Origin of the sequence: Actinomycetospora aeridis (assembly GCF_037400275.1) — a bacterium.
GTDB classification, from domain to species: Bacteria; Actinomycetota; Actinomycetes; order Mycobacteriales; family Pseudonocardiaceae; genus Actinomycetospora; species Actinomycetospora aeridis.
In genome coordinates this window covers 115,344-171,739 of the sequence record NZ_JBBEGL010000002.1, presented here as the reverse complement: position 1 = coordinate 171,739, position 56,396 = coordinate 115,344, and the positions used below count along the sequence as shown (strand labels likewise).

At 75.5% G+C, this 56,396-nt stretch carries 55 protein-coding genes (2 of these 55 cut by a window edge); 34 read left to right on the top strand and 21 right to left on the bottom strand.

Translation table 11 applies throughout. The features are described 5' to 3' along the window. The 4 genes from WCD41_RS06070 to WCD41_RS06055 form a co-directional block, all read left to right on the top strand. A protein-coding gene (locus tag WCD41_RS06070; RefSeq protein WP_337712497.1) for an alpha/beta fold hydrolase crosses the window boundary here: on the top strand, positions 1–108 show its 3' portion. Its footprint begins 879 nt before the window's first position; only the last 108 of its 987 coding nucleotides appear in the window; its start codon lies off the left edge, out of view; its stop codon occupies positions 106–108. Between the two features lie 167 nt (positions 109–275). After that, positions 276–1,067: a SigB/SigF/SigG family RNA polymerase sigma factor gene (locus tag WCD41_RS06065; RefSeq protein WP_337712496.1), complete on the top strand. Its 792-nt coding sequence runs from the start codon at positions 276–278 to the stop codon at positions 1,065–1,067. Positions 1,068–1,117: 50 nt separating this feature from the next. Beyond that, positions 1,118–2,173, top strand: a complete 1,056-nt coding sequence (locus WCD41_RS06060; protein ID WP_337712495.1) for an FUSC family protein — start codon at positions 1,118–1,120, stop codon at positions 2,171–2,173. A 77-nt stretch (positions 2,174–2,250) separates the two neighbouring features. Continuing rightward, the gene (locus WCD41_RS06055) at positions 2,251–3,798 is read left to right on the top strand and encodes an FAD-dependent oxidoreductase (protein ID WP_337712494.1); all 1,548 of its coding nucleotides are present in this window, start codon (positions 2,251–2,253) and stop codon (positions 3,796–3,798) included. A 212-nt stretch (positions 3,799–4,010) separates the two neighbouring features. Here the strand turns inward: WCD41_RS06055 and WCD41_RS06050 are convergent, their stop codons facing one another. Continuing rightward, positions 4,011–5,237, bottom strand: a complete 1,227-nt coding sequence (locus WCD41_RS06050) for an aromatic acid exporter family protein (protein WP_337712493.1) — start codon at positions 5,235–5,237, stop codon at positions 4,011–4,013. 70 nt (positions 5,238–5,307) lie between these two features. Between WCD41_RS06050 and WCD41_RS06045 the strand changes: the two genes are divergently transcribed. From WCD41_RS06045 to WCD41_RS06035, 3 genes are read left to right on the top strand one after another with little or no spacing between them, the layout of a single operon-like run. Next, a complete protein-coding gene (locus WCD41_RS06045; RefSeq protein ID WP_337712492.1) occupies positions 5,308–6,405 on the top strand; it encodes a hypothetical protein in 1,098 nt (365 codons plus the stop codon). A 32-nt stretch (positions 6,406–6,437) separates the two neighbouring features. Continuing rightward, complete coding sequence (locus WCD41_RS06040; RefSeq protein WP_337712491.1) at positions 6,438–6,764, top strand: YrhK family protein; 327 nt, start codon at positions 6,438–6,440, stop codon at positions 6,762–6,764. Positions 6,765–6,813: 49 nt separating this feature from the next. Then, positions 6,814–7,692 carry a DUF1206 domain-containing protein gene (locus tag WCD41_RS06035; RefSeq protein ID WP_337712490.1) on the top strand — a complete coding sequence of 293 codons (879 nt, stop codon included), beginning with the start codon at positions 6,814–6,816 and terminating at the stop codon, positions 7,690–7,692. Between the two features lie 6 nt (positions 7,693–7,698). Here the strand turns inward: WCD41_RS06035 and WCD41_RS06030 are convergent, their stop codons facing one another. From WCD41_RS06030 to WCD41_RS06010, 5 genes are all read right to left on the bottom strand, one after another. Continuing rightward, positions 7,699–8,565, bottom strand: coding sequence for an acyl-CoA desaturase (locus WCD41_RS06030; RefSeq protein WP_373695104.1), 867 nt, complete (start codon positions 8,563–8,565; stop codon positions 7,699–7,701). A 364-nt stretch (positions 8,566–8,929) separates the two neighbouring features. Next, on the bottom strand, positions 8,930–9,217 hold the full coding sequence (locus WCD41_RS06025) for a hypothetical protein (RefSeq protein ID WP_337712488.1): 288 nt from the start codon (positions 9,215–9,217) through the stop codon (positions 8,930–8,932). Between the two features lie 64 nt (positions 9,218–9,281). Next, positions 9,282–10,163 carry a Rieske (2Fe-2S) protein gene (locus WCD41_RS06020; RefSeq protein WP_337712487.1) on the bottom strand — a complete coding sequence of 294 codons (882 nt, stop codon included), beginning with the start codon at positions 10,161–10,163 and terminating at the stop codon, positions 9,282–9,284. A gap of 63 nt (positions 10,164–10,226) precedes the next feature. Beyond that, positions 10,227–11,264, bottom strand: a complete 1,038-nt coding sequence (locus WCD41_RS06015) for an esterase/lipase family protein (RefSeq protein ID WP_337712486.1) — start codon at positions 11,262–11,264, stop codon at positions 10,227–10,229. Between the two features lie 70 nt (positions 11,265–11,334). Then, positions 11,335–12,171: an IclR family transcriptional regulator gene (locus WCD41_RS06010; RefSeq protein ID WP_337712485.1), complete on the bottom strand. Its 837-nt coding sequence runs from the start codon at positions 12,169–12,171 to the stop codon at positions 11,335–11,337. Between the two features lie 115 nt (positions 12,172–12,286). Between WCD41_RS06010 and pcaH the strand changes: the two genes are divergently transcribed. The 5 genes from pcaH (at position 12,287) to WCD41_RS05985 (ending at position 16,974) form a co-directional block, all read left to right on the top strand. Beyond that, the gene (gene pcaH / locus WCD41_RS06005) at positions 12,287–13,006 is read left to right on the top strand and encodes a protocatechuate 3,4-dioxygenase subunit beta (RefSeq protein WP_337713333.1); all 720 of its coding nucleotides are present in this window, start codon (positions 12,287–12,289) and stop codon (positions 13,004–13,006) included. Beyond that, positions 13,006–13,614, top strand: a complete 609-nt coding sequence (pcaG, locus tag WCD41_RS06000) for a protocatechuate 3,4-dioxygenase subunit alpha (RefSeq protein WP_337712484.1) — start codon at positions 13,006–13,008, stop codon at positions 13,612–13,614. Before pcaH ends, pcaG begins: the two co-directional genes overlap by 1 nt. Next, the gene (locus tag WCD41_RS05995) at positions 13,611–14,819 is read left to right on the top strand and encodes a 4-hydroxybenzoate 3-monooxygenase (RefSeq protein WP_337712483.1); all 1,209 of its coding nucleotides are present in this window, start codon (positions 13,611–13,613) and stop codon (positions 14,817–14,819) included. Before pcaG ends, WCD41_RS05995 begins: the two co-directional genes overlap by 4 nt. 87 nt (positions 14,820–14,906) lie before the next feature. After that, the gene (locus WCD41_RS05990; RefSeq protein ID WP_337712482.1) at positions 14,907–16,091 is read left to right on the top strand and encodes an NAD(P)/FAD-dependent oxidoreductase; all 1,185 of its coding nucleotides are present in this window, start codon (positions 14,907–14,909) and stop codon (positions 16,089–16,091) included. Positions 16,092–16,155: 64 nt separating this feature from the next. Then, positions 16,156–16,974, top strand: coding sequence for an RNA polymerase sigma-70 factor (locus tag WCD41_RS05985; RefSeq protein WP_373695103.1), 819 nt, complete (start codon positions 16,156–16,158; stop codon positions 16,972–16,974). Between the two features lie 7 nt (positions 16,975–16,981). On the opposite strand, the gene WCD41_RS05980 is transcribed toward WCD41_RS05985, so the two are convergent. Next, a complete protein-coding gene (locus WCD41_RS05980; RefSeq protein WP_337712480.1) occupies positions 16,982–17,470 on the bottom strand; it encodes an Lrp/AsnC family transcriptional regulator in 489 nt (162 codons plus the stop codon). Between the two features lie 80 nt (positions 17,471–17,550). Between WCD41_RS05980 and WCD41_RS05975 the strand changes: the two genes are divergently transcribed. Next, the gene (locus WCD41_RS05975; RefSeq protein WP_337712479.1) at positions 17,551–18,591 is read left to right on the top strand and encodes a DMT family transporter; all 1,041 of its coding nucleotides are present in this window, start codon (positions 17,551–17,553) and stop codon (positions 18,589–18,591) included. 323 nt (positions 18,592–18,914) lie between these two features. Here the strand turns inward: WCD41_RS05975 and WCD41_RS05970 are convergent, their stop codons facing one another. Beyond that, positions 18,915–20,219 (bottom strand): ATP-binding protein, encoded by a 1,305-nt coding sequence (locus tag WCD41_RS05970; RefSeq protein WP_337712478.1) that lies wholly within the window; start codon positions 20,217–20,219, stop codon positions 18,915–18,917. Next, positions 20,216–20,878, bottom strand: coding sequence for a response regulator transcription factor (locus WCD41_RS05965; protein WP_337713332.1), 663 nt, complete (start codon positions 20,876–20,878; stop codon positions 20,216–20,218). Before WCD41_RS05965 ends, WCD41_RS05970 begins: the two co-directional genes overlap by 4 nt. Before the next feature lie 92 nt (positions 20,879–20,970). On the opposite strand from WCD41_RS05965, the gene WCD41_RS05960 reads away from it, so the two are divergent. The 4 genes from WCD41_RS05960 (at position 20,971) to WCD41_RS05945 (ending at position 25,389) form a co-directional block, all read left to right on the top strand. Then, a complete protein-coding gene (locus WCD41_RS05960) occupies positions 20,971–22,035 on the top strand; it encodes a LolA family protein (RefSeq protein WP_337712477.1) in 1,065 nt (354 codons plus the stop codon). Further along, on the top strand, positions 22,032–23,009 hold the full coding sequence (locus tag WCD41_RS05955) for an ABC transporter ATP-binding protein (RefSeq protein ID WP_373695083.1): 978 nt from the start codon (positions 22,032–22,034) through the stop codon (positions 23,007–23,009). The genes WCD41_RS05960 and WCD41_RS05955 overlap by 4 nt, the downstream gene beginning before the upstream one ends. Further along, a complete protein-coding gene (locus WCD41_RS05950; protein WP_373695082.1) occupies positions 23,006–23,878 on the top strand; it encodes an ABC transporter permease subunit in 873 nt (290 codons plus the stop codon). Before WCD41_RS05955 ends, WCD41_RS05950 begins: the two co-directional genes overlap by 4 nt. A gap of 86 nt (positions 23,879–23,964) precedes the next feature. Then, a complete protein-coding gene (locus tag WCD41_RS05945) occupies positions 23,965–25,389 on the top strand; it encodes an acyl-CoA synthetase (protein WP_337712476.1) in 1,425 nt (474 codons plus the stop codon). Between the two features lie 34 nt (positions 25,390–25,423). Here WCD41_RS05945 and WCD41_RS05940 read toward each other — a convergent pair whose 3' ends face one another. Together WCD41_RS05940 and WCD41_RS05935 are read right to left on the bottom strand one after the other, a co-directional pair. Beyond that, complete coding sequence (locus WCD41_RS05940) at positions 25,424–26,089, bottom strand: SAM-dependent methyltransferase (protein WP_337712475.1); 666 nt, start codon at positions 26,087–26,089, stop codon at positions 25,424–25,426. Continuing rightward, entirely contained in the window at positions 26,086–27,039 is a 954-nt protein-coding gene (locus WCD41_RS05935; RefSeq protein WP_337712474.1) for an NAD(P)/FAD-dependent oxidoreductase, read from the bottom strand. The genes WCD41_RS05940 and WCD41_RS05935 overlap by 4 nt, the downstream gene beginning before the upstream one ends. Positions 27,040–27,089: 50 nt before the next feature. On the opposite strand from WCD41_RS05935, the gene WCD41_RS05930 reads away from it, so the two are divergent. The 6 genes from WCD41_RS05930 to WCD41_RS05905 all read left to right on the top strand — a co-directional run bounded on the left by WCD41_RS05930 (position 27,090) and on the right by WCD41_RS05905 (position 33,903). Continuing rightward, positions 27,090–27,677, top strand: a complete 588-nt coding sequence (locus WCD41_RS05930; RefSeq protein WP_337712473.1) for a helix-turn-helix domain-containing protein — start codon at positions 27,090–27,092, stop codon at positions 27,675–27,677. 129 nt (positions 27,678–27,806) lie between these two features. Beyond that, entirely contained in the window at positions 27,807–29,681 is a 1,875-nt protein-coding gene (locus WCD41_RS05925; protein WP_337712472.1) for a methylmalonyl-CoA mutase family protein, read from the top strand. Continuing rightward, complete coding sequence (scpA, locus tag WCD41_RS05920) at positions 29,678–31,885, top strand: methylmalonyl-CoA mutase (protein ID WP_337712471.1); 2,208 nt, start codon at positions 29,678–29,680, stop codon at positions 31,883–31,885. The genes WCD41_RS05925 and scpA overlap by 4 nt, the downstream gene beginning before the upstream one ends. Next, complete coding sequence (gene meaB, locus WCD41_RS05915; RefSeq protein ID WP_337712470.1) at positions 31,885–32,859, top strand: methylmalonyl Co-A mutase-associated GTPase MeaB; 975 nt, start codon at positions 31,885–31,887, stop codon at positions 32,857–32,859. Before scpA ends, meaB begins: the two co-directional genes overlap by 1 nt. 25 nt (positions 32,860–32,884) lie before the next feature. Then, positions 32,885–33,514, top strand: a complete 630-nt coding sequence (locus tag WCD41_RS05910; protein ID WP_337712469.1) for an SRPBCC family protein — start codon at positions 32,885–32,887, stop codon at positions 33,512–33,514. Between the two features lie 17 nt (positions 33,515–33,531). Continuing rightward, positions 33,532–33,903, top strand: a complete 372-nt coding sequence (locus WCD41_RS05905; protein ID WP_337712468.1) for a hypothetical protein — start codon at positions 33,532–33,534, stop codon at positions 33,901–33,903. 82 nt (positions 33,904–33,985) lie between these two features. Here WCD41_RS05905 and WCD41_RS05900 read toward each other — a convergent pair whose 3' ends face one another. From WCD41_RS05900 to WCD41_RS05875, 6 genes are read right to left on the bottom strand one after another with little or no spacing between them, the layout of a single operon-like run. Beyond that, on the bottom strand, positions 33,986–34,624 hold the full coding sequence (locus WCD41_RS05900) for an NAD(P)-dependent oxidoreductase (RefSeq protein ID WP_337712467.1): 639 nt from the start codon (positions 34,622–34,624) through the stop codon (positions 33,986–33,988). 52 nt (positions 34,625–34,676) lie between these two features. Continuing rightward, positions 34,677–35,462 (bottom strand): enoyl-CoA hydratase/isomerase family protein, encoded by a 786-nt coding sequence (locus WCD41_RS05895; RefSeq protein ID WP_337712466.1) that lies wholly within the window; start codon positions 35,460–35,462, stop codon positions 34,677–34,679. Position 35,463: 1 nt separating this feature from the next. Further along, positions 35,464–36,519, bottom strand: a complete 1,056-nt coding sequence (locus WCD41_RS05890; RefSeq protein ID WP_337712465.1) for an acyl-CoA dehydrogenase family protein — start codon at positions 36,517–36,519, stop codon at positions 35,464–35,466. Then, a complete protein-coding gene (locus WCD41_RS05885) occupies positions 36,516–37,661 on the bottom strand; it encodes an acyl-CoA dehydrogenase family protein (RefSeq protein WP_337712464.1) in 1,146 nt (381 codons plus the stop codon). Before WCD41_RS05885 ends, WCD41_RS05890 begins: the two co-directional genes overlap by 4 nt. Further along, the gene (locus WCD41_RS05880; protein WP_337712463.1) at positions 37,658–38,407 is read right to left on the bottom strand and encodes an enoyl-CoA hydratase-related protein; all 750 of its coding nucleotides are present in this window, start codon (positions 38,405–38,407) and stop codon (positions 37,658–37,660) included. The genes WCD41_RS05885 and WCD41_RS05880 overlap by 4 nt, the downstream gene beginning before the upstream one ends. A 1-nt stretch (position 38,408) precedes the next feature. Then, complete coding sequence (locus tag WCD41_RS05875; RefSeq protein ID WP_337712462.1) at positions 38,409–40,502, bottom strand: acetate--CoA ligase family protein; 2,094 nt, start codon at positions 40,500–40,502, stop codon at positions 38,409–38,411. A 112-nt stretch (positions 40,503–40,614) separates the two neighbouring features. On the opposite strand from WCD41_RS05875, the gene WCD41_RS05870 reads away from it, so the two are divergent. From WCD41_RS05870 to WCD41_RS05830, 7 genes are all read left to right on the top strand, one after another. Beyond that, positions 40,615–41,289 (top strand): GntR family transcriptional regulator, encoded by a 675-nt coding sequence (locus WCD41_RS05870; RefSeq protein ID WP_337712461.1) that lies wholly within the window; start codon positions 40,615–40,617, stop codon positions 41,287–41,289. A 106-nt stretch (positions 41,290–41,395) separates the two neighbouring features. Next, positions 41,396–42,694, top strand: coding sequence for an MFS transporter (locus WCD41_RS05865; RefSeq protein ID WP_337712460.1), 1,299 nt, complete (start codon positions 41,396–41,398; stop codon positions 42,692–42,694). Between the two features lie 8 nt (positions 42,695–42,702). Beyond that, on the top strand, positions 42,703–44,412 hold the full coding sequence (locus tag WCD41_RS05855) for a UGSC family (seleno)protein (RefSeq protein WP_444876297.1): 1,710 nt from the start codon (positions 42,703–42,705) through the stop codon (positions 44,410–44,412). Then, complete coding sequence (locus WCD41_RS05850; RefSeq protein WP_337712457.1) at positions 44,409–45,236, top strand: NAD(P)/FAD-dependent oxidoreductase; 828 nt, start codon at positions 44,409–44,411, stop codon at positions 45,234–45,236. The genes WCD41_RS05855 and WCD41_RS05850 overlap by 4 nt, the downstream gene beginning before the upstream one ends. A gap of 2 nt (positions 45,237–45,238) precedes the next feature. Further along, complete coding sequence (locus WCD41_RS31230; protein WP_444876296.1) at positions 45,239–45,763, top strand: UGSC family (seleno)protein; 525 nt, start codon at positions 45,239–45,241, stop codon at positions 45,761–45,763. Beyond that, positions 45,760–46,773, top strand: a complete 1,014-nt coding sequence (locus tag WCD41_RS05835) for a hypothetical protein (protein WP_337712454.1) — start codon at positions 45,760–45,762, stop codon at positions 46,771–46,773. Before WCD41_RS31230 ends, WCD41_RS05835 begins: the two co-directional genes overlap by 4 nt. After that, positions 46,770–47,693 (top strand): hypothetical protein, encoded by a 924-nt coding sequence (locus WCD41_RS05830; RefSeq protein WP_337712453.1) that lies wholly within the window; start codon positions 46,770–46,772, stop codon positions 47,691–47,693. The genes WCD41_RS05835 and WCD41_RS05830 overlap by 4 nt, the downstream gene beginning before the upstream one ends. A gap of 32 nt (positions 47,694–47,725) precedes the next feature. On the opposite strand, the gene WCD41_RS05825 is transcribed toward WCD41_RS05830, so the two are convergent. Further along, the gene (locus WCD41_RS05825) at positions 47,726–49,279 is read right to left on the bottom strand and encodes an alkaline phosphatase D family protein (protein WP_337712452.1); all 1,554 of its coding nucleotides are present in this window, start codon (positions 49,277–49,279) and stop codon (positions 47,726–47,728) included. A 233-nt stretch (positions 49,280–49,512) separates the two neighbouring features. Here WCD41_RS05825 and WCD41_RS05820 point away from each other — a divergent pair, with 233 nt between their 5' ends. From WCD41_RS05820 to WCD41_RS05810, 3 genes are read left to right on the top strand one after another with little or no spacing between them, the layout of a single operon-like run. Next, a complete protein-coding gene (locus tag WCD41_RS05820; protein WP_337712451.1) occupies positions 49,513–50,247 on the top strand; it encodes a response regulator transcription factor in 735 nt (244 codons plus the stop codon). Positions 50,248–50,276: 29 nt separating this feature from the next. Continuing rightward, positions 50,277–51,737 carry a sensor histidine kinase gene (locus WCD41_RS05815; protein WP_337712450.1) on the top strand — a complete coding sequence of 487 codons (1,461 nt, stop codon included), beginning with the start codon at positions 50,277–50,279 and terminating at the stop codon, positions 51,735–51,737. Continuing rightward, positions 51,734–52,498, top strand: coding sequence for a DUF1707 SHOCT-like domain-containing protein (locus WCD41_RS05810; RefSeq protein WP_337712449.1), 765 nt, complete (start codon positions 51,734–51,736; stop codon positions 52,496–52,498). The genes WCD41_RS05815 and WCD41_RS05810 overlap by 4 nt, the downstream gene beginning before the upstream one ends. A gap of 3 nt (positions 52,499–52,501) precedes the next feature. Here WCD41_RS05810 and WCD41_RS05805 read toward each other — a convergent pair whose 3' ends face one another. Continuing rightward, positions 52,502–52,981 (bottom strand): hypothetical protein, encoded by a 480-nt coding sequence (locus WCD41_RS05805; protein ID WP_337712448.1) that lies wholly within the window; start codon positions 52,979–52,981, stop codon positions 52,502–52,504. A gap of 209 nt (positions 52,982–53,190) precedes the next feature. On the opposite strand from WCD41_RS05805, the gene WCD41_RS05800 reads away from it, so the two are divergent. Then, positions 53,191–54,459, top strand: a complete 1,269-nt coding sequence (locus WCD41_RS05800; RefSeq protein WP_337712447.1) for a sortase family protein — start codon at positions 53,191–53,193, stop codon at positions 54,457–54,459. 144 nt (positions 54,460–54,603) lie between these two features. Here the strand turns inward: WCD41_RS05800 and WCD41_RS05795 are convergent, their stop codons facing one another. Both WCD41_RS05795 and WCD41_RS05790 read right to left on the bottom strand, forming a co-directional pair. Further along, complete coding sequence (locus tag WCD41_RS05795; protein ID WP_337712446.1) at positions 54,604–54,939, bottom strand: DUF1918 domain-containing protein; 336 nt, start codon at positions 54,937–54,939, stop codon at positions 54,604–54,606. A 176-nt stretch (positions 54,940–55,115) separates the two neighbouring features. Then, positions 55,116–56,396, bottom strand: partial view of an ATP-dependent Clp protease ATP-binding subunit gene (locus WCD41_RS05790; protein WP_337712445.1) — the end only. The gene runs 1,284 nt beyond the window's last position; 1,281 of the gene's 2,565 nt are visible here — the last part of the coding sequence; its start codon lies beyond the right edge, outside the window; it ends in the stop codon at positions 55,116–55,118.

Genomic DNA, 56,396 nt, shown 5'->3' with positions numbered 1-56,396 from the left:
GCGCGGCTGGTGCTGGTGGAGGACGCCGGGCACGCGGTGAACCAGACCCACCACGAGGTCGTCGATGCCGCGTTCCTGGACCTCGTCGACGGGCTGCGTCACCGCTGAGCAGCTCGTCGGGGCCGGGATGTGTGATCACCGGCCGCACGGGGCACAGTCGGGGTACGAACGAAGTCCGGTTCAGACACCAGCCGGGTCAGCTCACACATCACGAGCCCCCGCTCTGGTCCGCCGAGACGGTCTAGTTGCCCGGGGCCCCGTTTCGGGGGTGACCGATGGCCGGCCGTAGCAGCGATTACGACGAGTACGTCCCGCTTCTCCAGGAGTACGCGGACCTGTCCGAGGACGATCCGCGCCGCGAGACGGTGCGCGAAAAGCTCGTCGTCGGCTTCCTGCCCGTGGCCCGCAACATCGCCCGCCGGTTCGCCCGGCGCGGCGAGCCCACCGACGATCTCGAGCAGGTCGCCTCCGTCGGCCTGCTCCACGCGCTCGACCGGTTCGACCCGGGTCGTGAGCGTGACTTCCTGTCCTACGCCGTGCCCACGATCATGGGTGAGGTGCGGCGGCACTTCCGCGACTCGGCCTGGTCGGTCCGGACGCCGCGCAGCGTCAAGGACCGCTACGTGGCCGTCGGGTCGGCCACCGCGGCGCTGTCGCAGAAGCTCGGCCGCGCGCCGACGGCCGGCGAGCTGGCCGAGCACCTCGGCATGAGCCGCGACGAGGTGGCCGAGGCGGTCGCCGCCCACGGCTCCTACCAGCCCGCATCGCTCGACGAGTCGCTCGGCGAGGGCGACGACTCCGCCCTCGTGGACATCCTCGGGGTGCTCGACGGCGAGCTCGACCGGGTGGAGACGCGGTCGCTGGTCGGCAACCTCGTCCGCGACCTGCCCGAGCGCGAGCGCACGATGCTGGCGCTGCGCTTCGTCCACGAGAAGACCCAGGCGGAGATCGCCTCGGTGCTGTGCATCTCGCAGATGCACGTCTCGCGGCTGCTCTCGCGCACGCTCGCCGCGCTGCGCGAGCAGATCGAGCGCGAGGCGGGCGCCGACAAGCTCGTCGCGGTCTGACGGCGGCCCCCGCCGGGTACGCGCTGCGGATGCGTGCTCGGCGAGGAGTCGTGGAGGTCGCCGCCTGGGCCGGTCGCGCGGGCTCCCGCCTGCGGAACGGGGCCTGGCGGATCGCCCTGGCGGCGGTCACCGCCACCGTCGCGTGGGTGCTGGCGCAGTACCTGCTGGGCCAGCCCACCCCGATCTTCGCGCCGATCGCGGCGGTCGTCTGCCTCACCGACGACCCGGGCACGCGAGGACGCCGCGCGCTGCGTCTGCTGGCGGGTGTGTGCGCCGGCGTCGCGGTCGGCGAGCTGGCGACGCGCGTCACCGGCAGCGGATGGCTGCAGGTCGGGATGGCGGTCGCGGCCGGCATGGTCGTCGTCGTCCTCGGCAGCATCAACTCGCTGACCCTGCTGCAGTCGGGCATCGCCGCGCTGCTCGTCGTCGGGCTCGCCTCGCCCCAGACGGGCTGGACGCGTCTGCTCAGCGCCGTGATCGGCGGGGTGCTCGCGCTGGTCGTCAGCCAGGTGCTGGCCTCGCCGAGCCCCGTCCGGATGCTGGTCTCGGCCGCGCGGGACGCCCTGGCGGTGCCGGCCTCGGCGCTCGCGGAGGTCGCGGCGGCCCTGCGGGAGGGCTCGGCGTCCCGCGCCGGGGACGCCGTGACGACCCTGCGCGACGGGCCGGAGCTGCTCGCGACGTTCCTCGACACCAGCGAGACCGCGGCGTCCCTGGCCGCCACGACCGTGCGCGGTCGCCGCGAACGGGCCCGGGTCACCGCGCTGCGCGACCGGCTGGCGGGGATCGAGTACGTGCACGCGAGCACGGTGCTGCTGGCCCGCGCGGCCGCGGAGACGCTGTCGGCCGGCGCGTCGGTGCCCGCGCGGCTGACCGACGGTGTCGCGGAGCTGGCGGCCGCGGTGCAGGCGCTCGCGGCCGACCCGTCGGCGTCCGATCCCCGGGTCGAGGAGCCGGGCGGGCCGCGTCCGATCCACGAGGTCGCCGAGGAGCTCGCTCGCACCCGCCCGGGCGGGCTCGCCGACCGCGACGCCCAGCTCGCCGCCCAGCTGCACCTGCTCGCCCTCGACGTGGCGGCGCTCGTCGATCCGGCGCCCGCCCGGACGTGAGCACTTTCCGGGCCCGGAGGCCCGGAAAGTGCTCACAACGCGATTGCCCGCGTGGCGCGCCGGACATCTCCCCTCACATGGCGCCACCACTGCCCGCCCACGAGCTCTCGCCGTGGCACGACCCCGAGCACGCCGAGGAGCCCGACACCTACCCGGCGCTGCGCGGGGACCGCCGCGTCGACGTCGCGGTCGTCGGCGCCGGCATCACCGGGCTGACGACGGCCGTCCTGCTGGCCCGGGAGGGCCTGCACGTGGCGCTGGTCGAGGGCCGCCGGATCGGGGCGGTCGCCACCGGGAACACCACGGCGAAGATCTCGCTGCTGCAGGGCACGCGGGCGGCGACGCTCGACGCGCGGCACGCCCCGGAGACGGTCGACGCCTACCTCGCGGCGCACCGGGCCGGCTTCGACTGGCTGCTCGACCGCGCCCGCCGCGCCGACTGCGACCTCGAGCGCCGGGACGCGGTCACGTTCGCGACGAGCGGGCGCGGCTCGCCGGGTGCGGAGGCGGTGCGCCGCGAGGCCGCGGTGCTGCGGCGTGCCGGGCTGCCCGCCGTGCTCGGCACCGACGTCGGCCTGCCGTTCGAGGTCTCCGAGGCCGTGACGCTCGCCGACCAGGCCCAGTTCGACCCCATGCCCTACCTCGCCGACCTCGCCCAGGACCTGCACGAGGGCGGGCACCTGATCTGCGAGCACACGCGGGTGCGCAGCGTCTCCCTCCTGGGCGCGCCGCGGGTGCGCACCGACCACGGCGAGATCCGCGCCGAGCGGGTCGTGCTCGCCACCGGCATCCCGGTGCTCGACCGCGGCCTCTACTTCGCCCGCGTGGAGCCGTCCCGCTCGTACGCCCAGGCCGTGCGCGTCGAGGGTGAGCTGCCCGACGCGATGTACCTCTCGGCCGACGCGCCGACGGTGTCGCTGCGGACCGCGGTGATCGAGGGCGACCGCCGCCTGCTGGTCGGCGGCTTCGGCCACCGCGTGGGCGCGAGCACGCCGACCTCGCCGCACGAGCAGGCCCTCGCCGACTGGACCGCCGAGCGCTTCCGCGTCCGCGGGATCACCCACCGCTGGTCGGCGCAGGACTACCTGCCTGAGGACGGTCTGCCGTTCGTCGGTCCGATGCGCTGGCAGCCGCGCATCCTCGTCGCCACGGGCTTCGCGAAGTGGGGCATGACGGGCGGGACCGCGGCGGCGCTGGCCCTGCGCGACCACGTCGTGGGGCGGACCAACCCCTGGTCGCACGCGCTGCGCGCCGACCGAGCCCCCACCGCCTCGGCGCTCCCGACCCTGGCCCGGGCGAACGGGGAGGTCGGCCGCTACCTGGCGACGGGCTGGACGCGCCCGCACCTGCCCGACCACGCGCCCCTGGCCGAGGGCGAGGGACGCGTCGAGACCACCTCCCGCGGCAAGATCGCTCGCTGCCGCGTCGGCGGCGTCGAGCACGAGCGCGGCGCGGTGTGCCCGCACCTCGGCGGGATCGTGGGGTGGAACGACGCCGCGCAGAGCTGGGACTGCCCGCTGCACGGCGGGCGTTTCGCCCCCGACGGCACGGTGCTCGAGGGGCCGCCCACGATCGGCCTCGCCGACCCGCCCGGCGTGGCCCGCGTCGTGACCCCGCGCGCCTGACCCGAGGTGGGTCAGCGTGGCGGCCACGCTGACGTCAGGCGACAGGAAATCCCCACGATCAAGTGCGGGCGACGTCAGGGCCTCGGTACGCCGGCTCGTCCGCGAAGGTCCCGCTGCCACCATGATCGTGGGGCCTTTGCTGACGTTCAACGTCAGCGTGGACGCCAGGCTGAGACACCCCGTGCCTCGGCCGGCTCCGGGCGCGCCTGCGGTCAGGCGCCGTCCTCGCCGGTCCCGTTCGTCGGCGTCCGGGTCGGGCGTCGGCCGGTGAGGTCGACCACCGCGCGCTGGGCCGCGTTGATCAGCGCGCCCTCGACGCTCCAGCCGGCGCGCACCTGCCCCGACGCGCCGGGCAGGCGCTGGGCGGCGTCGCGGTGCACCGCGGTCATCAGCTCCAGCGCCGCCGACCCCGGCGGGTGGCGGTCGGCGCGCGGCGACAGCGCGCCCGGGTCGTCGCGGATCTCCTCGAGCGCCTCGGCGAGGTGGTCCAGCAGGTCGGCGAACGATCCCACGAACAGCGGGTCGAGCCCCGTCTCCTCCTGCTCGCCGGTGTCCTCCTCCTCCGCGGCATCGACGACGGCCTCGCACAGGTCGTTGACGTGCGCGGCGACCTCCACCACCGCGTCGGCGGCGGGCACGAGCACGACGGTCGGCGACGGGGTCCGCAGGCGTCGGCGCAGCGGGTTGAGGCGCAGGCTCTCCCGCGCCCAGGCGACGCTGTCCCGGGCGCGGCGGGCCTCGCCGTCGAGGGCGCGGGCGCGGTGGCGCCAGTCGCGCGCGAGGTCCGCGCGGGCCTCCTGGTGCTCGCGCAGCGAGGCGGCGACGCCGCGCAGGAGGTCGGCGAGCCGCCCCGTCACGCCGGCGAGCGCCGCGGTGGCGTCGCGCTGGTAGACCGGCGGCAGCACCAGCATGTTCACGACGACGCCGACCGCCGCGCCCACCGCGATCTCCGCCAGCCGCACGACGGCGTCCACCGGCGAGCCCGCCGCCGGGCCGGCCTGGCCGACGAGGATCAGCGCGGTCACCGCCACCCACGGCCCGTGCTCCCCGAAGACGCGCAGCCGCCCGAGCAGCAGTCCCACGAGCACCACGAGCACCAGGCCGACGACCACCGAGCCCGTGAGCAGCGTGGCCCCGAGCGCGAGCAGCACGCCGGTCGCCACCACCGCGAGCTGCTGCCCGGCGTCGCGCACCGACCGGTACACCGTCACCTGCACCACGAGGAACACCGCGGCGTACGGCGCGAGGAACGGCTGCGGCGCGTGCAGCACCCAGCGGGCGAGCAGCCACGCCGCCCCCGCCGCGACGGCGGCCTTCGCAGCCTGGACGACGGCCTCGCGCTCGGGCCCGCCGGAGCGTCCGGCGCGGGCGAGGAACCACGCCGGGCGCAGGACCTGTCGGCGTGCCCGGCGAGCGAGTGTGCGCGGAGATGGCGCCATGGGGCACGGTGTTCCCACCCGCGCCGCCGGCGCGAACGACCGAGCGACGACCGAGCGGCGAGGGGCACCGATGAGTCCGGGGAGCGACACCGACACCGCGACCGAGGACGAGCTCCCCACCTCGCTCGAGGACGCCGCCGACCTGCTCTACGGCGTCGGGCGCGAGGAGTTCATCCCGATCCGGGACGCGATGGTCAAGGACGTGCGCAAGGCCGGCGACCGCGAGCTGGCCAAGGACATCGCCGCGCTGCGCAAGCCGTCCGTGGCCGCCTGGGTGGCCAACCGGCTGGCCCGCGAGTACCCGGAGGAGATCGAGGGTCTCGAGGAGCTCGGCGGGTCGCTGCGCGACGCGCAGGAGAAGCTCGAGGGCGACGCCCTGCGCCAGCTCTCCCGGCAGCGCCACGGGCTCATCAACGCGCTGGTCGAGCGGGGCCGGCGGATCGCGCGCGAGGAGGCCGTCCGCCTCGGCGACCCGGCCGTCCGCGAGCTCGAGCGCACGATCGGCGCCGCCCTCGCCGACCCCGCGGCGGCCCGGGCGCTGGCGGGCGGGCAGCTCGCCGGCGGGATGGAGGCGGGCCCCGGTCTCGGCGACGGCGGCATCAGCGCCGCGCTGGGGGGCCCGGCGTCCGGGGCCCGGCGTGCCCGCACCGACGGGCCCTCCCGGCCGACGCGCCTGCGCCCCGACCGTCGCACGGCCCGACCGGCGGCTCCCGAGGAGCCGGACGAGGACGGCGCCGACGAGGACGACGAGGTCGACGACACCGACGACATCCGCGACGACCAGGAGACCCGCGACCGCGAGGACCGCGAGCGCGCCGAGCAGGAGGAACGGGAGCGCGCCGAGCGGGAACGCCGCGAGCGCGAGGAGCGCGAGCGCGCCGAGAAGGCCGCCCGCGAGGCCCGGGAGCGCGCCGACGACCTCGCCGAGCAGGCCCGCGCGGCCTCGGAGTCGGCCGACGCGGCGCAGGAGGAGGCCGAGGAGGCCGACGCGCAGGTCACCGATCTGCGTGCCCGGCTCCAGGCGGCCGAGGAGGCCCGGCAGGCGGCGTGGGAGCACTCCGACACGGCCGGTCGCGAGCGCGACACCCGCTGCCGCGAGGCCGACCGGGCCCGCGAGGACGCCGAGACCGCCGAGCGTCATGCCCGCACGATCGGCGCACGGACCTGACGCGCGACCCGCGACGAGGCAGGCTCCGCAGCATGAGTGCACCGGTGGGCGGCAGCAGCAGCGAGACCTCGGGCGGGCACGCCCCGCCGCTGATCTACAAGCTGGGGCACGAGGAGCTCGTGATCCGCCGCCGGTACGAGGTGCTGTCGATCGTCAACGACATCCTCGTCGGCCTCTGGTTCCTCGTCGGGAGCATCCTGTTCTTCTCCGCGGAGACGACGTATGTCGGCACCTGGTTCTTCGTCATCGGCAGCGTCGAGCTGTTGATCCGCCCGGTCATCCGCTTCGCGCGGCGGGTGCACCTGCAGCGCGTGCCGATGGCCTCGGCCGTGCCGACCGACTACGGACCCGACTTCTGACCCGACTCCCGACGTTTCACCGGGCGCCGCACCGGGTGATGCCCCGTCGGTGACCACTGACCGGGGCGGCATGGAGGCGGTCGAGGAGGCCGCCGGGGACGCCGTGCACGAGGCCGCCGACCGGGCCGTCCACGGCGGCGGCGACGCGCCCAGCCGTCTCGTCGAGATATTGGGACGGGCCGGGCTGGTCGCCTACGGCGCGGTGCACCTGCTCGTCGCCGGTCTCGGGCTGCGGCTGGCGCTCGGCAGCGGTCCCGCCGAGGTCGACCAGCAGGGTGCGGTGCAGGCGGTGGCCGCGGTCGGGCCGCTCGGCACCGTCCTGCTCGTCGTGTTCGTGGCCGGGCTCGTGGCGTTCGCGGTCTGGCAGATCTCCGCGATGGTGGCGGGCTTCCGCTGGGTCTCGGGCGGGGAGCGCTTCCGCAAGCGGGTGGGCGCGGCCGCCAAGGCGATCGCCGTGCTCGCCGTCGCGTCCGCGGCGGCCCGGACCGTCCTCGGCGACCCCGAGAACGGGCGCGCCGGCCCGCAGGAGCTCGTCGGCGGGCTCCTGGCGCTGCCGTTGGGCTGGCTGCTGGTCGCGGCCGTGGCCGTCACCGTCGTCGTGATCGCCGCGACGATGATCTACACCGGCCTCGCCCGCACGTTCATGGGCGACCTCGTCGACGACGTGCCCTCCGGTGCCCGTCGCGCCGCCGTCGTGCTGGGCGCGTTCGGCAACGTCGCCCGTGCCGTCGCGTTCGGCGCGGTGGGTGTGCTGTTCGCCGTCGCCGCCCTGCGCACCGATCCGGCCCGGGTGGGCGGGCTCGACCAGGCGCTGCGCGCGCTCGTGCGCCAGTGGCAGGGTGTCACGCCCCTCGTGGTGCTCTCGCTCGGGATCGGCGCGTTCGGCCTGTACTGCGTGCTCGACGCTCGGTACCGCCGAACCTGCTGAAGGGCCCTACCGAGCCGCGCGGGCCGCCAGCCGGCCGAGGCGCCGCTCGGTGGGCCACTTGACGTGCGAGACCCAGCCCAGCTTCTCGAACAGCCAGATCGTGCGCGCGGAGATGTCGAGCTGCCCGCGGCCGACGCCGTGGCGCGCCGAGGTCGGGTCGGCGTGGTGCAGGTTGTGCCACGACTCGCCCATGCTCGGGATCGCGAGCAGCCAGACGTTCGTCGAGCGGTCGCGCGCACCCCACGGGCGCTCGCCCACGAGGTGGCAGATCGAGTTGGTGGACCACGCGACGTGGTGGGTCAGGCCGACCCGCACGAGGCTCGCCCAGAAGAACGCGGTGACCGCACCCCACCACGACCACGTCACCAGGCCGCCGATCAGCGGCGGCAGCGCCAGGCTCGCCACGGTCAGCCACGTGAACGCGCGGTGCACGAAGCGCATGTCCGGGTCGGCGAGCAGGTCGGGGGTGAAGCGCTGCTGGTTCGTCAGGGAGCGCTCGAAGATCCAGCCCATGTGCGCGTGCCAGAAGCCGCGCACGAGGGCTGCGGGCGAGGTCCCGAACGCCCACGGCGAGTGCGGGTCGCCCTCCTTGTCGGCGAACAGGTGGTGACGCCGGTGGTCCGCGACCCAGTGCCGGATCGGGCCCTGGACGGCCATGCTGCCCGCGACGCCCAGTGCGATCCGCAGCCCGCGGCGGGCGCGGAAGGCGCCGTGGGTGAAGTAGCGGTGGAACCCGACCGTGACGCCGAGCATCGTCAGCACGTAGAAGCCGGCCGTCAGGCCCACGTCGAGCCAGGTCAGCCCCCAGCCCCAGGCCAGCGGCACGGCGGCGATCAGGGCGAGGAACGGCACGAACGCGAACACGTAGACCATGACGTGCGGGGCGATGTGGCGCTCGTGGTCGGACAGGTCACCCTGGGGCGCCGCCGGGCGGTCCGCGGCGGGGTCGACCGACGGGTCGGCGGGCAGCTCGGCGGGCGGGTCGGCAGGCGGGGAGGCCGGACCGGACGTCATGCGGGGAAGCTCCCGAGGGGCGGGCGGTCCTCGGCGACGGGCTCGTCGGCCGGAGGCGGACACGAAGCGGAGCGGGCCTGGACCATCGACGGTGGGGTGTGCGGCTCCACCCTGACACGGCGTCCGGGAACCGGCGCCCGGGAGGCACGCGCCGCCGCGCGACCGCCGGACGGGGTTCGCCCGACGGCCGCGCGACGCTCATCCGGACGTCGCACGCGGACCCTCACACGCGCGTCCGTGTGACGAGATCGTCTTCCTCGTGCAGCGTCGTGAAGACTGGCGGGGCCATGTCGCCGCCCGAGGCCGTGTCCTTCTCCATCTCGGCGCGGAAGCGGGCGAGCGCGTCCGTGTCGTCGAACTCGAGCAGGACGAGCACGCGGTCGTCGTCCGAGCGGAAGACGCGGGCGCCGCGGCACTCGCGGGCGGGACCGCTCTCCTGCGCGTCGGCGAACGCCTGGCGGAAGTAGTCGTAGCCGTCGACGGGGAAGTCGGCGAGGGCGTGCACGGTCATCGGGACCTCCTGCGGTCGGGAACCCGGCCGGGTGCCCGGCACCGGGCGCGCGGCATGCCGTGACTCAGCTCGCCGGCACGGCGGCGTAGCCGGTGACCGCCAGCTCGAGACGCCCGCCACGCACCCGCGTGCGGAAGGTCGGCTGGGGCGCCGTGGCCGGCCCGTGCACCACCGAGCCGTCCTCGAGACGGAAGACGCTGCCGTGCCACGGGCACACGACGCACGGCGGGCCGTCGCCGTTGGTCACCTGACCCTCGTGCAGCGGCGCCGAGGCGTGGGCGCAGCGGTCGGCCAGGGCGTGCACCTGGTCCCCGCGTCGCACGACGAGCACGCCGACGTCGCCGACGATCCGCCGCGCCGGCTCGTTCTCGGGGAGCTCGGCGAGGGTGCCGACGTCGGTCCAGTCACCGGGCCCGATGTGCGGGTAGCCCTCGGCGTGGTTGGCGCCCATCGCCTGGTGATAGGCCATGTGGCCGCCGAGGGCGGCGCCGGCGCTGCCCACCGCCAGCGCAGCCCAGCCGATCAGGGCACCGCGCCCGCCCCGACCCCGCAGGCGGGCGACGAGCGACGCCGCGTAGCCGGCGATCATGACGCCGTTCGCCGCCGCGTGGACGACGCCGACCCGTTGCTGCTCCTCGTGGCCGTCGGCGTAGTCGGCCCACCCGGCCGCGGCCGTCGGCACCGCCGAGACGAGCCCGAGCGCGATCAGCGCGGTCGCGGGACGGCGGGTGCGGGGCACGACGTCGAGCACACCGGCGGAGACGAAGCTGCCGAGCGAGAGCTGGGCGAGCATCGGGTGCAGCGGGTGCCCCAGCCAGACGCCGTGCAGTGCGTCCTTGACGTCCTGGCGCCGCAGCACCTTGTGGACGGCGTCGCGCAGCGGGGCGGCGACCTTGTCGAGGGCGGGGGACTTGGCGAGGCGGTCGATGTCGTCGAACGGGCGCACGGGGGCCTCCGGGTGGTGGTGGTGCCCCGGGTGTCGCCGGTCACCCGCCCCGGCCAAACCCTCCTACTCGAGCACGTAGGGGGCGAGCGGCGGCTCGGCGAGGACGTGCGGGTAGAGCGCGACCTGCGCGCCGATCCCGGCCGTGTAGGTCGCGAGGCGGGCCGGGAAGGTCACCGGGTCGACGCCCTCGTGGAACGGCTGCAGGCACACCGACCGGTCGATGCGCGACGCCCGGGCCGGCCCGTCGTGGCCCAGCGCGTCGACGACGAGCGCGTACGCGACCGCGTCGAACGAGCCCATCGACAGGTGCTCGGCGACGTGGCCCGGGCAGACGTCGAACGTCGAGATGTTGGCCCGCCGGCCCGCACCGGTCGTCAGCTGCGAGCTGGGCCGCGGACCGAGGTTGGGCACGACGACCTCGTCGGTCGGCGTCCACATCGAGGTGTAGTCGATGCCCGCGAAGGTCTCGGTGCGGGAGTTCAGCGCGGTCGTGAACGCCGAGAGCGTCTGCTGCTGCCAGAACGCGGGCGCGCAGCCCGCCGCGGCGCACACCGGGTAGGCGTCGAGCGTCCCGTGGTTGGACGGGTCGATGCCGATCACCTCGGCCACGGCCGAGCGGGTGTCCGGCCAGAACCGCAGCGCCCAGCGGCCGATCATGCCGCCCTGGCTGAACCCGACGATCGCCACGCGCTGCCCGCTGCGCTCGTGCATCGCCCGGATCGCCGCGACGACGTACTCCGCCGAGACCTGGATGTCGCTCATCGCGTGGTTCGGCAGCGTGACCGTGCAGTACGGGCGGTCGTCGGCGGCGAAGGCACGCTCGTAGTTCCAGGAGAAGTTCTCCTCGGCGGTGAGCGTCGTGCCGGGGATCAGCAGGACCGGCGCACGCGTGGCGTCGTCGACCGAGGCGGTGCAGTCGAGGGCGTCCGCGAGGTCGTCGTCGGCGACCCGCAACGCCGGGCCCGGGCGGTCCAGCGGCGCGTAGTCGCGCGCGGGCTGCGGGACCGGCAGGGGCAGCTGCGGGTCGGGGTCGGCCAGGGCGGGGGCGCCCAGCGCGACCAGGGCCAGCACGATCCCGGCGACGAGACCCCCGACGCGCATCGCACCCCTCCCCGTCGGGCCACCCCGGCCGGAGCCACCCGGACGGACCAACGACGGGACGTGCGGAGGGTCACGCCGACGAGGCGGGGTGCAGCGGGGTGACGACGCCCGGCGGCCGGCGCTGCGCCGACGGGGCGCCGAGCGCGCGGGCGATGCCGCGGGCCGCGGCCCGCACGGCGGGGACGATCGCGCGGGGCTCCGCGCCCGCGCTGGGGACCACCACCGACAGCGACGCGACGACGCGCTCGTCCTCCCCGCGGACCGGGGCGGCGACCGACAGCGACAGCAGGTCGACCATGCCGTCGCAGACGGCCACACCCTCGCGCCGGACGGCGGCGAGCGCGCGTCGCAGGTCGTGCGGGTCGGTGATCGTGCGGGGGGTGAGCGCCGGGAGCGGGCCCGCGAGCACGTCCTCCTGGACCGCCGACGGCGCGAAGGCGAGCAGGACCTGGCCGACGCCGGTGGCGTGCAGCGGCATCCGCCCGCCGACGCGGGTGAACACCCGGACGGCCTCGGGGTGCGCGAGGCGCTCGACGTAGACCACCTCGTGTCCGTCGCGCACCGCGAGCTGCACGTTCTGCCGCGTCGCCTCGTAGAGGTCCTCGAGGTAGGGCATCGCGCGTTCCCGCAGGCCCAGGCTGCGCGGGGCGAGCGCGCCGACCTCCCAGAGCCGGAGACCGATCCGGTAGCGGCCGTCCTCGCCGCGCTCGAGCGCGCCCCACGCGGCGAGCTCGCCGACCAGGCGGTGAGCGGTGGACAGCGGCAGCCCCGCGGTGCGGGCGATGCCGGAGAGCGAGAGCGCCTCGGCGCCGGGACCGAACGCGGAGAGGATGCCCAGCACGCGCTCGGTGACCGAGGGGCCGCTCTGGGGTTGCCGGCCGCTCTCGCCGCCCTGCGCTGGGCTCACCGTGGCTCCTTCTGTTCACCGGAAGCTCGATTCTGGCACGCCGGGCCGAGCGGGCACCCTGTCGCGGGTGAGCGCACCCCAGCAGCCCGCGACGCAGCGGGAGGTCTCGGTCGAGATCGCCGCGGCCGCCGCCGGTCCGCCGCTCCCCGGCGGACACCCGGACCGGGCCTACAGCCCGTACCGGAGCACCGCCCTGCGGGCACCGCAGCAGCCCCTGGTGGTGTCGCCGCCGAGCCTCACCGAGCTCGCCGCGCCGGTCTTCGGTCCGCGCGACGTCGCGCCCCTCGACGCCGACCTGACCCGCCACCACGCGGGCGAGCCGCTCGGCGAGCGGATCATCGTGACCGGCCGGGTGCTCGACGGCGACGGCCGCCCGGTGCGCAACCAGCTCGTCGAGATCTGGCAGGCCAACGCATCCGGCCGCTACCGCCACGACGGCGACCAGCACCCGGCGCCGCTCGACCCGAACTTCACCGGCGGCGGACGCGCGCTCACCGACGACGACGGCCGCTACCGGTTCGTGACGATCAGGCCGGGCGCCTACCCGTGGCGCAACCACCACAACGCCTGGCGGCCGGCGCACATCCACTTCTCGCTGTTCGGCACGGCGTTCACCCAGCGGCTGGTGACGCAGATGTACTTCCCGGGCGACCCGCTGTTCGGCCTCGACCCGATCTTCCAGTCGGTCACCGACGAGAAGGCCCAGCAGCGCCTGGTCGCGGCCTACGACCACGACGTCACCCGGTCCGAGTGGGCCCTGGGCTACAGCTGGGACATCGTGCTCGACGGGGCCCACGCGACGCCGCCGGACACCGACGATGGGGACCGCGACTGATGCTGGACACGACGCCCTCCCAGACCGTGGGGCCGTTCTTCGCGTTCGGCCTGCCCTTCGAGGGCGGCGGCGACGTCGTCCCGTTCGGCACACCTGGCGCGATCACGCTGTACGGCACGGTGCGCGACGGCGCCGGCGCGCCGGTCCCCGACGCGCTGCTGGAGTTCTGGCAGGCGGGCCCCGACGGGCGCCTGCCCACCCGGCCCGGGTCCCTGCACCGCGACGGACGCAGCTTCACCGGGTTCGCCCGCGTGCCCACCGACCGCGCCGGCGACTACCACCTGCGCACGCTGCGCCCGGCGGCGCCGACCGGCTCGCCGCAGGCCCCGCACCTGGCGGTCACCGTGTTCGCGCGCGGCCTGCTGCACCACCTGTTCACCCGCGTCTACTTCCCGAATCACGTCGACGCGAACGCCGCCGACCCGCTGCTGTCCGCCCTCGACGACGAGCGCCGCGCGACCCTGATCGCGGTGCCCGACGGCGGCCCGACCGGCCCCGGCTACCGCTTCGACGTGCGCCTGCAGGGCCCCGGCGAGACCGTCTTCCTCGACCTGTCGACGCACGGCCTGGCCCAGCCGCCGGTCGCCACCGCCGAGACCCCGGCATGAGCGCCCCGGCGCCCGAGCGGACCCAGGTCGCGATCGTCGGGGGCGGGCCGGCCGGGCTGATGCTCGCCCACCTGCTGCGGCTGCGCGGCGTCGACTCCGTGGTGCTCGAGTCCCGCCCGCGCGAGCGCGTCGAGACCCGCCAGCGCGCCGGCATCCTCGAGCACGGCACCGTCGAGGCCCTGCGGGAGGTCGGCGCCGACGCGCGGATGGACGAGCTCGGCCTGCCGCACGACGGCTTCGAGCTGCGCTTCGCCGGGCGCGGCGTCCGGGTCGACATGCAGGAGCTCACCGGCGAGCGGGTCATGATCTGGGCGCAGACCGAGGTGACCAAGGACCTCATCGCGCTGCGCCTGGACCACGGCGAGCCGCTGGTGTTCGACGCCGAAGTGCTGGCGGTCTCCGACGTCGAGACCGACAGCCCGTCGGTGCGCTACCGCCACGGGGGCTCGGACGGCGAGGTGCACGTGCTGCACGCCGACGTCGTCGTCGGCGCCGACGGGTCGTACGGGCCGTCGCGGCGCGCGATCCCCGAGCACCTCGTGCGCCGCTTCGAGCGCGTCTACCCGTACTCGTGGCTGGGGATCCTCGCCGACGTCGCGCCGTCGTCGCACGAGCTGGTCTACGCCCGCGGGCGGACGGGGTTCGCGCTGGCGTCGATGCGCTCGCCGTCGGTGACCCGCGCCTACATTCAGGTGCCGAACGGCACCGACCCGCAGAGCTGGGCCGACGAGGCGATCTGGGACGAGCTCTCGGCGCGCTTCGCGCTGGACGACGGCTCGTTCACGCTGTCGAGAGGGCCGATCACCGACAAGTCGGTGACGCCGATGCGCAGCATGGTCACCGAGCCGATGCGCCACGGGCGGCTCTTCCTCGCCGGCGACGCCGCCCACATCGTGCCGCCCACCGGCGCGAAGGGCCTCAACCTCGCCGTCGCCGACGTGCGCGTGCTCGCCGAGGCGCTGGGTGAGTGGTTCGCGACGAAGGACGAGACCCTGATGGACGCCTACTCCGACACCGCGCTGCGCCGCGTCTGGAGGGCCTCGCACTTCTCCTGGACGATGACGACGATGCTGCACGTCGACCCCGACGGCGACCCGTTCGACGAGCAGCTCGCTTTGTCCCACCTGCACCACATCGAGTCCTCGGAGTCCGCGCGCCGCGCGCTGGCGGAGAACTACCGGGGGCTCGCGCTGGGGGCGCTCTGACCGTCGGGGCGTGATCCGGCTCACCCGGTGTCACGGACGGCCGCGCCGCGGTGTCTCCATGCCGAACCCATCGGCGAGGAGGCACCCATGCGACCCATCACCGTGCTGGTCATCGGCGGCGGCTACGCCGGCGTGATGGCGGCGGACCGGTTGACGCAGCACCCGGACGTGGCGGTCACCCTGATCAACCCCCGCCCGGACTTCGTCGAGCGGATCCGGCTGCACCAGCTCGCCGGCGGCACCCACGCGGCGCGCGTCGGGTACCGCGAGGTCCTGGCCGAACGCGTCCGGCTGGTGGTCGACCGCGTCGAGCGCATCGACGCCCCGGGGCGCAGCGTGACGCTGTCGGGCGGCGACACCCTGGACTACGACCACCTCGTCTACGCCGTGGGCAGCGTGGGCTCGGTGCCGGACGTGCCCGGCGGTGAGCTCGTCCACCCGCTCGCCGGTCTCGAGGAGGCGCAGCGCCTGCGCGCCGCCCTCGACGCCGCGCCCGCCACCGCCCCGGTCACCGTCGTCGGCGCCGGCCCGACCGGCATCGAGACCGCCGCCGAGCTCGCCGAGGCGGGCAGCGCGGTGACGCTGGTCTGCGGCGGCGTCCTCGGCCCCTACCTGCACCCGAGGGGCCGGCGCGCGGTCGCGGCGCGGCTGGGCGCGCTCGGGGTGACGGTGCTCGAGGAGCCGACGGTGACGGCCGTGACCCCGGCGACCGTGCGGCTGGACGGCGGCCGCGCGCTGCCCAGTGCGGTGACGATCTGGACCGCGGGCTTCGGTGTCCCCGACCTGGCCGTCCGCAGCGGGCTGCACACCGACGCCGCGGGCCGCCTGCTCACCGACGAGACGCTGACCAGCGTCGACGACGACCGCATCGTCGCCGCGGGCGACGCGGCGGCGCCGTCGGGCCTGCCGCTGCGGATGAGCTGCCAGGCCGCGATCCCGCTCGGCGCGCGGGCGGCCGACACCCTGCTCAGCCGGATCGCGGGGGAGGAGCCGGCGGCGCTGCACGAGGTGTTCGCCGGCCAGTGCCTGAGCCTCGGTCGTCGCGCCGGGATGTTCCAGTTCGCCCGGCGCGACGACGTGGCCGTGCCCGTCCACCTCGGCGGGCGTCCGGGCGCGGCGCTCAAGGAGTACATCTGCCGCGGCATCGTCTCCTCCCTCACCGCCGAGGCGACGCAGGCCGGGTCCTACCGCCTGCACCGCGTGCCGGGTGGTCCGGCGCGCCGCCGGGCGCTCGAGGCCCGCGCCGCCGCGACGACGGTCGCCGGTGTCTGAGGGGGACGGCGCGACCGACGCCTTCGTCGCCCACCGGGACCTGCTCTTCACCGTCGCCTACGAGATGCTCGGCTCGGCGGCCGACGCGGAGGACGTCCTGCAGGAGGCCTGGCTGCGGTGGGTCGGGGCCGACCGGGACCAGGTACGCGACGCCCGCGCGTACCTGGTCCGGCTCGTCACCCGGCAGGCGCTCAACCGGCTGCGCACGGTGCAGCGCCGCCGCGAGTCCTACGTCGGCCAGTGGCTGCCCGAGCCGATGCTGACCACGCCGGACGTGGCGGAGGACGCCGAGCTCGCCGAGAGCGTGTCGATGGCGGTCATGCTCGTGCTGGAGACGCTCACGCCGACCGAGCGTGCGGTCTTCGTGCTCCGGGAGGTCTTCGACGTCGGGTACGACGAGATCGCCGACGCCGTCGGCCGGACGCCGGACGCGGTGCGCCAGATCGCCCACCGCGCGCGGGGTCACGTCGAGGCCCGCCGTCCGCGCCGGGTCGTCCCCACCGCGGAGGCCCGGGCCGCGGTGGCGTCGTTCCGGCGGGTCGTCGAGACCGGCGACCTGCAGGCCCTCCTCGACGTCCTGGCTCCGGATGTCGTCCTGGTGGCCGACGGCGGCGGGGTCAAGCAGGCGGCGCTGCGCCCGATCACCGGCGCCGACAAGGTGGCCCGGTTCCTGCTCGGGGCCGCGGGGGAGGACCGGGTCCTGCTCACCACGACGGCCACCGAGGTCAACGGCGGCCCGGGACTGGTCGTCCACCTCGGCGCGGAACTCGACGGCGTGCTGGCGCTGCGCGTCGAGGGCGCGCGCATCACCGGCCTGTACTACGTCCGCGCGCCCGAGAAACTCGCCCGTCTCGGGGCGACGGGCCCGCTGCGGGCGCGGTGATCGACCCTCACACCTGGGTGACCCGGTCGACGAGGGCCGAGGTCGCCACCATCGTCGTGAACCGTGCGACGCCGGGGACGCGGGCGAGCGTGCGACGCAGCAGGACGTCGAGGGCCTCGACGTCGGCGACGTCGACCCGGATCAGGTAGTCGACGTCGCCCGTCACGTGGTGGCAGCTCACGAGCCCCGCCAGCTCGACGACGTGGCGCTCGAAGCGGCCCACGGTGTTCGCGGTGTGGTCGACGAGCGTCACCGCGAGGTGCACCACGAGCCCGCGGTCGACGGCCTCCGGGTCGAGCACGGCCCGGTAGCCCCGCACGACCTCCTCGCTCTCGAGGCGCCGCAGCCGCCGCTGGGCCGACGACGGCGAGATCGACACCGCCTCGGCGAGGTCGGCCAGGCTCGAGCGCCCGTGGTCGGCGAGGTGATCGAGGATCCGTCGATCGACGCGGTCGAGGGTCGGCTGGGCGGATCGTGCACGGCGCGGCGCGGTCATGGGTCCATCGTGCGCCTCGGAGGCCCGCGACATCGGAGATCGCCCGACATCGCCCGTGCCTGCGCGCGCATCGTGGAGGCATGACGGGAGGCATCTCGCGCCGGACGGCGCTCGCAGCGATGACGTTCGCCTGCGCAGGGTGGGCCGCGGTGTTCGTGGCGCCGGAGCTGGCGCCGCTCGCGCCCGCCCTGCTGCTCGCGATGGGACGGTTCGTGGCGTTCGGCGCCGTGTCGCTGCCCCAGGCGCGGGCCGTGCTGCGCGCCGACGTGCCGTGGCTGCGGGTGGTCGGGCACGCCGTCACCGGCTCGCTGCTCTACTTCGGCCTCGTCGCGCTCTCGGTGCGCCTCGCCGGCCCGACCATCGCCGTGGCGACCATCGGCCTCGTCCCCGTGGTGATGGCGCTGTTCTCCAACCGGCGAGGACTGCCCGGAGTGCGGGCGCTGCTGCCCGCCCTGGCGCTGGTCGGCGTCGGGCAGGTGCTCGTGCACCTCAGCCCGGTACCCGGGCCCGGCGGCGCGTCGGCGGTGATCGGCACGGTGCTCGCGCTGGTCGCCGTCGCCTCCTGGACCTGGTACGGCCTCGACTCGCACCGCCTCCTCGCCGCGCGCCCCGACCTCGGCCCGGTGCTCGCCGGCGCCCAGGGCCTGGCGGCGGGCGTGCTCGCCCTGCCGGTCGCGATCTGGCTGCTCGCCACCGAGGGCGTGCCCGCGCAGCCGGTGCGCGCGCTGCTGGTGGTGCTCTTCCTCGGCCTCGTGTCGTCGTGGCTCGCCGTGCGGGCGTGGCACGCGGCCGCGGCCCGACTCGAGCCGGTGCTGGTCAGCCAGCTGATGGCGCTCGAGACCGCCTGGGGCTTCGTGTTCGCGGCGCTGCTCGCCGGCGCCCTGCCCGGTCCGGTGGCCCTGATCGGGGAGGTCGCCCTCGTGGCCGGCGTCGCGCTCGCGGTGGTCACCGACGGGCACCGCGAGCGCCGGGAACGGGCGGCTCACAGCGACCTCGGCTCGTCGGCGAGCACGGCCCGCGCGACCCGCAGCGCCGCCTCCCTGATGCGCGACGAACGAGGGTCCTCGGCCGAGGCGTGCGCGACGGCCTCGAGCAGCGCGCAGACCTCGAAGCCCGCGTAGTCGCCGGCGAGACCGGCGTAGCGACCCACGGCCACCCGCCGCCGGAGCACGCCGGCGGCGCGGTCGATGGTCTCGGCGTCGAGCCGCGCCCGGGCGCGGCGGTGGTCGACGGAGGACATGGGGGCTCCCCTCGGGCAGGTCCGATCGGCGGCACCGCGGGGGAAGCGCGATGCCGCCATCATGCCCGCGACCCCCGACAGCGCCGCCGATCTGCGCCGCTTGCGGCGCGCGCCCGTGGTGCGAGGGCGTCCTTGAGTGCAGGGGAGGCAGCGAGGGAGTCCCTCGTTCCCACACCGCGGCGCGCCCCGCGACCGGCGGGACCCTCAGCCCACGGGCCAGCGCACCACCAGACGCGTGCCGCCGTCCGGCGACGTCGTCGCGCGGGTGGTGCCGTCGCGCCCCGCGACGAGGCGCCCGACGAGCGCCAGGCCCAGCCCGCTGCCCTCGCCGGCGTCGGGCTGCAGGCGCGTGAAGCGGTCGAAGACCCGCTCGCGGTCCGCGGGCGGGATCCCCGGCCCGTCGTCGTCGACCAGCAGGCGCACCCAGCGGCCCGCCGGCACGACAGCCACGTGCACGACGGTCGCGGCGTGCCGCCGGGCGTTGGCGAGCACGTTGTCGAGCACGATCGCCACCTCGGCGGGCGTCGCGGCGACCGCCACCGGCATCGGGGCCCACAGCGTCATCGCGACCGTCGGTTCCTCGGGCAGGCGGGCGAAGGCGTCACCGACCGCGTCGACGAGGTCCACCGGCCGCGCCGGCATGCGCTCGCCCGCGTCGGCGCGTGCGAGGGCCAGCAGGTCCGCGACCAGGTCCGACAGGCGCTCGGCCTCGCTCGCCACCGAGCGCCAGGTCTCCTCGGACGACGTCCCGTCCGGGTGGGCGACGGCGACGTCGGCCTGCGCGCGCAGCCCGGCGATGGGGGAGCGCAGCTCGTGCGCGGCCTCGCTGGTGAAGCGTTCGAGGCGGGCGACGGCGTCGTCGCGGCGGGCGAGGAGACCGTTGATCTCGACGGCGAGGGCCGCGAGCTCGTCGCGGGCCGGCGGGACGGGGAGACGCTCGCCAGGGGGCAGGGCGGCGGCCGCGGCGCGCATCCGGTCGACCGGGCGCAGCGACAGGCTCGTGGCGGTCCAGGTCGCGGCGACGACGGCGACGGCCCCGATCAGCGCCGTGACCACCAGCCCCCGGGCCGCGTCGGCGAACAGCGCCGCCGCACCGACCAGGTCGCGGGAGGCGAGGACGAGGCGCGGTGACCCGTCCGGCGCCGGCACCGGCACGGCCACCCAGCGCTGCGGGCCGTCGGGGCCGCCGGGCACCGTGACCGGCTGCCCGGCGCCGAGGGCGCGGATCGCGTCGGCGTCCACCGGCCGTGGCCCGCCGTCGACCGGTGCCCCGGCGACGTCCACCACGCGGACCCCCGGCGGCACCGCCGTGCCGGCCGCGACCGCCGTGCTCGCCGCGGCGGCGCGTTCGGTCAGCGCCCCGTCCCCGCTGGTCAGCAGCGCCGAGAACAAGGCGTCCCCCGCGACCCGCCCGAGGGCGAGCAGCGCGAACACGGTGACCACCCCGACGACGAGCGTGATCCGCGTCCGCAGGGTGCGCCGCGCCCACCAGCCGGCGCTCGTCCTCACCCGGCACCCAACCGGTACCCGCGCCCCCGCTCGGTGCGCACGAGGTCGCCCGCGCCCACCGCCGCGAGCTTGCGGCGCAGGTACCCGACGTAGACCTCGACGGCGTTGCGGCTCGCCGACCCGCCGCCGCCCCACACCGCGTCCAGCAGGTCGTCCTTGGTGAGCACCCCGTCGGGGTGGGCGGCGAGCGCGTACAGCACGTCGAACTCGCGCTCCGAGAGCTCGACGTCGCGTCCCTCCCAGCTCACCGACCGGGTCGCCGGGTCGAGCCGCAGCGCACCGCGCTCGACCCGCGCGGTGGCGGGCCCCGAGCGGCGCAGCATCGCGCGCAGGTGGGCCACGAGCACGACGAACGAGAACGGCTTGACGAGATACCCGTCGGCGCCGAGGTCGAGCCCGTCGGCCTGGTCGACCTCGCCGTCCTTGGCCGAGAGCAGCAGCACCGGCGTCTCGACGCCCTCGCCGCGCAGCGCCTCGAGCACCCGGTAGCCCGAGAGCCCCGGCAGCATGATGTCCAGGACCACGGCGTCGTAGGCGCCGGTCGACGCCTCGCGCAGCGCGGCGTGGCCGTCGGCCACGGCCACCACTCCCATGCCCTCGGCCGCGAGCCCGCGCGTGAGGGCGTCACGCACCCCGGCCTCGTCGTCGACCACCAGCACCCTGGGCACGCCCCGACCGTAGGCCGCCCGCCCGACAGCAGGGGTGCCCCGACGCTGAGACCGTCTCAGCAACCGCCCGCCACGATGGGGTCATGGGACGCAGGGGCTGGGTCGGGGCAGGGCTCGGAGTGGGAGTGGCGGCCGCGATCGGCGTGGGCCTCGTGGTCGCGCCGGCCGGTGCCGCCGCGGCGCCGGTGCTGCCGCCGGTGAGCCCGGAGGACCTCGTGGCCTCCGTGATGACCGCGCAGCGCGGACCGTTCGCCGGCGAGGTCGAGGTGGACAACGCCCTCGGCCTGCCCGCCGTGCCGGGGGTGCCCCAGCTCGCGAACGGCACCTCGACGATCCGCGTGTGGTCCGGCGGCGAGGACCGCGGCCGAGTGGCCATCCCGTCCGGTGACGGCGAGCGGACGCTGGTCTCGGACGGGACGACGCGCTGGTCGTACGACTCCCGCGAGCGCACGGCGACGCGCGCGCCCGTGGGCGACCAGCAGGGTCCGCCGGAGGGCACCCAGGACGGCGGTCAGGCCCAGGACCCGACCACCGCCGCGACCGAGGCGATCGCGACCCTGCGGCAGACGAGCACGGTCGCCGTCGACGGCACGGCCGAGGTCGCCGGCCGGGCGGCCTACCAGCTGGTGCTGACCCCGCAGCCCACCGAGCGCACGCTGCTGCGCGAGGTCCGCGTGGCCGTCGACGCCGAGTCGCGCCTGCCGCTGCAGCTCACCGTGCTCGCGCAGGGTTCGGGTGAGCCCGCGCTGCAGGTCGGTTTCTCCGAGATCACCTACGGCCCGCAGGACCCGGCGCTGTTCACGTTCACCCCGCCGCCGGGCACCACCGTGCGCGAGCGGTCGGAGGGACGGCCGAACGGGCAGCCGGACCGGCCCGAGGGCGACGAGCAGCACCAGACCGTCGGCGACGGGTGGGACACCGTCGTCGTCGGTCGCGCCCCGACGCCCGAGGCCGGGCAGCAGGAGGGTTCCGAAGAACGTCCCGAGGGTGCGCCGGACCTCTCGGCGCTGGGCACGCCGGTCAGCGGCCCCTGGGGCAGCGGGCGCGCGATCACCACGGCGGTCGCCACCGTGATCATCACCGACGACGGCCGGATCGCCGCCGGCGCCGTGCCGCAGCAGGTGCTCACCGAGGCCCTGGCCCGGTGACCGCGGCAGCGACCTCGGGGACCGCCCCCGCCAGCCCGCCGGCGACGGCGGCCGCGACCCCGCCGGGCGCGGTGGCGGCGAGGGTCCGCGGGCTGCGCAAGACCTTCGGCTCGACCGTCGCGATCGACGACGTCGACCTCGACGTCCCCGCCGGCGCGGTCCTGGGCATGCTCGGCCCCAACGGGTCGGGTAAGACCACCCTGATCCGCATGCTGCTCGGGCTCACCCGCCCGACCGCCGGGACGGTGGAGCTCCTCGGGCACGCCGGGGACGACCTGGCGGCGGCTCTGCCGGACGTGGGCGCCCTGGTCGAGGGGCCCGGCTTCCACCCGTTCCTCTCGGGTCGCGACAACCTGCTGCGCAGCGCCGCCGCCGAGCCCCGCCTCGTCGGCGACCTGCGGGCGCCGGTCGACGCGGCGCTCGAGCGGGTGGGCCTCGCCGACGCCGCGCGGCGCCGCTACCGCGGCTACTCCCTCGGCATGAAGCAGCGCCTCGGGCTGGCCGCCGCGCTGCTCGTGCCGCGCCGGCTGGTCGTGCTCGACGAGCCCACCAACGGGCTCGACCCCGCCGGCACCCGCGACGTCCGCCGGGTCGTCGCCGACCTGCGGGAGACGGGGGCGACGGTGCTGCTGTCGTCGCACCTGCTCGCCGAGGTCGAGGCCGTGTGCAGCCACGTCGCGGTCCTGCAGACGGGCACGCTGCTGGTCTCCGGCGAGCTGCGCGCGCTGCTCGACGCGGACGCCGGCGGGCTGGTCGTCAGCACGCCCGACGTCGACGACGCCATCCTCGCCCTGCGCGACGCCGGCGCGGCGTCCTACCGCGCCGAGGGCGGTGTCGCCGTCCCGCCGGGCACGCTCGAGGCGCCCGAGGTCGTGGCCGCGCTCGTCGGGGCGGGGGTCGCGGTGTGGGAGGTCCACCGTCGCCGCGCCCACCTCGAGGAGCTCTTCGCCCGCCTGACCGAGGAGGACGCGTGACCACGGTGGAGTCCGCCGCGGCGCCGGAGCTGTCGACACGCACGTCCGCGCCGCTCGGACGGCTCGCGGCCGCCGAGGTCCGCTGGGTCCTGCGGCGGCCCCGCACGCTGGTCCTGCTCGGGCTGCTGGGCCTGGTCCCGATCGCCCTCGGGGTCGGCATCGCCCTCACCGGCGGGCCGGGCGGGGGAGACGGCGACGGACCGGGCCTGGTGGCCGCCGTCGCCGGCAACGGGCTGGTGCTGCCGATCGCGGCCCTCGGGCTCGCGCTCTCGCTGCTGCTCCCCCTCACGGTCACCACGGCGGCCGCCGACGCGCTGGCCGGCGAGGCCGCGCACGGCACGCTGCGCGGGCTCCTGCTCGCTCCCGTGGGCCGGGTGCGGCTGGTCGTGATGAAGGCGGTCGGCGTGCTCGCGGTCGCGGTGCTCGCCGTGCTCGTCGTCGCCGTCGTCGGCGTGATCACCGGGATGGTCGTGGTCGGCGGGCCGAGCGGCACCCTGATCACGCTCTCGGGCACGACGCTCGGGCTGGGCGAGGCCCTCGGGCGCGTCGCGCTGGTGGTCGGGTGGACGGTCGTGCAGCTGCTCGCCGTCGCCGCGGTCGCCCTCGCCATCTCGGCGTTCACCGAGCACCCGCTCGTCGTCCTGGCGGCCGTGCTCGGTGGGCTGATCGTCTTCGGGGTCCTCTCCGCGGTGCCGTCGCTGGAGTGGCTCCAGCCTCTCCTCCTGACGTCGGGCTGGGCCGCGGGCGCCGACGCCCTGCGCGACCCGCTCCCGCTCGACGACCTGGCGTCGAGCACCGGGCGGGCGGTGGTCTACCTCGTCCTCGGCGCTGCGGTCACCGTGTGGCGCATGCGCCGACGGGACGGGTAGCCCGCCACGGCACGCCTTCCCATGGTCGGGTCGCCGGCGCGGGGGTAAGTGCACGCAGCCGCGTGCGGGTGCCCATGATGGGCGGTATGACGCTGCTCGCTGCGCTGCTCGACGGGGGCCTCGACGACCCCGAGGCGATCCGGGTCGGCGACGTCGCCATGTCCGGCCCCGAGCTGGTCGGCGCGGCGGCCGTCGTCGCCGACCAGATCGTCGAACGCCCCGACGAGGGCCCGGTCGCCGTGCTCGCCGAGCCGACGGCGCACACCGTGGTCGCGATGGTCGGCGCCCTGCTCGCCGGCGTCCCCGTCGTGCCCGTGCCGCCCGACACCGGGCCGGGCGAGCGCGGCCACGTGCTGAGCGACTCGGGGGCCTCGCTCTGGATCGGCGAGCGCCCGCCGGAGGTGACCCTGCCCGTGCGCAAGGTCGACCTGACCAGGCGCAGCGGCGACGCCGCCCGCGAGGCCCCGAACGACGGCCCGGCGCTGATCCTCTACACCTCGGGCACCACCGGCGCACCCAAGGGCGTGCTGCTCTCCCGCGCCGCGATCGCCGCCGGGCTCGACGGTCTCGCCGACGCGTGGGGCTGGACCGCGCAGGACACGCTCGCCCACGGCCTGCCCCTGTTCCACGTACACGGCCTCGGGCTCGGTGTGTTCGGCGCGCTGCGCATCGGCTCGCCGCTGGTGCACGTCGGGCGTCCGAAGCCGGAGTCCTACGCGTCGGCGGTCCGTGACCACGGCGCGAGCCTGCTGTTCGGGGTGCCGACGATCTGGTCGCGCATCGCCGCCGACCCGGAGTCCGCGCGCGCCCTGCAGTCCGCCCGCCTGCTGGTCTCCGGCAGCGCGCCGCTGCCCGTCCCGGTGTTCGAGCGCCTCCAGGAGCTCACCGGCCGGGCGCCGGTCGAGCGGTACGGGATGAGCGAGACCATGATCACGCTGTCCGTCCGGGCCGACGGCGAGCGCCGCCCGGGCTGGGTCGGGCAGCCGGTCACGGGCGTGCGGACGCGGCTGGTGTCCACCGACGAGGAGACCGAGGGGGAGCTGCTCCCGCACGACGGCGAGACGATCGGCGAGCTCCAGCTCCAGGGACCCGGCCTCTTCTCCGGCTACCTCGGCCGGCCCGAGGCGACCGCCGAGACCTGGACCGCGGACGGCTGGTTCCGCACCGGCGACGCCGCGGTGATCGACGCCGGCGGCTACCACCGGATCGTCGGCCGCCGGTCGGTCGACCTGATCAAGACCGGTGGCTACCGCGTCGGGGCCGGCGAGATCGAGACCGCGCTGCTCGAGCACCCGGGCATCAGCGAGGCCGCGGTGGTCGGCGAGCCCGACGACGACCTCGGCCAGCGGATCGTCGCCCACGTCGTCGTGGCCGGCGAGCCCGTCGACACCGAGGAGGTCATCGCCTTCGTCGCCGACCGCCTCTCCGCCCACAAGCGCCCGCGCGAGGTCCGCGTCGTCGACGCCCTGCCCCGCAACGCCATGGGCAAGGTCCAGAAGGCGCGCCTGTAGCCCTCTGCCGCAGCGAACGTGGCGTTCGCTGCTTCTAGGCGCGCGAACTCCCCGTTGATCCGCGCGACAGGGGGCGACGAGCGCGCAGGACCGCGTCGTAGAGGAAGCCCGGGCGCCCGTCGGGCTGGACGCCGGTGCGCGCGCGGCGCTCGGCGACCTCGATCGTCCAGCCGGCCAGCGCGTCGCCGAGCTCGGCGACCAGCTGCTCGGCGGTCGCGAAGAATTCCGGCGGGTGGTGGTGGGCGAACTCCTCGGGCATGCCGTCGGGGTCGTGCCCGACGATCAGCAGCCGCCCGCCCGGCGCGACGGCCCCGGCGAGGGAGGTGAAGATCCGCGGGCGCACCTCCGTCCACAGCTGCATGAAGTGCGCGGTGACGAGGTCGTACGTGCCGGGGACCGGGTCGTTCAGCACGTCGATGAGCCTCGTCGTCACCCGGTTCGCCACGCCGTCGGCCGCGGCCCGCGCCGCGACCCGCGACAGCCCGACCTCCGAGACGTCGATCGCCGTCACCGCCCACCCCCGGGCGGCGAGCCACACCGCGTCGCCACCTTCGCCGCTGCCGACGTCGAGCGCCGTGCCCGGCGCGAGGTCGGTGATCTCCTGCACCAGCACCGCATTCGGCTCGCCGCTCCAGAGCCGGTCGGCGCCGAGGTAGCGCTCGTCCCAGAACGCAGCGGTGAACTGGTCGTGGGTGCTCATGCGGCGTCCTTCCGGTACTGCGCGACGGCTCGCGCGATGTCCTCCTCGACGAGGTCGGCGTTGATGCGCGCGCCGGCGAGGGTGCCCTCGGCGGCCGCGGCGACGACCTGCGCCGACAGGTCGCCGACGTTGCCCGCCACCCACACCCCGGGCACGGCGGTCAGCCCGGTGGCGTCGACGGTCGCGACGTAGCGGCCGCCGATGGGGTGGTCGAGGACCTCGACGCCGAGATCCTCCAGCACCCCGCTGCGGGCGACGAACCGCGGGCCCACGACGAGGGCCTGGCGCGCGACGACCCGCCCGTCGGACAGGCGCGCGCCGACGAGGCGGCCGTCGGCGATCTCCAGCCCGGTCACCTCCTCGTCGATCACCGCGACGTCGAGCGCCGCGAGCTGCTCGGCCTCCTCGGCGCTGAGCGCGGGCGCGTGGTGGCGCAGGTAGACGAGGTCGGAGGTGAGCTGCGAGAACAGCTTCACCTGGTGCAGGGCGTTCGGCCCGGTGCCGAGCACCGCGACCGCCCGGTCACGGACCTCCCACCCGTGGCAGTACGGGCAGTGCAGCACGTCGTGGCCCCAGAGCTCGCGCACGCCGGGCAGGTCGGGCAGCTCGTCGACGAGGCCGGTCGCGACGAGCAGGCGGCGCGCGTGCAGCGTCTCGCCGTCGGCGGTGTCGACGGCGAACAGGTCACCCTCGCGGCGGGCGGCCACCGCCGTGCCGTCGCGGAACCGCCCGCCGTAGGACGAGACCTCCGCGCGTCCGAGGCGCACGAGCTCGGCGGGCGGCAGGCCGTCGCGGGTGAGGAAGGCGTGCACCCCGTCGGCGGGCGCGTTACGGGGCTCGCCGGCGTCGAGCACGAGCACCGAGCGGCGGGAGCGGGCGAGGGTCAGCGCGCCGGACAGTCCGGCCGCGCCGCCCCCGATGACGAGGGCGTCGAGGGGTTCGTCGGTCATGTCCACGAGCCTGCGCCGACCCGCGGCGGGCGGCGAGGATTCTTGCCACAATGGCAAGCGTGACCGACGTGCTCGACGACCTCGGGGCCCGCCTCGCGACCCGACGCCGGCGCGAGGGCCTCGGCCTGGCCGAGCTCTCGCAGCGCACCGGCATCTCCACCAGCACCCTCTCGCGGCTCGAGAACGGCGGCCGGCGCGCCACCCTCGAGCTGCTGCTGCCGCTCGCCACGGTCTACGGCACGGGGCTCGACGAGCTGATCGGCATCCGCGAGGCCACGCCGGCCCGCGACGAGCCGGTCTCGCGCACCGAGGACACCGTCATGTATCGGCTGTCCCGCAGCCCGGGGCAGCCGGCGGCGTACAAGTTCGTCTTCTCCCCGGCGCGGAACACCCCGCCCGCCGAGCTCCCGACGCACCAGGGCTGGGAGTGGGTCTACGTCCTCGCCGGCCGGCTGCGCGTGATCAACGGCGACGACGACCTCGTGCTGCGCCCGGGCGAGGCCACCGAGGTCGACACCCGCCGCCCGCACTGGCTGGGGAGCACCGGCGACGGGCCGGTCGAGGTCCTCGCGCTCTTCGGACGCCAGGGCGAGCGGGTGCACATGCGGAGCGCGCGAACGCGGAGTTCGCGCGCCTAGAAGCAGCGAACGGCCCGTTCGCTGCGACACCCCGCGCCACGCCCAACGTGAACGATTCCGCTCGCTCGGGTCGGTGGCCTGTCGCACGGTGGAGAACCGGTCGGCGCTGACCGCTCTACGATCCCGCGCATGACCGCAGCGGAGCCGACCGAGAGCCCCGAGGACCTGACGCTGGCGGCCGAGTTCGCCACGCCGACGCGCGAGCAGTGGCGCGAGCTGGTCGCCGGGGTGCTGGCGAAGTCGGGCCGCGAGGTGTCGCCGGAGGAGGCCGAGGCCGCGGTGGCGACGGTCACCGACGACGACATCACCATCGCCGCGCTCTACGCCGCCGAGGACGCGCCGGGCGTCGACACCGGGGTGCCGGGCCTGCCGCCCTTCGTCCGCGGGGCGCGCCCCGAGGGCCAGGTGGCCGAGGGCTGGCGGGTCCGTCAGCGCCACGCCTTCGCCCGGGACGCCGATGTGAACGAGGCCCACGACGTCCTCATGGCCGAGCTGGAGAACGGCGTCTCGTCGCTCTGGCTGGTGCTCGGGGACGCCGGCGGGCCGTCCGTCGACGCCCTGCCCACCCTGCTCGACGGCGTGTTCGTCGACCTCGCGCCGATCGCGCTCGACGCCGGCCGCGACACCCCGGAGGCCGCCGCCACGCTGCTGCGGTTCGCCGAGCAGGCGGGGTCCGGCGCGATCCCCGGCTCGCTCGGGTACGACCCGCTGCTCGACCGCACGCAGGGCGGCGACCCCCTGACCGACGACTACCGCGACGCCCTCCTCGAGCACAGCCGGACCGCGGCGCAGAGCCACCCCGCGCTGCGCACCGTCGTCGCCGACGCCCTGCCCTACCACCGCGCGGGCGGCAGCGACGCGCAGGAGCTCGGCGCCGCCCTCGCCGCGGGCGTGCACGCGGTGCGCCTGCTCACCGACGCCGGCCTGACCGTCGACGAGGCCTTCGCGCGGGTCGAGTTCCGCTTCGCCGCCACCGCCGACCAGTTCGCGACGCTCGCCAAGCTCCGCGCGGCGCGCCGCTGCTGGGAGCGGGTCGGGCAGGTCAGCGAGGCGTCGGACGACGCCCGCGCGATGGAGCAGCACGCCGTCACGTCGCCCGCGATGATCACCCGCCGTGACCCGTGGGTGAACATGCTGCGCACCACCGTCGCCGCCGTCGGGGCCGGGCTGGGCGGGGCGGGGGCCGTCACCGTGCTGCCGTTCGACACCGAGCTGGGCCGTCCCGACGAGGCCGCCCGGCGCCTGGCGCGCAACACCCAGGCGCTGCTGCTCGAGGAGTCGCACCTCGCGCACGTCATCGACCCGGCCGGCGGCTCCTGGTACGTCGAGTCGCTCACCGACGCGCTGGCCCGCGCCGCGTGGGAGGAGTTCACGCGCATCGAGCGCGACGGCGGCATCGAGGCCGTCCTCGACGACGGCAGCCTGCTCGCCCGCCTCGACGCGACGTGGGAGCAGCGGGCGCAGCGGATCGCCCGTCGCCAGGACCCGATCACCGGCGTCAGCGAGTTCCCGAACCTCCACGAGGAGCTCCCCCACCGCGACCCGCTCCCGATCACCGAGCACGAGGGCGGCCTGCCGCGCCGCCGCTACGCCGAGGTCTTCGAGACGCTGCGCGACCGCGCAGACGCCGCCGACACGCGTCCGACGGTCTTCCTCGCGACCGTCGGGAAGCTCGCCGAGTACACCGCCCGCGCCTCCTTCACGACGAACCTGCTGAACGCGGGGGGCCTGGCAGGAGTCGACGGCCCCGGCGGCACCGACCCGCAGGAGATCGCGACGGCGTTCCGGGAGGCGGGCACCCCGGTAGCGGTGATCGCGTCGTCGGACAAGGTCTACGACCAGCACGCCGCCGACGTCGCGGCCGCCCTGCGCGAGGCCGGGGCGACGCGCATCCTGCTGGCGGGCAAGAAGGACGTCGAGGGCGTCGACGGCACCCTCTACGCCGGGTGCGACGCGGCCGCCGTCCTCCGCGACACCCTCGAGGCCCTGGAGGTCCCGGCATGAGCATCCCGAACTTCGGCGACGTCGAGCTCGGCACGCCCGAGAGCCCGTCCGGCGACTGGGAGGCCGCCCTCGAGGAGGCCACCGGCAAGGGCGCCGAGGACCTCGTCTGGGAGACCCCCGAGGGCATCGGGGTCAAGCCGCTCTACACCGACGCCGACCTCGAGGGCCTCGACTTCCTCGGGACCTACCCGGGCGTCACGCCCTACCTGCGCGGGCCGTACCCGACGATGTACGTCACGCAGCCGTGGACCGTGCGCCAGTACGCCGGCTTCTCGACGGCCGCGGAGTCGAACGCGTTCTACCGGCGCAACCTCGCGGCGGGGCAGAAGGGCCTCTCGGTCGCGTTCGACCTGCCCACCCACCGCGGCTACGACTCCGACAACCCCCGCGTGTCGGGCGACGTCGGGATGGCCGGGGTGTCGATCGACTCGATCCTCGACATGCGCCAGCTGTTCGACGGCATCCCGCTGGACCGCATGTCGGTGTCGATGACCATGAACGGGGCCGTGCTCCCGGTGATGGCGCTCTACGTCGCCGCCGCCGAGGAGCAGGGGGTGTCGCCGGAGCAGCTGGCCGGGACCATCCAGAACGACATCCTCAAGGAGTTCATGGTCCGCAACACCTACATCTACCCGCCGAAGCCGTCGATGCAGATCATCTCGGACATCTTCAGCTACACCTCGGAGAAGATGCCCAAGTTCAACTCGATCTCCATCTCGGGCTACCACATCCAGGAAGCCGGAGCCTCGGCCGACCTGGAGCTGGCCTACACGCTGGCCGACGGGGTGGAGTACCTGCGGGCCGGGAGCAACGCCGGCCTCGACGTCGACAAGTTCGCGCCGCGCCTGTCGTTCTTCTGGGGCATCGGCATGAACTACTTCATGGAGATCGCGAAGCTCCGCGCGGCGCGGCTCCTGTGGGCCAAGCTCGTCCACCAGTTCGGGGCGAAGAACCCCAAGTCCCTGAGCCTGCGCACGCACAGCCAGACCTCCGGCTGGTCGCTGACCGCCCAGGACGTCTACAACAACGTCGTCCGCACCTGCGTCGAGGCGATGGCCGCGACCCAGGGCCACACCCAGTCGCTGCACACCAACGCGCTCGACGAGGCGCTGGCCCTGCCCACCGACTTCTCCGCGCGGATCGCCCGCAACACCCAGCTGCTGCTGCAGCAGGAGTCGGGCACGACGCGCACGGTCGACCCGTGGGGCGGCTCGGCGTACGTCGAACGCCTCACCCGCCAGCTCGCCGAGCGCGCCTGGGCCCACATCCAGGAGGTCGAGTCCACCGGCGGCATGGCGCAGGCCATCGACGAGGGCCTGCCGAAGATGCGCATCGAGGAGGCCGCCGCGCGCACCCAGGCGCGCATCGACTCCGGACGCCAGCCGCTGATCGGCGTCAACAAGTACCCGCTGACCTCGGGCGAGGACGTCGAGGTCCTCAAGGTCGACAACAAGGACGTGCTGCGCCAGCAGGTCGAGCGCCTCCAGCAGCTGCGCGACGACCGCGACGACGACGCCGTCCGCTCGTCGCTCGAGGCCCTCACCCACGCGGCCCGGGCTGCCTCCGAGGGCACCCGCGACAGCGGCCTCGACGGCAACCTCCTCAAGCTCGCGATCGACGCCGCGCGCGCGAAGGCCAGCGTCGGGGAGATCTCCGACGCGCTGGAGGAGGTCTACGGCCGGCACCGCTCGGACGTCCGGACGATCTCCGGGGTCTACCGTGACGAGGTGGGCGAGAACTCGGCCGTGGAGACCGCGCGCCAGGCCGCTCAGCGGTTCGAGGAGGCCGAGGGCCGCCGGCCCCGCATCCTCGTCGCGAAGATGGGCCAGGACGGTCATGACCGTGGCCAGAAGGTCATCGCGACGGCGTTCGCCGACCTCGGCTTCGACGTCGACGTGGGCCCGCTGTTCCAGACGCCCGGCGAGGTCGCCCGCCAGGCCGTCGAGGCCGACGTGCACGTCGTCGGCGTCTCGTCGCTGGCCGCGGGGCACCTGTCGCTGGTCCCGGCGCTGCGCGACGAGCTGAAGGACGCGGGCGCGGAGGAGATCCTCATCGTCGCGGGCGGCGTCATCCCGCCCGGCGACCACCAGGAGCTCCTCGACAACGGCGCTGCCGCGATCTTCGGGCCCGGCACGGTGATCGCCGAAGCCGCGACCCAACTGCTCGGGACGCTGACCGAGCGGCTGGGGCACGGTTCGGCGTAGTGGATCTCGAGCCCTACGTCGAGGGCGTCCGGTCCGGCTCGCGGCTCTGGATCGGGCGGGCGATCACGCTCGTCGAGTCGTCGCGTCCCGACCACCGCGAGGCCGCCCAGGAGCTGCTCGTCGAGCTGCTCCCGTACGCCGGCGGGGCGCGGCGGATCGGCATCTCCGGGGTGCCCGGGGTCGGGAAGTCGACGTTCATCGGCGCGCTGGGCTCGACGCTGACGGCGCAGGGCTCGAAGGTCGCGGTGCTCGCCGTCGACCCGAGCTCGACGAAGTCCGGCGGCTCGATCCTCGGCGACAAGACGCGCATGAACGAGCTCGCCACCGACGACGACGCGTTCATCCGCCCCTCGCCGACGGCCGGCACGCTCGGCGGGGTCGCGAAGGCCACGCGGGAGACCATGGTCGTGATGGAGGCGGCGGGCTACGACGTCGTCATCGTCGAGACCGTCGGCGTCGGGCAGTCCGAGACGACCGTCGCGCAGATGGTCGACTCGTTCCTGTTCCTGACGCTCGCGCGCACCGGCGACTCCCTGCAGGGCATCAAGCGCGGCATCCTCGAGATCGCCGACGTGATCGCGGTGAACAAGGCCGACGGGCCGCACGCGCGGGAGGCGAAGCGCGCCGCGCGGGAGCTCGAGCAGGCACTCGCGATGCTCCGTGGCGAGCGCGAGACGTGGAAGGTGCCGGTGCTGACCTGCAGTGCCGCCGAGAGGACGGGCCTCGACGACGTGTGGTCGGCGCTCGTGCGGCACCAGGAGCACCTCGACGCCGAGGACGGCCTGAGGCAGAAGCGCGCCCGCCAGCAGGTCGACTGGACCTGGCAGATGGTCCGCGACCGCCTGCTCGGGCGACTCCAGGACCACCCGCAGGTCAAGGACCTGCGCGGCGAGCTGGAGCGCGAGGTCGAGGCGGGCGAGCTCACCGCGGCGCTCGCGGCCGACCGGATCCTCGACGCGTTCCTTGAGTCCTGACTTATATAAGCCCATACTGCCCGGCGTGGACATCCAGCACGAGATCACCGCCACCCGCCGTACGGCCGGCGCCCGCACCCTCGAGGCCGGCGAGGCCGCGGTCGTCACCCTGAGCCGCGCGTTCCCCACCGACGTCGCCGACCTCTGGTCCGCCTGCACCGAGGCCGACCGCATCGCCCGCTGGTTCCTGCCGGTCAGCGGCGAGCTGCGCCTCGACGGGCGGTACCAGCTCGAGGGCAACGCCGGCGGCACCGTCACCGCCTGCGACCCGCCGTCCGGGTTCGACGCGACCTGGGAGTTCGGGGGCGGGATCAGCTGGATCGAGGTGCGGCTGACGCCCGACGGCGACGGCGCGCGCTTCACGCTGACCCACGTCGCGCACGTCGACGACGACCACTGGCGCCTCTACGGGCCGGGTGCGGTCGGTATCGGGTGGGACCTGGGGCTGCTGGGGCTCGGCCTGCACCTGGGCACCGGGGCCGGGGTCTCGCCCGAGCAGGCCGAGGAGTGGACGGCCTCCGAGGAGGGCCGCGCGTTCATCGCCGCCGCCGGACAGGAGTGGGCGGCCGCCAGCGCGGAGTCCGGGATGGACCGTGACGACGCCGTCGCCCGCGCCGAGCGGACGGTGGCGTTCTACACGGGCGCGGAGGTCTGAACGGGTATCCCGCGGACATGAGCGAGGAGCCGTCGGGCGGGCAGAACCCGTTGTGGGGTGTCATCAGCGGCCTGCGCGGCATGGCCGAGAACGTCGTGCGGGCGGCCGGCGCGCCGCTCAGCGAGCTGCCGGCCCTGCCCGAGGTCGCGACCCACCCCGGCGCGATGTCGGCGGCCCAGCTCGGGGCGATGCGCACGGCGATCCGGGCGCAGCGCGACGCCGTCGCGGCGATGCAGAGCCAGCTCGCGGCGTTCGACGAGCAGCTCCAGGTGCTGCAGCGGCTCCTCGTGCCCCTGGCGGAGTGGAGCGCGACCTGGGCGCGGCTGGAGTCGCAGGTGGTGCCGGGGTCGAGGCCGGCCTCGCCCGCCCCGGGCGACGACGAGGGCTGAGGCGACCGACACGCCGATCATCTGAGCGAAGGTGCCCTTCGCTCGGATAGATCAGGCGAAGGTGCCCTTCGCTCGGAACAGGTCAGTTGCTGATCGCCGGCGCCGCGCCGACGAAGCGGTCGTCGGTGAGCTGGTCGACGAGGAACGCCGCGACGTCGGTGCGCGCCATCGGCGTCCCGACGTCGTCGCGGCCGAGGAACCCGGCGCGCAGGGTGCCGTTCGAGGGGATGTCGATCGGGGCGGTCATCCGGGCGAGCGTCCAGTCCAGCCCCGAGGTGGCGACGACCTCGCTGATCCCCTGGACCTCCTTCAGCGCGCCGGGGATGAGCAGCCCGATCCCGACGGGGACGAGGCGCTCGAGCAGGCTGGGACGGTCGCGCGGGTCAGGCACGCTGATGGTCCCGAGCGCGATGAGCCGCCGGACGCCGGACTCGTGCATGGCGTCGACGATCGTCCGGGTCGCGTCGGTCAGGGGGCCGCTGCGCAGGAACGGGTCGATGGCCGGGCCCAGGGCGCTGATGACGGCGTCGGCACCCGCGACGACCTTGCGCACGGCGGGCTCGTCGTCCAGCTCCGCGACGACGACGTCCAGGCGCGGGTCCTCGCTCGTCAGCTTCTCGGGCGAGCGCACCAGCGCGGTGACCTGGTGCCCCTCGTCGAGCAGGCGTTCCACGACGAGGCGGCCGATCTTGCCGGTGCCGCCGAACACGGTGACGTTCACGCAGTGGTGTACCCGCTGCGCCGCCCGCCGCGCGTCGCGCGCGTCACACGGCTCAGCGCGCTCGCCAGACCGGGTCGCGCTTCTCGACGAACGCGGCGACGCCCTCGACGCGGTCCTCGCTGGTGTAGGGGTCGGGGCCGACGTCGAGGCGCAGCGCCGCGGACAGGGGCAGCGAGCCGCCCTTACCCAGCGCGGCCTTGTACCGCCGCACGGTCAGCGGGGCGTTGGCGGCGATCTTCGCGGCGAGCGCGGCGGCCTCCCGCGCGAGGTCGGCTGCCGGCACCACGCGGTTGACCAAGCCCCAGCGGGCGGCGTCGTCCGGGGCGATGTCGTCGCCGGTGTAGAGGATCTCGTAGGCGATGCCGGGCGGGAGCATGCGGCTCACGAGGTGGGCGCCGAAGTTCGCTCCCATGCCCCGCCGGGCCTCGGGGAGACCGACGCGGGCGCCCTCGGCGACCAGCCGGATGTCGCAGGCCAGGGCGAGCTCGAAGCCGCCGCCGAGGGCCCACCCGTTGATCGCGGCGATCGTCGGTCGCGGGCACTCGAGGACGGTCTCGAAGACGTTGCGGGACACCCCGCCCATCGGGCGCAGGCCACGATCCGTGGCGGTGTCGTTCTCCCGGATCTCCCGCAGGTCGACGCCGGCGCAGAACGCCCGCTCGCCGGCACCGGTGAGGACGACGACCCAGACGTCGGGGTCGTCGGCGAACCCGTCGAACGCGGCGACGATGTCGCGCTGCAGGCCGGTCGAGAGGGCGTTGAGACGCTCGGGCCGGTCCAGGGTCACCGTCGCGACCCGGTCGGCGACCTCGACGACGAGCCCGTTCTCCGTGCGCACGTCAGACCCTCACTCCGCGGGAGATCGTCGGCCACAGCGCGTCCGGGCCGCCCGCCGCGAGAGTGTGGCCGAGGCGCGTCGACCACGCCCGTTCGCCACCCCACTCGTCGCGCCACGACCAGAGCCGGCGGGTGAGGACGCCGAGCGCGAACTCGCGGGTCACGCCCATCGCCCCGGTCGCCTGGTGCGCGGCCGCGGCGACGAGACCCGCCGCCTCGGAGGCGACGGACGCCGCCGCGGCGACGTCGAGCTCGGCCGGCTCCCCGTCCGGGCCGGCGCCGACGGCGGCCGACCGCGACGCCATCGCGGCCATCTCGGCCTGCTCGGCGACGCGCACCAGGTGGTCCGCGACGGCAGGGAACCGCGAGACGGGACGGCCGAACTGGACGCGCTCGCCGGTGTAGGTCACGGTGATCTCCAGGACGCGCCGGGCCGCGCCGGCGATCTGGGCCGCGCGGGCGAGGGCGCCCCGTCGAGCCAGGTCGTCGCGGGCGCCGGGGGGTGCCGGCGCGGTGGTCTCGGGGACGACGCCCCCGAGGTCGACGGACTCGCGGGGCTCCCCGGCGAGGTTGTGACCGGGGGAGATGCGGGCGGCGGCCGGGTCGACGACGGCGACCACCGTGCCGTCGGGACCGTCGGCGAGCACGACGATCCGGGCCGCGGCCGACGCCCACGCGACGCGCGCGAGCCGGCCCGTCAGGGACCCGTCGCGCAGCGCGACGTCACCGACACCCGTCGTCAGCGGCCCGTCGGGGAGGTCGAGACCGGCGGAGGCGAGCAGGCAACCGGCCAGCAGCCCGGTCTCCGCGACGGGCACCGGCGCGGCCGCGGCGCCCGCGGCCTCGAGCACGGCGCACGCCTCGGCCACCGAGCCCCCTGCGCCCCCGGCGGACTCGGGGACGCCGACCGTCGTGAACCCGCCCGCGTGCAGCGGCTCCCACACCCCGGCCGCCCAGCCGTCGCGCTCGGCGGCCTCGAGGACCTCGGGGGTGACGCGGTCGGCGAGGAGGTCGGCGACGGTGTCGCGGACCTCGCGCAGGTCGGACCCGGCGCTCATCGCGCACCCCGCGTCAGCGCCTTGGCGGCGATCCCGCGCAGCACCTCGGTGGTGCCGCCGCGCAGCGTCCAGGTCGGGGCGTTGAGCACGCACTCGGCGAGGAGCACGTCGAACATCGTCGGGCCTCCCGGGTCGATCTCGCCGCCCGCGGCGTCGCGCAGCATCTCGACGACCTGCTGCTCGAAGGTGGTGCCGACGTCCTTGACCAGCGACGCCTCCACCGCCGGCGCCTCGCCCTCGTCGAGGGAGCGGGCGACGGCGAGCGAGAGCTGGCGGATCGTCCAGAGCTGGGCGCCGATCCGTCCGATCGCGGCGGCGCGGACGTCGTCGGGGTGGCGGCCGTGGGCGTCGAGGAACGCGCGGTAGAGGCCGAGGATCGACAGGTAGCGGTCCGGGCCGGAGCGCTCGTGGGCGAGCTCGGCGGTGACCTGCGCCCAGCCCTGCCCGACCTCGCCCAGCACCCGCTCGTCGGGGACGAACACGCCGTCGAGGACGACCTCGTTGACGTGCTCCTCGCCGTCGATCAGCGGGATCGGGGAGACGTGCACGTCCTCGTCGGACAGGTCGACGATGAGCTGGGAGAGTCCGGCGTGGCGGTCGCCCTCGCCCTGCGGCGTCGTGCGGCAGAGCATCGCGGCGAAGTGGTTGAGGTGAGCGTTGGTCGTCCACACCTTCGTGCCCGCGACGCGCCAGCCACCCTCCACGCGCGTGGCCGTCGTGCGCACCGAGGCGAGGTCGGAGCCGGCGTCGGGCTCGCTCATCCCGAGGGAGAACCAGCACTCGCCGGCCGCGATCCGCGGCAGGAACCACCGCCGCTGCTCCTCGGTGCCGAAGCGCAGGAAGGCGGGCGCAGACTGGCGCTCGGCGATCCAGTGGGCGGCGATCGGGGCGCCCGCGGCGAGGAGCTCCTCGATGACGACGAACCGGCGCACCGTGCTCGCGCCCGCGCCGCCGTACTCGGTGGGGATCGACATGCCGACCCAGCCGCGCCGGGCGAGCGTGCGCGTGAACTCGGGGTCGTGGCGGCCGCCGAGCCCGAGCCCGGGGCGGAAGCCGGCGGGCAGGGTCTCGGCGAGGAAGGCGCGGACCTGGTCGCGCAGCTTCTCCTCGTCGGCGGAGAGCGGGGTCGGGTCGAAGATCATTTCTTGTCACCCCGGTCGGCTCGACGGCGTTGGCTCCACATCTGCGTGGCCCGCTCGAACTCGACCGCCGCATCCCACGGCAGGCCCGGCGGGCCGGTCTCGGTGCGGAACGACCGGGCGGCCTCGCGGGCGAGATCGGGGTCCTTCGCCGGGACGGCCGCGAGCGCGAGGGCGGTGTCCTCGACGTCGGCGTCGTCGACGGCGCGCCAGGCCAGCCCGATCTCCGCGGCGCGGGTGCCGTCGATCTCCTCGCCGAACAGGCCCAGGGCCGCGGTGGCCTCGCGCCCGGCGGTGCGGGACGCGATCGTGAAGAACCCGCCGCCGGGGTGGAGGCCGATCCTGAGGAAGCCGGCGAGCAGGCGGGCGTCGCGGGCGACGACGCGCAGGTCGGTGGCGAGCATGAGGTTGAGGCCCGCGCCCACCGCGGCGCCGCGGACGGCGGCGATCGTCGGGACGGCGAGCGTGCCGACGCGGCGGAACGCCCCGTACACGGCGCCGGTGTCGCGGAACGCGGCGTCCTCGGCCTGGTCGGCGCCGGGGTTCCAGGTACGGCGGTCGGCGCCGGAGCAGAACGTGCCGCCCGCGCCGCGGACCACCGCCGCGCCGACGCTGCGGTCGGCGTCGACGGTGTCGCACGCGTCGGCCAGCTCGCGGCCCATCGCCGGGGTGAGGCCGTTGCGGACCTCCGGGGCGTCGACGGTCAGCAGCGCCACGCCGTCGGTGATCTCGAGCCCGATGCTGCCCATGTCATTGCTCCGTTCTGAGCACGTCGACGGCGACGGCTCCCCCGGCGTGTCGCGAAATCGAGCGCGTGGCGTTTCGGACGTTGAGTGTCTGCGGCGCCACTCCGCTGACACGCGCGCGTGGCAGAAGGAGCAAGGGGTTGACCTCCAGTTCGCCCAGCCCGGGGACGGCGGATGCGCGCGAGAGTCGCACGACCGCGTCGACGGCGGCCTCGACATCCACCCCCGGCGCGCCGCGGTGGCCCGCGAGCAACGGCCAGCAGCGCAACGATTGCAGCATCGCCCGCGCCGTCTCGGGCGTCACCGGCGCGAGGGCGTGGACGACGTCGCGGTGCACCTCGGTCGCCGTGCCGCCGTGGCCGACCGTGAGCACCGGCGGCCAGCCGTCGCGCCCGCCGTCGACCGCCACCAGCAGCTCCACCCCGGCCGGCACCTGCTCCTGCACGAGCACCCCCGTGACGCCGGGCAGCGCGGAGAGCTCGGCGTGCACCGAGGCGGCGTCGGCGGTCGTCACGCCCAGCCGGACGGCGCAGGCCTCGGTCTTGTGGTCGAGCCCCTCGGCCTTCAGCACGGCCACCCCGCCGAGGGCCTCGACATCGGCGGCCGCATCGGACGAGCGCACCGACGCCGGCCGCCGTACCCCCAGCGCGTCCAGCAGAGCCCAGCCGTCACCGGGTCCGGGGTCCGCGGCCCGCACGTCCGCGGGTGCCGCCCCAAGAGGCGCCGCCACCGCGTCCAGCACCCGGACCGCGAGCGCGATCGACGAGAACACCGGGATGCCGGCCTCGCGGAGCAGGGCGCGGGCGGGCGCGGTGCCGTCCTCGCCGGCCATCCACACCACGGCGACCGGCGGCGCGTCGGGGCCCTGCTCGGCGACGGTGGCGGCGAGGTCGCGGGCGAGCGCCATCGCGGTCTCGCCGACCAGCATCGTGAGCAGCACCAGCACGGCGTCGACGGAGGCGTCGGCGCGGACGATGCCGCAGACCTCGCCGAACTCGCCGCCGTCGTTGAACAGCTGGGCGGTGACGTCGACCGGGTTGGCGACGGCGCCGAAGGCGGGCACCAGACGGGCGAGCTTCTCCTGCGTCTCGGCGGTCAGCTCGGGCACGGTGAGGCCGGCCTCGCTCGCCCGGTCGGCGGCGAGGATGCCGGCGCCGCCGGAGCTCGTGACCAGCCCGACCGCGCGCCCGGCCGGACCGTGCCGCCCCCGCAGCATGGTCGCCGCCGCGAGCAGCTCCTCGACGTCGTCCACGAGCACCACCCCGTACCGGCGCGAGACCAGCCGGAACGCGGTGTCGTCGCCGAGCATCGCGCCGGTGTGCGAGACCGCTGCACGGCGCCCGGCCGCCGAGCGCCCGGAGCGCAGGACGACGAGCGCGGTGCCGTGGACGCGGGCCTCCGCGGCGAGCGCGGCGTAGTCGTCCGGGTCGGGCAGCGACTCGGCGTAGACCGTGAGGACGGTGATCTCCGGGTCGGCGACGAGGTGACGACCGATCTCGGTGAGCGACACGTCCGCCTCGTTGCCGGTCGACACCCAGGCCGACAGATCGAGCCCGCGCTCGGCGGCGACGTCGAGCACCGAGCCCCCGATCGCCCCGCTCTGCCCGACGTAGGCGATGCCGCTGGACCCGGTCAGCGGACGTTCCCCGGCGCCGGTGAACGTCGCGAACAGGCGGCTGCGCGCGTCGTACAGACCCTGACAGTTGGGCCCGAGCACCCGCGTCCCGGCGGCCCGCGCGGCCGCGACCAGCTCGTCCTGCAGGGCCCGCCCCTCGTCGCCGACCTCGGCGAACCCGGACGCGAAGACGACGACCGCCGCCGCCCCCGCCGCGCCGGCCTCGGTGACGGCCGCGGCGGCCCGCTCGGCGGGGACGAGGGCGAGCGCGAGGTCGACGCCGCCGTCGATCTCGGCGAGCGAGCTGACGCACGGGACCCCGCCGAGCTCGGCGTACTTGGGGTTGACCGGGTGCACCCGCCCCGCGAAACCTCGACCGGTGAGCCAGCGCAGCGGACGCGCCATCGGGTTGTCCGCGCGGCCGGTGGCGCCGATGAGGGCGACCGAGCGCGGCGCGAGGACCCGGTCCCAGTCGGTGCTCACGCCGCCGAACCTAGGTCGGCGAGCCGGGGCGGCACAACCGATCGAACATCATTCCGTATCCAATCTCGATGGACTGCACCCCGGTACGCTGCGGCGGGGGAGGTGGGCCGTGGTGGTCGGTACCGAGACGGAGCCCGCGCGCCGGGCGACGAGCGTGCAGCGTGCGGTCGAGGAGATCCGCCGGATGCTGCGCTCGCGCGAGCTGGTGCCCGGCCAGCAGGTCCGCCAGGAGACGCTCGCGGCGCGGCTCGGGGTGAGCCGCATCCCGGTGCGCGAGGCGCTCAAGACCCTCGAGGCCGAGGGCGTCCTGCGGCACGAGCCGCACGTCGGCTACGCGGTCGCGCGGCTCAACGCCGAGGAGCTCGCGCAGGTCTACCTCATGCGCCGAGCCCTGGAGACCGAGGTCCTCCGCGCCCTGCCGAAGCTCACGGCCGAGCAGCTCCGTGAGCTCACCGCCCTCAACGAGGCGATCACCGAGCAGGTCGACAGGGTCGACGTCGCCGGCATCGTCGCGGCCAACCAGGCGTTCCACTTCGCGATGTTCCGGCTCTCGGGGCTCGACCTCGTCGTCGACGAGATCGGCCGGCTCTGGCGGCGCAGCGAGCCCTACCGCACGGTGCACCTCTACGACTCCGGTGGCCGGGCCCGGGTGGTGCGCGAGCACCGCAAGATGATCACCGCTCTGCGTCGCGGGGACGCCGAGGCCGTGGTCGCGCTCATGGACGCGCACCGTGACCACACCGTCGCCGACCTCAGCGTCGCGCTCGGGCTACCACCCCGGCCGTAGCCAACATCGTATCCAATCTTCTCTGGACTTGACCGGTGTGACCCACCTAACCTCCGCCACACCAACGGCGCGCGCTCCTGGAGCGCGGTCAGGAGCGGAGGAGCGCATGACCGCCGAGCAGGACCGGCCGGGTGTCACCGTCACGGCTCCGCCGGGCACCGAGCCGGCCGAGTACACCCCCGGCGAACGCCGGCGCATCCTCGGCGCCGCGTGCCTGGGCTGGGGCATGGAGTACTTCGACTTCATGCTCCCGACGCTCCTGGCGGCGGCGATCATGGCCGAGTTCGACGTCTCGGCCGGCCTGTTCGGCGTCGCCGTCGCGGGCCAGCTCGTCGGCTCGGCGATCGGCGGCGTGCTCTTCGGCTGGCTCGGCGACCGCTACGGCCGCCGCCGCACGCTGATCTGGTCGATCCTCATCTACTCGATCGCCACCGGTCTGGTGTTCTTCGCGCCGAACTTCGCGGTGTTCCTGGTGCTCCGGATCCTCACCGGGATCGGCACCGGCGGCGAGTGGGCGGTCGGCTTCGCCTGGCTGAACGAGGCGTGGGCCCCGAAGCGCCGCGGGCTCGGCGGCGGTGTCGTGCAGGCGTCGCTGTGGCCGGCGTACGCGCTCGCGGTGCTGGTCGCCCAGGTCGTCGCTGACTGGCGGGTGGCGTTCCTCATCGGCGTCCTGCCCGCGCTCGCCTGCATCTGGATCCGGTTCGGGTGCCGCGAGTCGCGCCAGTGGGAGGAGCTGCAGCGTCGCAAGGCGGCGGGCATGCTCACCGAGACGACGGCCGCGAAGGCGTCCCGCTCGCCGTGGCGCCAGCTGGTCGCGCGGGACTCGTTGCCGATCGTGCTCGTCGGCCTGGTCGTCGCGTTCGGTGCGCAGTGGGTGCCCTACACGGCCACGGCGTGGATGCCCTCCATGCTGAAGTCCGACCTCGGCTTCGACGCCGGCACCGCGAGCACCGTGCTCTACGTCGCCTCGGCGATCTCGTTCGTCGGCTTCATCCTCGCGGGCTGGATGTCCGATCGGTGGGGACGGCGGCGCGTGTTCGTCACGTTCGCCGCGCTCCAGACCGTCACGTTCGCCGTCATGCTCGTGCTCGCCCTCGGCGGCACCGGGCTGACCAACTTCGTCTGGCTCTACCTCGCGTCGAGCCTGTTCCTGGGCTACTTCGGCATCTTCGGGGTGTGGTTCGGCGAGCTGTTCCCGACGCGCATCCGCTCGCTCGGCTCGGCCGCCGCCTACAACATCGGCCGCGGTCTGTCGGGCATCGGGACGATCATCGGCGGCGTCGTCGCCACGAGCGCGGGCTACGGGATCGCGGTCGGTATCGCCGTGGTCGGCGCCGCGATCGTCACCGTCGCCGCCCTGTTCCTGCGCGACCGCGCCGGTCGCGTCATCACCGCCGACGAGTAGGGATCACCGTGAGCGAGCCGCACTACGAGGTCCTGGGCCCGCTGGGGCCCCGCGCCGTCGGCGACGTCGCCGAGCACGAGCGTCCCTCGACGCTCGCCGGGCGTCGGGTCGCCTACCTGTGGGACGAGCTCTTCCGGGGCCCGGAGATGTTCGACGTGATCTCGGACGTGGCGCGCGAGCGGCACGGTGACGTCGCGTTCGTCGGCTGGGAGGAGTTCGGCAACTTCCACGCCTCGGCCGCCGAGGAGCGCCGCGTCCTCGAGGCCCTGCCGGAGCTGCTGCGCACCCACCGCGTCGACCTCGTCGTCGCCGCGGTGGGTGCTTGAGGCTCCTGCATGCCTGCCGTGATGCGGGCAGCGGCCACCGCCGAGCGCGCCGGGGTCCCGGCGGTCGCGATCGGCGGCGCGGGGTTCGAGGGGATGGGACGCGCGGTCGGGCGGTCGCTCGGCGTCGGGCACGTCCCGATCGTCAGCTACCCCGGCGTGATCCTCACCGACCCCACCGAGGTGTTCCGGCAGAAGATGCGTGAGCAGGTGGCGCCGGCGGTGGTGGAGGCGCTGGTGGCGGGAGCCACGACCGTCACGGAGGAGCCCGACGAGTCATGGGATCACGGCCCCACCGACGTCGTCGCCCGCGGCGACCTGGATGCGATCACCGAGGTCTTCGAGGCCCGCGGCTGGACCGACGGGCTGCCGATCGTCCCGCCGACCCCGGAGCGCGTCGCGGCGTTCCTCGACCACACCCGCCGCGACCCCGGCGACGTCCTCGGCGTCCTCGCGCCCGACCAGCGCGAGGCCACCGTCCGCAGCGTCGCGGTCAACGGCGTCATGGCCGGGTGCCGGCCGGCGGACCTCCCGGTGCTGCTGGCGATCGTCGAGTGCGTCGCCGATCCCGTCTTCCGGGTGCAGGACGCGGGGTCGACGCCGGGCTGGGAGCCCCTCGTCGTGCTCTCCGGCCCGGTGGTGGAGCGCCTCGGGTTCCACAGCGGCACCGGCGCGATGCGGGTCGGGCGGCGCGCGAACACCGCGGTCGGGCGCTTCCTGCGCCTCTACCTGCGCAACGTCGCCGGCCTGCGCATCCCGCCCGGGCAGACCGACCAGGGCGCGATCGCCTCGACCTGGCACGTCGCCCTGGCCGAGGACGACGAGGCGGTGCGTTCGCTGGGGTGGCCCTCGTTCCGCGTCGACCGCGGCTTCGACGACGGCGACAGCGTCGTCACCGTGCAGAGCGTCGTCGCCGTCAGCGCGCCGATCTACTCCGGCGGCGAGACGGCGGCGGACCACCTCGACGCGCTGACGACGATCTTCGGCAACGCCATCGGGCCGTGGGCCTACACCGGCCTGGAGTTCGGGGCGTTCCACCCGCTGCTGGTCCTGGGGCCGGCGGTCGCGAGGGCTCTCGCGGGCTTCGGTGTCGACAAGGACGGGCTGCGGGCGCACCTCGCCGAGCACATGCGGATCCCCGTGCGCCAGCTCCAGGCGTGCGCCTGGAACGTCGGCTCGACCAGCTTCGACCTCGACGCGTCCGCCGAGGCCGGCGAGCTCGACGAGAGGTACGCGGGCACCGACCCCGACCGGCTCGTGCCGATGGTGTCGCGCGCCGCGGACATCGGGATCGTGCTGGCCGGCAACGCGAGCCGGAACCAGTCGCGCGGCTTCGTGCAGAACCACGTGCAGGGTGTGCCGGTGAGCCGGCGGATCGAGGAGGAGTCGTCGTGACAACCGACCGGGACGTCGTGGTCGTCGGTGCGGGCATCGCCGGGCTGACCGCGGCCCGGGCCTGCGCGGAGCGCGGGCTGCGCGTCGTCGCCCATGACGCGCTCGCCCCGGGCGGGCAGCTGATCAACCTCGGTGCCCTCGCCGACTGGCCCGGCCCGCCGACCACCGGCCCGGACCTCATGGGCGCGCTGCTCACCGACGTCATGGACCGCGGTGTGGAGATCGCGTACGGTGAGGTCACGGGGATACGGGCCAACCCGCTGACCGTCGACGCGGCCGAGGGGCCGGTCACCGCGCGCGCCGTCGTCGTCGCCACCGGACGGCGTCCGGGACGCCTCGACGTCCCCGACGCCGACGCGTGGGAGGGCCGTGGGCTCTCGCACTGCGCGACCTGTGACGGGCCGCTGCACGCGGGGCGCGAGGTGGTGGTCGTCGGCGACGACGAGTGGACCGCGCGCGAGGCGCTGGAGCTCGCGGGGATCGCGAAGCGGGTGACGCTGGTGAGCGCGGCGCCGGGCTGGTCGGCGTTCTCGGCGGGCCGCCTGGCCGAGGCCGTCGAGGTGCGGGTCGGCGCGGTGAGTGCGCTCGAGGGCGACGGCACGCTCGGCGCCGTCCGGCTGTCCGACGGCGAGGTGCTCGAGGCGTCGGGCGTCTTCGTCTACACCCACGCCGACCCACGGTCCGAGCTGCTGGACGGCCTGCCCGCCGACGCCCCGGTCTGGGCCGCCGGCGACGTCACCGGCGCCGACCGGACCCTGCTGACCGCGGCCGCGGACGGGCTGCGCGCCGGGCTCGCGGTCGTCGCCCGTCTCGAGGAGGAGTAGCCGTGCGCATCGTCGACCCGACGTCCGGGATCGCGTCCGAGACCACCGCCGCGGTCGCCGCGTTCGCGTCGCCCGCCGGCGCTCTCTGTGGACTCTCGAACTCCAAGCCCGGCGCCCACGACCTGCTCGCGGCGATCGGGCGACGTCTCGCCGACGACCACGGGCTCGGGCCCAACGGGCTGGAGGCGAAGCCGAGCGCGGCCGTCGGCGCCGACGCCGAGCTGCTCGACCACCTCGCCGCGCAGTACCGGCTGGCCGTCGTCGCGATCGGTGATTGAGGCTCGTGCTCGTCGTGGAGTCTCCACGACTCGCTCGAGCTCGAGCGCCGCGGCGTGCGCTCGATCCTCGTCGTCACCTCGTCGTTCCTGCCGCTCGTGGCGGCCCAGGCGAAGGCCCGCCGCGCCGAGCCCCGGCTCGTCGTCGTCGACCACCCGATCGGCGGGCTGTCGCCCGAGGAGTTCGCCGGCCGCGAGGAGGCGGCGTACGCCGGGGTGGTCGCGGAGCTGCGCGGGATGGGGGAGTTGTGAGCGACGTTCTCGACCTGCCCGACGTCGACGACGCCTGGGCCTGGATGGCCGCGTGCGAGGAGCGCGGCTGGGGCGACGGGCTGCCGACGATCCCGCCGACCGAGGAGCGGGTGGCCGCCATGCTCGTGGGGGCACCGGCGGTCGAGCTGGGGCCGCTGCCGCCCCGGGGCGTCACGCCGACGCTGCGCTCGGTCGCGGCCAACGCGGTGATGGCCGGGTGCCGCCCGGCGGACCTCCCGGTGGTGCTCGCGGCACTTGCCGCCGTCCAGGACGAGGCCTACAACCTGCACGGTTCGCTCGCCACGACCCACCCGTGCGCGCCGATGGTGATGGTCTCGGGGCCGGTGCGGGACGCGCTGGGCCTGAACTCCGGCGGCAACTGCCTGGGCCAGGGCACCCGTGGCAACGCGGTGATCGGGCGGGCGCTGTCGCTGGTGCTCACCCACGTCGGCGGGGCGGCGCCCGGCGTCCTGGACCGGTCGACGCAGGGCTCCCCGGCCAAGTACACGTTCTGTTTCGCCGAGGCCGACTCGCCGTTCGCGTCGCTGGCGGAGCAACGGGGGTTCGCGGCGGGCGACAGCGTCGTGTCCGTCATGGCCGCCGAGCCGCCGCACAACGTCAACGACCACGGCAGCACCACCGGCGCGGAGATCCTCCTGACCGTCGCCGGGACGATGGCGCAGCCGGGATCGAACAACGTCTACGTGCGCGGGCCGCACCTGCTGCTGCTCGGCCCGGAGCACGCGGCGACGCTGCACCGCGACGGCTGGACGCCCGCGTCGATCCGGGCGCACCTCTGGGAGCACGCGCGCATCCCCGTCGCGCACGTCTCGGACGGCAACCGGCGGCAGTTCGTCGAGTGGGGGGTCTCGCCCGACGGCGATCACTACACCGTCAGCGACGACCCGGAGAACCTGCACATCGCCGTCGCGGGCGGGGCCGGCAAGCACTCGGCGTGGATCCCGTCCTTCGGCGGCACGGAGCTGGTGTCGCGCGCGGTCCTCCGGTGATCACGGTCCCGGAGGGCACCGACGTCGTCGAGGCCACCGCGTCCCTGCTGGCCGAGGGCGTCGGCGACGGGCTGCCGGTGGTGCCGCCGACGCCGTCGCGGGTGTCGACGATGCTGGCGGGCACCCCCGACACCGTCCTCGGTCACGTGCCGCCCTTGTTCGGGTCGCTGACACCACGGCTCGTGGCGACGTGCTGCGTGCTGGCCGGGGCGCCGCCGGCGGCCTTCCCGGTGGTGCTCGCGGCGGCGACCGCGTGCCTCGCGCCGGAGCTCAACCTGCTCGGCGTCGCGACGACGACCGGGACGGCGGCGGTGGCGATGATCGTCGCCGGGCCGGTCGCCACGCGGGTCGGGCTGACCCACGGCACCGGGATGCTCGGCCCCGGCCCGCACACGAACGGGGTCGTCGGGCGGGCGCTCGCGCTGACGCTGGCGACGGCCGGCGGAGCGTGGCCGGGCACGACGACGATGGCGACGACGGCCCAGCCGGCCCGCTACACGTGCTGCCTCGCCGAGGACCCCGACGGCCCGTGGGGCACGTCGCCGGACACGGTCACCGTCCTGGCGATCGGGGGCACCGCCGAGGTCCTGCCGCGCGACGACCGCCCGGATCCCGACGCCGTGCTCGACCCGCTCGCCGACGCGCTCGCCGGGGCCGTACGTGCCGCCGGCGACCCCGCCCGCGGCGCGGACCTGACCCAGGCCGTCGTCCTCCCGCCCGAGGTCGCCGCCCGCCTGGCGCCGAGCTTCCCGACCGCGGACGACCTGGCCGACGCGCTGCGCACCCGGGGCGACGCGGCGCTGGGGGGACACCCGTGCGCGGCGGCGATCCTCCCGATCGTCGCCGGCGGCCCCGGGATCAAGATGCTCCACCTGCCCGGCTGGATGGGCGGCAGCCGCGCGGTCACCCTCCCCATGTGAGTGAAATTGTGGGCTATAGCCCACAATTTCACTCACATACTCCGTTCGGACCCGCCGCCGCCGTCGGGGACCACCACGGTCGCCGCCGTCCCGACCGGCGCGCCGCGGACCGACACCCGGTCGACGACCTGGAAGTCCGCCCGCCACTCCCGCGGCGTCACCGTGCTGCGCACGTAGCCCCGCCGCCGGTCCAGGACCCGGATGTGCGGGTTCTCCCGCAGCAGCGCCTCGTCGCCGGGCGCGCGGGCACTGCCGTCGCCGAAGGAGCTGATCGACGTCGTCACCAGCTCGGTCGCGACGGGCCGGGAGTCCGGGTCGGTGAAGTCGGCGAGCACGTGAGCCGCGTGGTGGGCGTGCACGTCGCCGGTGAGGATCACGGGGTTGGGGGTGCGGGCGGCGACGAGGTGGTCGCGCAGGGCGTCCCGCTCCACCGCGCAGTCGTCCCACGAGTCCTCGTCGAGCGCGACGGAGGGACCGGCGGCGAGGTCGCGCGGGGCGAAGAACACCTGCTGGGCGAGCACGTTCCAGCGCGCCCGCGGCCGGGCGAGCCCGTCCCACAGCCACGCCCGCTGCCCGGCGCCGAGCAGGGTGCGCGAGGGGTCGCGCGGGTGCGCGGGGTCCTGGTCGCTGCGGAAGCGGCGGGTGTCGAGCAGGTGCATGTCGACGAGGTCGCCGAACGCCAGGCGCCGGTGCAGCAGCATGTCCGGTCCCACCGGGCGCTGGGCGCGGCGCAACGGCAGGTGCTCCCAGAACGCGCGGTAGGCGTCGGCGCGCCGCATCCGGAACACCGCGGGGTCGTCGTCGGGCTCGCCGTCGACCTGCGAGACGTCCCCGGCCCAGTTGTTCTCGACGTCGTGGTCGTCGACGGTGACCGCCCACGGGAAGGCGGCGTGCGCGGCCTGGAGGTCGGGGTCGGTCTTGTACTGGGCGTGCCGCACCCGGTAGTCGGCGAGCGAGAACGCCTCGGTGGCCGGGAGGTGGCTGCGGCCGATCCGGCTCGTCGCGGGGCTCTCGTAGATGTAGTCGCCGAGCCACACGACGAGGTCGAGGTCGTCGCGCACCATCGCGGCGTAGGCGTTGTAGAAGCCGTCCTGCCGGCACTGGCAGCTGGCGGCGGCGAACGCGAACCGGTCGACGCGCGCGCCGGGCGCCGGGGCGGTGCGGGTCCGGCCCACCGCGCTGACGTGCGGCCCGGCGCGGAACCGGTACACGTGGTCGGCCCGCGGGCGCAGCCCCGCGACCTCCACGTGCACGGCGTGCGCGTCCTCGGGCCGCGCCACCACGCTGCCCCGGGCGAGCACGCGGCGGAACGTGTCGTCCTCCGCGATCTCCCACGCGACGAGCACGGGCCGGTCGCCCATCCCGCCCCGCCCGTCCGGTGCGAGGGGGTCGGGCGCGAGGCGGGTCCAGAGCACGACGCCGTCGGGGGTCGGGTCGCCCGACGCGACGCCGAGGGTGAACGGGAACGGCGTGCCGGCTGCGGCGTCCGCGACGGAGACCCAGGGCGCCCCGAGCGTCACCGCCGCGCCGGTGAGCGCGACCGCGCCGCCGAGCAGCGTCCGGCGGGACACGCGGGCTCCGCCCATGCGCCTCCTCCGTCCGGTCGGATCGGGGTGCGCCGACGGTCGGTGCCGCTTCCCCCGCCCTCACCAACGGATGAGCCCTACCCCGCGGTTCGGACGTTCCGTGACCGGACCGGATCCGTAGCGTCACGACCGCTCACAGCGGGCGCACAGGAATCACCCAGCCCGGGCCGACGGGAGACTGCGAGGCTGACGCCCATGAACGCCGGGAGACGGAGCGCAGCGGAGCTCGACCGATGAACGCCGCCACCCGCGCCGACCTGCGCCGACCCGACGGCACACCGGTCCGCGCGCTCGTCGTCGACGACGAGCCGACGCTGGCCGAGCTGCTGTCGATGGCCCTGCGCTACGAGGGCTGGGACGTGCGCAGCGCGGGCGACGGCCTCGGCGCCGTGAAGCAGGGCCGGGAGTTCCGCCCGGACGTCGTGGTGCTCGACGTGATGCTCCCCGACATTGACGGCTTCGAGGTGCTGCGCCGGCTGCGCGCCGAGCACCCCGACGTCCCGGTCCTGTTCCTCACCGCCCGCGACGCCGTGGAGGACCGCGTCGCCGGCATCACCGCCGGCGGCGACGACTACGTGACCAAGCCGTTCAGCCTCGAGGAGGTCGTCGCCCGGCTGCGCGGGCTCCTGCGCCGGGCCGCGGTCGCCACGGCGGTCCGGGGCGACGCCACCCTCGCCGTCGGCGACCTGACCCTCGACGAGGACAGCCACGAGGTCGCCCGCGCCGGCGCACCCGTCGAGCTCACGGCCACCGAGTACGAGCTGCTGCGCTTCCTCATGCGCAACCCGCGCCGCGTGCTGTCGAAGGCCCAGATCCTCGACCGCGTCTGGAACTACGACTTCGGCGGCCAGTCGAACATCGTCGAGCTCTACATCTCCTACCTGCGCAAGAAGATCGACGCGGGCCGGGCGCCGATGATCCACACCGTCCGCGGGGCGGGCTACGTGCTGAAGCCGGCGGCGGAGTGAGACGCCTGCGGTCCCTGCAGCACCGGCTCGTGGTCTCGACGGTCCTGCTGCTCACCGTCGTCTTCCTCGTCGTCGGGGTCGGGGCGGCGCTGTCGCTGCGCGGCTACCTCTACCGCCAGCTCGACGACCAGGTCAGCGAGGTCGCCCGCTTCCGCAGCAACCCGCCTCCGGGCGATCCCGACCGCCGCCCGCCCCCGCCCGACGCGGGCGGCGGCTTCGTCGGCGGCGGCCCGGACCGGCCGGCCAACACCCTCGAGGTCACGGTCGACGACGGCCGGATCGTGCGGGCGGTCCTGATCGGCCGGCCCGGCACGAGCCGTCCGGTGGCGGCCGAGCAGGTCGCGCCCGCCATCGCCACGACGCCGGGGCAGCCACCGCACACCGTCGACCTCGACGGGCTGGGCACCTACCGCCTGGCCGCGGCGACGGGGAACGACGGCACGGTCACCGTCGTCGGCCTCTCGACCGACGCCCTCGAGAACACCGTCGGGGAGCTGGTCGTCCGCGAGGCGGTGATCTTCGGGATCGGGGTCGTCCTCGCCGCGGTCGCGGCCGCGTTCACCACCCGCCTGGCGCTGCGCCCGCTGCACCGCGTCTCCGCGACCGCGCGGCGTGTCTCCGAGCTGCCGCTCTCGTCGGGGGAGGTCGAGCTCGCCGAGCGGGTCCCCGACGCCGACGCCGACCCCCGCTCGGAGGTCGGCCAGGTCGGGGCCGCGCTGAACCGGATGCTCGGGCACGTCGGCGCCGCGCTCGCCGCCCGGCAGGACAGCGAGACCCGGCTGCGGCGCTTCGTCGCCGACGCCAGCCACGAGCTGCGCACCCCGCTTGCCGCGATCCGCGGGTACAACGAGCTCGCCGCGCGACGGGCCGACGAGCTGCCGCCCGAGGTCGCGGGCCTGCTCGAGCGGATGGGCTCCCAGACCCAGCGGATGACCGCGCTCGTCGAGGACCTGCTGCTGCTCGCCCGCCTCGACGCCGGGCGCCCGCTGGCCCGCGAGCCCGTCGACCTGACCCGGCTCGTCGTCGACGCCGTCACCGACGCCCACGTCGCGGCGCCCGGCCACCGCTGGTCGCTGGACCTGCCGGAGGAGGCCCTCGAGGTCGTCGGCGACCCCGAGCGCCTGCACCAGGTCGTCGCCAACCTGCTCGCGAACGCCCGCACCCACACCCCGCCGGGCACGCTCGTGACCGTCGGGCTGCACGCGGCGGAGGGCGGCGTGGTGCGGCTCGACGTCGTCGACGACGGTCCCGGCATCCCGCCCGAGCTGCTGCCGCACGTGGCCGAGCGCTTCGCCCGCGGCGACACCGGGCGGGCCCGCACCACCGGCAGCACCGGGCTCGGCCTCTCGATCGTCTCGGCCGTGGTCACCGAGCACGGCGGGCGGCTGGCGATCACGAGCCGGCCGGGCGAGACCCGGTTCTCGGTCGACCTGCCCGCCGGTGATCGTTCACCCGCCGATCCCGGGGTCGGCCTATCCTCCCGGCCATGAGCGAGCCCGCACAGGACGCCCCGGAGCCCGAGCGCCGTCCCGCGGTCCCGCCGGAGCCGCCGCCGATGCGCGCGTCCGACGCCGAGCGCGAGCAGGTGGCGGAGATCGTGCGCCGCGCGGTCTCGGACGGGCGGCTCACGATCGTCGAGGGCGACGAGCGCCTGCGCGACGTCTACGCCGCGACCTTCCGCCGCGACCTCGAGCCCGTCACCGCCGACCTGGAGCCGCTGCCGGGGAGCCCGGGTCCGTCCTCGTCGCCGGGGTCGTCGGGGTCGCCGGCCCGCCGTCCGCTCGGGCACCTCGAGCGGCCGTCGTCGACGTTCTCGGTGGCCGTGCTGTCCGGCGTGCAGAAGCGGGGCGAGTGGACGCCCGGGCACGCGCACCGCGTGATCGCGTTCTGGGGCGGCGCCGAGCTGGCGTTCCGCGACGCGCGCCTCGACGACGCGGGACTGACGATCGACGCGATCGCGATCATGGGTGGCGTGAACCTCGACCTGCGCGGCATCCCCGCGGGCGTCGAGGTGACGATCCGGGCCGTGGCAATCATGGGCGGGATCGACGTCACCGTCGACCCCGACACCACGGTCGTCGAGGAGGGCTTCGGCTTCATGGGCGCGTTCGAGGACGGCTCCGGGCCGGCGCGGTCCACCGACGGGCCGCGCGTGCGCGTCACCGGGCTCGCCCTCATGGGCGGGGTGTCGGTGAACCGCAAGAAGCTCGAGCTCCCCGGCCCCGACGACCGCCCCGCGATCGAGGGGTGAGCGCTACTCCGTCGCGTCCTTCGCGAGCAGCCGGTCGAGCTTCTCCTCGATCCGGTCCATCCGCCCGCTCAGCTCGGTCAGCGTGCGGAACGCCGTCGCGTCGGTGTTGAGCAGGGCGTCGAGCCCCGACATCCGGACCGGGGAACCGGGCACGCGCGACGGGTGACGCTCGCCCTCGAGCACGGCGGCGTGGAGCTCGGTGACGCGGAAGTCCAGCCACGACAGGAGGTCGCCGACGTCGATCGTGCGCCCGAACCGCGTGCGGACCCGCTGGCGCAGGACGTCGCCACCAGGGCCCGGACGGTGGCCGCTGCTCCGGTGGCGGCGGTGGTCGTCGCCGTCGAAGAGCTCCTCGAAGAAGCCGTCCTCCTCCTCGTGGTGATGGTGGTGGACGTGGTGCTCGCCGGGCGGGGGAGGGCCCGGGGGCGGTGGCGGGCCGGGCGGTGGGCCGGGCGGTGGCGGCTGTCCCCAGGGCTCGGTCACGGTCGTCGTCCCTCCGCAGGTCGATCGGGCTGGTGACTACTCTAGGTGACTGATCACCGGGAGGCGAGGGCGGCAGACGGGTGAGTGGCCTGGCGAGGTAGGGACAGCCCCCACCCGCTGTAGGGAGCACGCGATCGTCGCGGCGCCGGCCCGATCGGAAGCTGGTGGCACCCCGGCCGGAGCGGCCGGCCCACCCGAGGAGCCCCACGATGCACACGCCCCACCCGACCCGTCCCACCGGCCCGATGCCCGGCGCGGTCCGGGGACACGGCCATGCGTCCGCTCCGTCCCGGGAGGCCCCGCCGCCCCTGGCGGGTGCGGACGTGCCGCCGTCCCGCGGCGGGGGACGGCGGATCGCCACGATGGTCGTGGCCTCGGTCGTGGCCGTGAGCGCGGGCCTCGGCCTCGGAGCGCTCGTCGCCATGGCGACCAGCCCCGACGGGACGATCTCGGGCGCGTTCGCCCCCGCCTCGTCGAGCGAGTCGACCGGCGGCGCTGCGGCCGGCACCGAGGGTGCCCCGGAGGTCGGCGTCGTCGGCGACGGTGGGGCCGGGACCGGGACGGCCGGTGCCCCCGCGGCCGGTGGTGCTCCGGCATCCGGCGGCTCGGCGGGTGTGCCCGCGGCCGGCGGCTCGCCCTCGCCCGGCACGCCTGGCACGCCCGGCACCCCCGCTACCGCCCTGACCGGGCGATTCACCTACGACGGCTCGATCCTGCTCTCCGACGGGCGGGTCGTGGGCCCGGACGGCGTCGTGCGCTCGCCGGCGTTCCCGCTGCCCCACGGTGCCCACCGCGGCCCCGACGGCACGATCACGCTGCACGACGGCACCCTGCTCAACGCGAACGGCACGCCGCGCGCCGCGATCGTCATCCCGGCCGGCACCGTGAACACCCCGGAGGGCGGGCCCATCGCCGTCCCCGGCTTCACCATCAACGCCGACGGCACGCTGACCCCGGCGAACAGCGACGCCCGCGTCGTCTGGAACTACGACGGCACCGCCACGGTGATCACCGGCGGCCACGTCGACGTGTGGAACAAGGACGGCAACTTCGCGTCCCGCTACGACGCCAAGCCCGGCGAGACGGTGAACCACGACGGATCGATCACCCGCGCCGACGGCACCGTCGCCGACCCCAACGGCTCCACCACCCGCACGCCGGTCCACCTGCCGGGCGGCACGACCGTCGACCCGCATCACACGACCCCGGACGAGCCGGCCCAGCCCGGCGACCCGGCCCACCCGGCGCCGGACACGCACCCCGAGGGCACGCCGGCCGACGCGGACACGCAGACCCCGGCGGAGGAGGGCACCACGCCCGCGGAGACCGGGACCGGCACCGGGTCCGGGACGGGCACGCACACGCCGTCGGGCTCGGGCAGCGGGGCCTCGGGCTCCGGGACCTCGGGCAGCTCGGGCTCGGGGTCGGCGAGCTCCGGCGCCTCGGGCTCCGGCACCGGGACCTCGACCAGCAACTGACGCACGGGGTGTGTCAGCGGTGCGGCCACGCTGACGTTCAACGTCAGGATCGCCACACGCTCGCTGCACGACACGCCGACGAACGACGACCGGCGACCACCCCGCGAGGGGATGGTCGCCGGTCGTTCGTGTGTGTCGGGGCGGTCAGCGCTCGAAGCGCTTGGCCACGTCGTCGGCGAGCTGGGAGACGACGCGCGCCGCGGCCCCGGTCGCCTCCTCCGCCTTCTGGCGGGTGGCGTCGGCGACCTCGGCAGCCTTGTCCCCCGCCTGCTCGGCGGCGAGGCCGAGCTTGTCGCCCACCGAGCCCGCCTCGATCGTCGCGTCGGGCCCCGGCGTCACGATCGTCTCCTCGCCGGAGTCGAAGCGGACGCGGTAGGGCGGCCCGTCGTCGCCGATCACGGCCACGACGGTGCCGGTCCGGTCGGGGACGTCGGTGGTGTTGGAGTGCATGCGGATGCGGTCGCCCACGGACGCGCTCACGGGGGTCCTCCCTCTCGGACGGTGTCGGCGCACAGGTACCCGGAACGAGCGAAGGGCACCTTCGCTCGATCTACTCGATCGAAGGTGCCCTTCGCTCAGGAACCACCGGCGACTGGCGAGGGGCGCCCCTCGGCGATCTAGTCGATCGAAGGTGCCCTTCGCTCAGAACCAGGACCTCAGCCGGCGGCGACCGCGGCGGCCTCGGCCGGGGTCTCGGAGACCCCGAACGTCAGCTCGCCGTCGGCGACGTCGACGGTGACCGTCTGCCCGCCGTGCAGCTCGTCACCGAGCAGCATCGACGAGAGCCGGTTGCCGACCTGGCGCTGGATGGTCCGGCGCAGCGGCCGGGCCCCGAACTCGGGCTGGAAGCCCAGCTCGGCCAGGCGGTCGACGGCGGCCTCGGTGATCGCGAACCCGATGTCCTGGGTGCCGAGTCGCTCGCGCGTCTCGTCGAGGATCAGGTCGGTGATGCGCCGCAGCTGCTCCTCGTCGAGCCGCTGGAAGACGATCACCTCGTCGATCCGGTTGAGGAACTCGGGCCGGAACGACTCCCGCAGCCGCGGCATCAGCCGCTCCTGCAGGGACTGCGCCGGGTCGACGTTCGACGGGGCGAAGCCGAGGGCCTGCGTGTTGGTGGTGATCAGCTCCGAGCCGACGTTGCTGGTCATGATCAGCACGGTGTTGCGGAAGTCGACCGTGCGGCCCTGCGAGTCGGTCAGCCGCCCGTCGTCCAGCACCTGCAGCAGCGTGTTGAAGACGTCGGGGTGGGCCTTCTCCATCTCGTCGAGCAGCACCACCGAGTACGGCCGCCGGCGGATCTCCTCGGTGAGCTGACCGGCCTCGCCGTACCCGACGTAGCCGGGGGGCGACCCGATGAGCCGCGAGACGGTGTGCCGCTCGGAGTACTCGCTCATGTCCACGCGGACCATGCGGTCCTCGTCGCCGAACATCGTCGCGGCGAGGGCCTTCGCGAGCTCGGTCTTGCCGACGCCCGTCGGGCCGAGGAACAGGAAGCTGCCGATCGGGCGGTTCGGGTCGTCGAGCCCGGCCCGCGAACGGCGGACGGCCTCGGCGATCGCGCGGACGGCGTCGTCCTGGCCGACGACCCGCTCGTGCAACTGCTCCTCGAGCTTGAGCAGACGGTCCCGCTCGGTCTCGGTGAGCTGGCTGACCGGGATGCCGGTCGAGCGGGCGACGATCTCGGCGATGTCCTCGACGGACACCTCGAGCACGCCGGACTGCCCCGACTGCCGGTCGGAACGCGCGGCCTCGAGCGACGACTGCGTCTGCGCGATCTCGTCACGCAGCGCGCCGGCCCGCTCGTAGTCCTCGTCGGCGACGGCCTGGTCCTTGTCGCGGGTCAGCGACTCGAGCTTGCGCTCCAGCTCGCGCGAGTCGGTGTGCGGGCCCTTGGCTTGCAGCCGCTTGCGCGCGCCGGCCTGGTCGACGAGGTCGAT

Bases quoted from the DNA above. Each gene is read 5' to 3' on its own strand.
- WCD41_RS06040 (WP_337712491.1), top strand. From the start codon at position 6,438: ATGAGTGCACCGGTGGGCGGCAGCAGCAGCGAGACCTCGGGCGGGCAC.
- WCD41_RS06065 (WP_337712496.1), top strand. From the start codon at position 276: ATGGCCGGCCGTAGCAGCGATTACGACGAGTACGTCCCGCTTCTCCAG.
- WCD41_RS05800 (WP_337712447.1), top strand. From the start codon at position 53,191: ATGCACACGCCCCACCCGACCCGTCCCACCGGCCCGATGCCCGGCGCG.
- WCD41_RS05885 (WP_337712464.1), bottom strand. From the start codon at position 37,661: ATGATCTTCGACCCGACCCCGCTCTCCGCCGACGAGGAGAAGCTGCGC.
- pcaG (WP_337712484.1), top strand. From the start codon at position 13,006: ATGCTGGACACGACGCCCTCCCAGACCGTGGGGCCGTTCTTCGCGTTC.
- WCD41_RS05975 (WP_337712479.1), top strand. From the start codon at position 17,551: ATGACGGGAGGCATCTCGCGCCGGACGGCGCTCGCAGCGATGACGTTC.
- WCD41_RS05925 (WP_337712472.1), top strand. From the start codon at position 27,807: ATGACCGCAGCGGAGCCGACCGAGAGCCCCGAGGACCTGACGCTGGCG.
- WCD41_RS05820 (WP_337712451.1), top strand. From the start codon at position 49,513: ATGAACGCCGCCACCCGCGCCGACCTGCGCCGACCCGACGGCACACCG.
- WCD41_RS06045 (WP_337712492.1), top strand. From the start codon at position 5,308: ATGAGTCCGGGGAGCGACACCGACACCGCGACCGAGGACGAGCTCCCC.
- WCD41_RS05995 (WP_337712483.1), top strand. From the start codon at position 13,611: ATGAGCGCCCCGGCGCCCGAGCGGACCCAGGTCGCGATCGTCGGGGGC.
- WCD41_RS05865 (WP_337712460.1), top strand. From the start codon at position 41,396: ATGACCGCCGAGCAGGACCGGCCGGGTGTCACCGTCACGGCTCCGCCG.
- WCD41_RS05945 (WP_337712476.1), top strand. From the start codon at position 23,965: ATGACGCTGCTCGCTGCGCTGCTCGACGGGGGCCTCGACGACCCCGAG.
- WCD41_RS05980 (WP_337712480.1), bottom strand. From the start codon at position 17,470: ATGACCGCGCCGCGCCGTGCACGATCCGCCCAGCCGACCCTCGACCGC.
- scpA (WP_337712471.1), top strand. From the start codon at position 29,678: ATGAGCATCCCGAACTTCGGCGACGTCGAGCTCGGCACGCCCGAGAGC.
- WCD41_RS06030 (WP_373695104.1), bottom strand. From the start codon at position 8,565: ATGGTCTACGTGTTCGCGTTCGTGCCGTTCCTCGCCCTGATCGCCGCC.
- WCD41_RS05825 (WP_337712452.1), bottom strand. From the start codon at position 49,279: ATGGGCGGAGCCCGCGTGTCCCGCCGGACGCTGCTCGGCGGCGCGGTC.
- WCD41_RS06055 (WP_337712494.1), top strand. From the start codon at position 2,251: ATGGCGCCACCACTGCCCGCCCACGAGCTCTCGCCGTGGCACGACCCC.
- WCD41_RS05890 (WP_337712465.1), bottom strand. From the start codon at position 36,519: ATGAGCGCCGGGTCCGACCTGCGCGAGGTCCGCGACACCGTCGCCGAC.
- WCD41_RS05940 (WP_337712475.1), bottom strand. From the start codon at position 26,089: ATGAGCACCCACGACCAGTTCACCGCTGCGTTCTGGGACGAGCGCTAC.
- WCD41_RS05930 (WP_337712473.1), top strand. From the start codon at position 27,090: ATGGCAAGCGTGACCGACGTGCTCGACGACCTCGGGGCCCGCCTCGCG.
- WCD41_RS06050 (WP_337712493.1), bottom strand. From the start codon at position 5,237: ATGGCGCCATCTCCGCGCACACTCGCTCGCCGGGCACGCCGACAGGTC.
- WCD41_RS05810 (WP_337712449.1), top strand. From the start codon at position 51,734: ATGAGCGAGCCCGCACAGGACGCCCCGGAGCCCGAGCGCCGTCCCGCG.
- WCD41_RS05990 (WP_337712482.1), top strand. From the start codon at position 14,907: ATGCGACCCATCACCGTGCTGGTCATCGGCGGCGGCTACGCCGGCGTG.
- WCD41_RS06015 (WP_337712486.1), bottom strand. From the start codon at position 11,264: ATGCGCGTCGGGGGTCTCGTCGCCGGGATCGTGCTGGCCCTGGTCGCG.
- WCD41_RS05935 (WP_337712474.1), bottom strand. From the start codon at position 27,039: ATGACCGACGAACCCCTCGACGCCCTCGTCATCGGGGGCGGCGCGGCC.
- WCD41_RS05905 (WP_337712468.1), top strand. From the start codon at position 33,532: ATGAGCGAGGAGCCGTCGGGCGGGCAGAACCCGTTGTGGGGTGTCATC.
- WCD41_RS05985 (WP_373695103.1), top strand. From the start codon at position 16,156: ATGCTCGGCTCGGCGGCCGACGCGGAGGACGTCCTGCAGGAGGCCTGG.
- WCD41_RS05960 (WP_337712477.1), top strand. From the start codon at position 20,971: ATGGGACGCAGGGGCTGGGTCGGGGCAGGGCTCGGAGTGGGAGTGGCG.
- WCD41_RS06025 (WP_337712488.1), bottom strand. From the start codon at position 9,217: ATGACCGTGCACGCCCTCGCCGACTTCCCCGTCGACGGCTACGACTAC.
- WCD41_RS05880 (WP_337712463.1), bottom strand. From the start codon at position 38,407: ATGGGCAGCATCGGGCTCGAGATCACCGACGGCGTGGCGCTGCTGACC.